Source organism: Paenibacillus sp. LX16 (assembly GCF_036252815.1).
Lineage (GTDB): Bacteria > Bacillota > Bacilli > Paenibacillales > Paenibacillaceae > Paenibacillus > Paenibacillus polymyxa_B.
On the sequence record NZ_CP141152.1, the window covers coordinates 3,557,574 to 3,615,244 of the forward strand.

Consider the following 57,671-nt stretch of genomic DNA (forward strand, 5'->3'; position numbering starts at 1 on the left):
CCTTCACTTCGCTTAGCGAGCGCAGTCGGTAATCTTCATACCGAAACGGATAATATTCCAGCATGTCCTGTATGTTAGAAATGCCAAAAGCGTGAAGCTCTCCCTCTTTGAGAGCACTCACGCCATGTATTTGTTTTAAAGGTATTTGATCCAATTGCAGCATATTACCTCTCATCTCCGGCCGGCCATACAAAAATGCCAATCGTTCCTGGCCCTACATGGGTCCCAATCACAGCACCAAGTTCAGTATATATTCGATCTCCCAGCTCAAAATGCTCTGCCAGCTGAGCCACGAACGCTTCTGCCGCTGAGCGATCTGCCGTATGACCCACAGCAATATTAATTTTTTGGCCTTTTAAATCCTGCTCCAGTAGTTCAATAATTCGTGCTGTCGCTTTTTTATGCCCTCTCGCCTTATCAACCGAATAAATAATGCCTTCTTTGTCAATCGAAAGAATCGGCTTAATGTTAAGCAACGTACCAACCATTGCCGCTGCCTTGCCAATACGTCCGCCTTTTTGTAAGTATTCCAGGGTATCTACCAGGAAATACAAACAACGGCGCTCCCCACGGCGTTCCACAGCACGAATAATATCAGCCGGGGAGTGCCCGGCAGCCGCCAGCTCTGCCGCATAAACCACTAGCATGCCGTATCCGTATGAAGCTGATTTGGAATCCACCACAGTCACTCTATGTTCATGCTTCTCCAGCATGGATTTGCCCAGCAGAGCAGACTGATACGTTCCGCTCACACCCGAGGATAAATGGATAGAGATAACCTGGCTCTCGGGGTATTGCTCCAACAGCGTCGTGTATGTCTCCAAAAAACGGGCTGGTGAAGGCTGTGACGTCGTAGGCAGCTCATCAGCCCGTACTAGTTCGCTGTAAAACTGCGACGCTGACATCTCAATGCCGTCCAGGTAAGCTGTGCTGCCGAACATCACTGTCAATGGTACAACAACTATACCGAGACGGTCTGCTAATTCTTGCGGAATATCAGCCGTGCTATCCGTCAAAATGATGGTACTGCTCATCAGTCAGACCTCCTTTTGTTGTGGACTTCCATGGGCGTGCTAAAGCACATCAGGTTTCCACTGAGAACAAATAAGGATAAATCGGCTGACCACCTTCATGAACTTCCACTTCAGCATCCGCATAATTTTCTTCAAGCCATGCAACAAGCTGATCTGTGTCTTCTTGATTTGCGTCTGAACCTGTGAGAATCGTCACAATTTCATCGCCATTCACCAGCATTTTCGCTAACAAAAGACGGGACGTTGCCATTAAGTGTTCCTCGGTCGCTACAATCTTGGAATCCTGAATACCGATGTAGTGCCCGGCTGTAATATGCAGGTCATCTAGCGTCGTGTCCCGTACCGCGTAGGTCACTTGCCCAGACTTCACCCGGGTGACTGCGTCACGCATATTGTCCTGATTTACCTCAAAAGCCTCTTCCTCCTGGAAGGCAAATGCTGCCGCAATGCCCTGAGGAATTGTTTTGCTCGGAATAACCGACACCATGCGTTCCATCTCTAGCAGTTCACGTGCTTGTTCTGCCGCCAAAATAATATTGGAATTATTCGGAAGAATAAAAATATGTTGAGCCGCAATCGAGCGCGCCGCATTAACGAAGTCCTCTGTGCTCGGATTCATTGTCTGGCCGCCAGAAAGGACAACATCGACGCCTAAACTTCTGAAAATATCAGCAATTCCTTCACCGGAAGCCACAGCTATAAAACCAAAGGATCCCAGTTCATGAGCGGGTGGCTCAGACGGCTCTTCCTCACGTGCAGGCTCTGTTGGTATTTCAGCAAACCACTCAGGCTCAGGAGCAGCATCCATACCCGCAGACAACAAATCACGATGCTGCTCGCGCATATTTAAAATACGAATCTGTGTGATTTCTCCGTAATGCAGTGCCAAATTCAGCACTTCACCAGGAGCCTTAGAATGTACATGAACCTTGATGACATCATCGTCTGAAATTACGATAATAGAATCACCATCTACGGATAACGCTTTCCGGAAGGCTTTCTCATCAAAATCGGTACCTTGCGCTTCGCCCAATTGTCGATTAATAAAAAACTCCATATCATACAAAAATTCAATATTATCCGTTTCGAGCTTCGCTTGCGCAGAAAGCGGCGCATCTGGGGAAGGAACAACTATAGTAGCAGTAGGTCTCTCCGATACGTGAGGAGCAAAAACCGGGCGTACATTATCACTTTTTGCAATTGGAGACGTCACTAAGCCGCTTCCAAGATGCTGCATAAAGCCTTCATAAATGTACACAAGACCTTGCCCACCCGAATCTACAACTCCTACTTGCTTCAGTACAGGGAGCATGTCCTGCGTCATGGCAAGCGTTTCCTTCGCTTTGGCAAGCACTTCTTCCATCAGTTCCGTGATGTCGTTCGTCCGGCGCGAGAAAAACACAGCATGCCTGGCCGCTTCCTTCGCTACGGTAAGAATTGTACCCTCCACCGGCTTAACCACCGCCTTGTAGGCCGCATCCACCCCGCTCTGCAATGCCGATGCGAACTGAAGGGTATTCAATTCCTCGTATGGGGCAGCGTAACGGCTGAAGCCACGAAACAACTGAGACAGGATAACCCCTGAATTGCCGCGGGCTCCCATCAGCAAACCTTTGGATAATATGCCGGACATGACACCGATGGAGGAAGAATCCCCCCTCTTTAATTCCGTTACGCCCGCGCTCATCGTCAAATTCATGTTGGTTCCCGTATCACCGTCTGGCACCGGGAATACATTTAGTGAATTGACATGTTCCGCATGCTGCTGTAATTGTTCCGCCCCGGCTAAAACCATTGCGGTAAAATCTGTTCCATTCAAAGAACGATTACTCAAGAGAATTCCCCTTCCTAGCTTAATACACTTGTTTTACTATCAACCTTCACCACACCTTATCCAGCTGTGCCTACAGGTTCAATTAAATTATACTAAAGCCAGACGACGAATACGAATGTCACACTTTCATAAGCTCTTGTACTCACGTCTGGTCGCTCTTCTACAGGTCATATAAAATGAAAAACCAGTCAACTACCCAACAATAAATCATCGGCTGGAATGATAACTATAGTCCCGCCTCTGAATCGCCGGCATGACTGGAATAAGAATTCACATTCCATTTAAATACAAAATAATCGCAGCAATAACTATCCCATATTGTACTATAATGCGAAAGAGAAATAAATAAAGTTTTTGAATCAGTTGACGGAGCTTTTTTGACTATGATATTATATTTAAGTATTGTTTTGTTCAGGTTAGTGACTTACAAAGTCCGGCTGACCCAGTCGGCCTGAAGAGAGACCCGTTCCATATGGAATTTGGTTATTTTCAGAATAGGAGGTGGAATCATGTCTCGTAAATGTTCTGTAACAGGCAAAAAGCCTGGCAGCGGTAACCACGTATCTCACGCTAACAACCGTAATCGCCGTACTTGGGGCGTCAACGTACAAAAAGTTCGCATTCTCGTTAACGGTAAACCGAAACGCGTTTATGTCAGCACTCGTGCATTGAAAGCCGGTAAAGTGACTCGCGTGTAGTCGTAAAAAAATATCGTTATAAACAAAAGGCACCTCGTTTTAAACGGGTGCTTTTTTGGTTATTCGAAAGTAATATCCATCTGGTTCAGGAAAATAAAATGTCAGGCACCTTCCCGTGCGTTCCAACCTTTTACTGCCGAGCTACCTATCTGTTATGCCCGGGAAGCGTGCCCTGTGTACCTCTTAGCTTTCATCCTACATCCTGTGTTTACATTACGTTGAATTCAGTTTTTCTGGAATGTATTCAAAATGGCTTTAACGAATCCACCCAGAAATTTTGGCAGCTTGATTGTGTAAAACTTCATGCCTCACCCTCCCCATCATCCTCCTGCATCCGTTCTCTGTAGTTTATGCAACCTGTCAAGGGTTGTTGCCCCACAAAAAAAGGCTACATGAGAATCCCGCTCATGTAACCATATTTATGCACAACCATCCCAGGCTATACCATCAGACAAGTCCGCGAACATAGAGATATGCTGAGAGTATGAAAATAAACAGGATATAATAAAGTACGCTGCACACCACAAAACCTATTCGTAAACCACGCCGTTCATTTTTTCGAAAATAGAACAGTACAATTAGAACAGCCAAAAGTGAAAGAACGGCATTCCAAGGAGCCTTCACTAGCGAGAAACAGCTAAGGGTCAACCCCGTCGCCATGCTCGCTACAGTCATCCACAATGCTTCAGTCAGCTTCACTTGGACAAACGAACAACACTGTCCCGAATCGCAGCAATAGCCGCTGCGCGGTCTGCTCTGCCGAATACCGCACTACCAGCCACCAGCACGTCAGCCCCCGCTTCAAATACGGCTGGTGCCGTCTCCTCCGCAATACCTCCGTCTACCTCGATATGTACGTCTGGACGACCCAATTCGTTCAACCAAGCACGGATTTGTCTGATTTTATTTAACGTCTCTGGAATGAAGGACTGACCTCCAAAGCCAGGATTGACCGTCATCACCAGAATCATATCCACATCTGGCAGCACTTCCTTGATCGCATATGGTGAAGTACCCGGATTGAGAGCCACTCCAGCCAGAGCACCTTGCTGCTTGATCAAGTGAAGGACACCATGCAAATGAACACAGGCCTCAGCATGAACAGTGATGATATTGGCTCCTGCTTTTACGAAATCGCCAATATAGCGTTCAGGATGCTCAATCATCAGATGAACATCCAAGGGAAGAGTCGTATGCGGACGAATAGCCTGAACGATAGGTGGGCCCAGTGTAATATTGGATACAAAATGTCCATCCATTACATCCACATGAATCCAGTCTGCCCCTCCTGCCTCAGCTTCCGCAACTTCACTGCCCAAGCGAGCAAAATCAGCGGATAAAATCGACGGTGCTATTTTTAACATATACTCAGTACCTCCGCTTTTTTTCTTTTAATTCCTGATAGAACTGCAAATAGCTATCATACCGTCCCTGTGAAATATGTCCTTCTTCCAGAGCCTCTCTTACTTTACAGCCAGGCTCGTGAATATGGGTACAACCCCGAAATTTACATCCTTCCGCATACTGCTGGAATTCACGAAAACAGGGAGATAGTTCATCCACACCTAGCTCCAGAAAATCCAGCTGGCTAAACCCCGGAGTATCTGCTACAAACCCTCCGTTGTCTAGAGGAATCAGCTCCACATGACGAGTCGTATGTCTTCCTCGGCCCAGCTTATTGCTTATGGCACTCGTCTCCAGCGTTAACCCAGGCTCCAGAGCATTAAGCATGGAAGACTTTCCTACACCTGACTGCCCGGAAAACACGCTGATTTGACCAGCCAATAGCTTCTTAAGCTCAGCCGTCCCTTCTCCGGTACGGGCACTGGTTACCAGCACCTCATAACCGATCTTCTGGTACATTTCCTGAACGGCCAGCACGGTGTCATCCTCTGAAGGGTTGCCTTCATACAAATCGCGCTTAGTCAGACAGATAATCGTATCCAGCCCGGCGTGCTCAATATGGACTAAAAATTTGTCCAGTAAAGGCAGGTTTAAATCTGGCTCACGCAAGGAAAACAGTAGCACGGCAAGCGTGGTATTAGCTACCGGAGGACGAATTAGCTCTGTCGTACGCTTTCTAATCTCCTCGACCATACCTTCCCCGTTCTCAGTCAGTTCGTAAACGACCCGATCACCGACAAGAGGCGTAATCTCTTTTTTCTTAAAAATGCCGCGTGCTCTGCATTGTACTGTAGCTTCGCCAGATACCGGACGCCCATCCTGATCCAGGCTGGAGACATAATAATATCCGCTAAGCGCCTTGACGATCAGACCTTCAGGCATGTGTAAGATGTCCTCCTTCATAATGTTCAAGTTTCATTGCGTATAACAGGTTGAGCATCTTCTTATTGCAAATTTACTGATGCTGAACAGCCTCAATCACTTTTTCCTTCTTTTTGTGGGAAGCGTGGCCTGGGTTGTTTTTATGACTAACCGCCAACTCACTGCGTGTACCCCCCGTGGAATTCGTTCCAGGCACAAAGGCGGAAGGGTCACCATTACCTCCAGTGCCCTCCTGATTGTTCGAGTCGTCTCCACGATTACCACTATCATTAGAAGATCCCCCGCTATCACCTTCCTCGCCGTTTCCACTTCCATTCTGCGAGGAAGTACCATCAGGTGTATCCGTTGGTGAAGCTCCGGCAGGCGGAGCAATTTGAGGCATCGTCACTGTTCCATTTTTTGCCTCAATATAAGAGACTGGATACGTATCAATAAAGTCACCATCTCTAAATACTGAGACAACACTGTCTTTGTTCGGAGCCATTAGCAGGTTGATAGTGAACACCTGTGTCGTATTAATTGTACGGCTTCCCCATTCCTGATTTTCTCCACGTGCATCCGTATAAGTGATACGAATTTTGCTATTTTTACCCTCTTCCTTCGGCGCAACAGGCACATTAAATGGCAGCGTAATTGCTTCTGGTGGATAACCAGTGCTTACATAAAACGTAATTTCCGTACTTGGTGGCAACTCACTGCCTGCCTCTGACGGCCACTGTTTGGTTACTCTTCCTTTTTCCTGCTCATAGCTAAATTCTTCTTTAATCGAGCCAACCTTCAGCCCTGCCTTTTTGACCTCATTTTCCGCTTGATTCTGCGTCTTCCCTACGAGACTTGGCATTTTCACAGTGTCAGCGCCCTTGCTGACTGTGAGCACAACCTGGACTGAATCCTTATCAAATGGCTCATTGGCAGGGGGTATCTGACTAAGTACAGTCCCTGCGGCCTGATCACTGAACTGCTCATTTTGCTGAATCTGCGTCTCCTTAATTTGCTGGGCGGTCAGCAGCTTAACAGCATTCTCGTAGCTTTGGCCTTTGACATCAGGCATCGGGCTGAGCGGCTTGGCAATCCCGACTTTCAGACTAATCTTGGTTCCTTCCTTGACTAAAGAATCTGCAGGATAGCTTTGATAAAATACAACTCCAGGCGCGATTCCTTCTTTGTATTCATGCTGGATTGGCTCCTCAATGAGTAGCCCCGCTTTACTGAGATTAACCTTCGCTTGGTCTTCTGTTTGTGTCAATACACCTGGTACTTTTACCTCAGGCACGACGAGTACACTTTGCACATAGTACACCACTCCGCCCATGCACAGAAGTAACACCAACACTAGTGTTACCCACAAGATCGCTTTTTTTCTATTTTTTTTGGGCGATTGCTTGCTCGAAAGCTGTTCAGACTCACGCGGCTGGGCAGGTACATCATCCCCGCTAGAAGACATCCCTAATTGTTGAGGCTTAATAGCCGGAATAACCCGTGTTTGATCCTCATCATCCAAATGTGTAAACTCCAGCTTGGATTCATTACGCCGTCCCGGCAGCAAACAGGTTTCCAAATCTTTTAGCATTTCGTCTGCCGATTGATAACGCTCTTCTGGATTTTTGCGCATGGATTTTAGAATGACATTTTCCACACTTTGCGGAATCAACGGATTAATTTTACGCGGTTCCTCAAATTCCTCTTGCAAATGCTTGAGCGCTACACTAATTGGACTTTCTCCGAGGAAAGGGAGCTGCGCCGTCAGCATTTGATATAAGACAATACCTAAAGAATATAAGTCCGATTTTTCGCCGGTGACGACACCCTTTGCATGCTCAGGTGAAAAATAATGAACAGAACCTACAACAGAACCCGTCTGGGTAATGGTCGTTGACGTAACGGCTCTAGCAATCCCAAAATCGGTTACCTTAACCCGTCCATTACGTCCAATTAATATATTATGAGGCTTAATGTCTCGGTGAATAATCTGATTTTGATGGGCATGCTCCAGCGCATCACAAATCTGGGATGCAATCCGTACTGCTTCATCCACTTGCAATGGCGCACGTTCTTTAATAATCTCATTCAAATTTTTACCTTCGATGCACTCCATTACAATATAATGGATTTCATCCTCTTGGCCGACATCATAAATACTGACCACATTCGAATGCGAAAGCGAGGCCGCAGACTGCGCCTCACGCCGAAACCGGCGAATAAATTCCTCATCATGAACAAATTGCTGGCGCAACACTTTAACTGCAACATTACGATTCAGCAAAATGTCTTGAGCCTTATACACCAGCGCCATACCGCCGCCACCGATGCGCTCAATAATTTCGTATCTTCCCCCTAGCAGGTGCCCGATCATGCGTCACACCCCTTTTCACTCAATGAAACCGTGTCATCGGGCAATTCAAACAAAGCTACAGTAATATTATCGTCTCCTCCGGCAAGTAACGCCAGATGTAGCAGACGATCCGCGCGCTCCTCCAAAGGATTCTCTGCAGCACCTACTACTTTGCTGATTTGTTCTTCCGTTACCAGATTGCTTAATCCGTCGCTACACAGTAACAGTACATCGCCTTTTTCCAGCGCAATGGAGTCAATATCCACTTTCACCTCGGAATCAGTGCCCAGCGCCCGTGTCAGTACATTGCGACGAGGATGGTTCTCCCGTTCTTCCTTACTGATCTGACCGTTTTTGAACAGCTCATTAACCAAAGTATGGTCTTCTGTAAGCTGACGTACCGCTCCTTTGGAAATGACATAGGCCCGACTGTCACCGATATGTCCGATAATTCCGGATGCGTCGTTTAATAAAACCGCAACAACTGTCGTTCCCATATTATGATACTTTTCATCGCGTGCTGCCGTCTGGAAGATGACTTCATTGGCATGCAAAATAGCGTCGCTGAGCGCCGCCGTCAAAGAATGTGCGGATAATCCGCTCTCCAGCGTCGCCAAATCAGCGGCAAGTGTCTCTACCGCAAGGCGGCTGGCCGTATCACCGGCCAAATGCCCCCCCATACCATCGGCAACAATCCCAAGAATATAGCCTTGCTCTAAGTGCCTGATCCAGGCAGAATCCTCATTCACCGAACGTACACGTCCGACATGGCTGACATGAACTGTTTTGATCAAATGGTTTCACCCCAACTCCATATGCTTTGCACGCAACTGACCGCAGGCAGCGGCAATATCGTGACCCTGTTCACGCCGGATCGTCACATTGACGCCTTTTTCGGCAAGAATACGTTGAAAATTAAAAATATCGCTACGCGATGTGCGCACATACTTGCGCTCAGGCACATGGTTGACTGGAATCAAATTGACGTGACACAGCATGTCCTTTAACACATCCGCTAGCTCTTCAGCATGTTCTGCCTGATCGTTTACCCCACCAATCAGGGCATATTCAAACGAAATTCTCCGCCCGGTCTTAGCAAGATAGTAACGTAGAGAATCCATAACATCCTTAAAGGGATAACGCCGATTTACAGGCATCAGCTTCGACCGAAGCGCATCATTAGGCGCATGAATGGATATTGCCAGATTAATCTGGGTATCCTCGTCAGCAAATTTATAAATATTCGGTACAATCCCGCTGGTCGACACTGTGATATGACGTTGACCAATATTCAGACCTTTTTCATGAACCATTGTACGCAAAAACGTCATGGTCGCTTCATAGTTTTCAAAAGGCTCGCCTGAGCCCATAATCACGATGCTGCTCACTCGTTCATTCGTTTTATCCAAAATTTTCTGAGCCTGTACTACCTGTGCAGTAATTTCACCAGCTGTCAGGTTCCGTTTGAGGCCTCCGAGCGTCGATGCGCAGAAAGTGCAACCAATCCGGCATCCCACTTGCGTCGTTACACAAATACTGTTTCCATAATTGTGTCTCATAATGACCGTTTCAATGGCATGATCATCGTGCAAACCGAACAGGAATTTTACTGTACCATCCTTCGATTCCAACTTTGTAATTTCACTAAGCGTCACAAAACTAAATTGCTCCTCAAGCTTCTCTCTCAGCGCCTTGGACAAATTCGTCATCTCGCTGAAATCATTGACCCGCTTCACATACAGCCAGTCAAAAATTTGTCCGCCACGAAAAGCAGGCTCGCCATTGTTCTTGGCCCAGTCCTGAAGCTCCTCCAGAGTTAAATCATATATAAAAGGTTTCATCAATGTTTGCACCCGTTCCTTCTTCATTAAGTTCTGTTTGATCGTAGATAGTATTTTTCATTCTTCCTATTTTAGCACAAATCGCTGGAGGGGTAAAAATTTTTCATCTTCATGCAAAAAACCGCCGGAAATGTTCCGGCGGAATGTGGAAATACTGGTGGGCAGCTGCCTGGAATTCTCTTCCGCGCTATTTCACCCGACGCAGGCGCGCGATATAAAACCCGTCGCTGTGGAAATGCTGCGGTAACAGCTGTACCGAGCCTCCCTGAATACTATCCTTTTCGCGGCTCACGTCCGGGAAGGAATGACCCTCTGCCAATTCATACTCTGGATGTTCGCTTAAAAACCGAGTCAATTGTCCTTCATTTTCGTCCGGTTCAATCGTGCATGTGCTGTATACCAGAATACCACCTGGCTTCAACAGTCCCGCCACACTATCCAGCAGCTCATGCTGAAGCTGTGTAATGTCGCGAACATCCTGCGCAGTTTTGCTCCAACGCAGGTCCGGCTTACGACGAATTACCCCAAAGCCAGAGCATGGTGCATCCAGCAAAATACGGTCAAAAGAAGCTGGAGCATATCGTTCCTGCAGTTCTAGCGCATCACCAGTGACTGTTTCCACGGCATCCAGGCCAAGTCGATTAGCCTGTTCACGAATTAATTGATGCTTATGGGCATGCAGGTCATTCGCAACGATCCGTCCGTGATCCTTCATCAGCTCAGCCATATGAGCTGTTTTGCCACCTGGAGCGGCACAGCAATCCAGTACCAGCATGCCAGGCTCAGGAGCGACTGCTTCGGCAACGAGCATGGAGCTTTCATCCTGTACGGACAGCAAGCCGTCCGTATACCACGAGGTAAGCGCCATATTTCCACCGCTGCGAACAACAATCCCATAGGGACTAACTGCCGAAGGAACGGCATCAAGCCCTTTTGAGTTCATCTCGTCCAGCAACTGGTCACGGCTGGTCATTGTCGTATTCACCCGTACGCTGACCGCAGGGGGCTCATTATTAGCCTGACAGATAGCCTCAGCAGTATCTGCACCGTATTGCTTAATCCAGCGCTTAACCAGCCACTGTGGATGGGAATGTTCTAATGAAATCCGTTCCTCCGGTGACAAATCGTCAGGAATACGCAGCTTGTCCGGCTCACGCAGCATGCTGCGGAGCACGCCGTTGACCATACCGGAAATCCCCTGATGCCCACGCCGCTTGGCAATAGTCACCGCTTCACTAACGACTGCATGATCCGGAACTCGATCCAGATACACCACCTGATATACACTCATCCGCAGCAACGAACGTACCCAAGCCTGAAGCTTGGCCGTTCCTTTTTGAACAAATTTATTCAAAAAATAATCTAGTGTATTTCGGCGTGCGACTGTACCGTATACAAGTTCCGTCGCCAAACCAGCGTCACTTGCAGATAAACCTGCCTGCTGAAGCCGACGATTTAGCTCAAGATTGCTATACGCACCCTCTTGCTCCACACCGGTCAACACATCAAGTGCAACTTCCCGCGCCGTCTGATTGCGAGTCTTGCCAGTTCTGGCACCCACTCCCTTGCCTTGGCCTCCCTGGCGGGAGTGACTCCCGCTCATCCGAGCACCATGCCTGGCTTCATCTGTCCGCCGCGTGCAAAGGTTCCGGCATCCATAACCTTTTTGCCAGCCGGTTGAACCTGAGTCAGCCAGAGAGTTCCTTCGCCTGTCTGCACCTCAATGCCACGAGCGGTCAATTGAAGAACTGTTCCGGGTGCTGGAGCATTTGAGCCACTCACTTCATTATTTATGAAAGGCTGCTCAGCAGCCCATATTTTAAAAACATTTCCCTCCCAAAGCGTAAACGCGCCCGAAAAAGGAACAAGGCCGCGAATCCGGTTGTATATCTGCTGTGCATTGTCATTCCACGAAATACGCTCATCGTCGCGGTTCAGGTTAGGAGCATAGGTAGCCTCGTCCTCATTTTGCGGCGTACGGTCTGATTGGCCTGCCAGCAACTTGGGCAGCTCGTCCTGCAAAAGCTTTGCTCCAGCTACGCTTAACTTCTCAAAAATCGTACCAGAGGTATCCTCCGGCTCTATAGCAACCTCAACTCGCGATATCATATCGCCAGTATCCAGTCCTTCCGCCATATACATCAGCGTCACACCCGTCACGGTCTCACCGTTAATAATCGCACGCTGGATCGGTGCACCTCCCCGATAACGGGGAAGTAACGACCCATGCACATTCAGACAGCCGAACCGAGGCAGGTCTAGTACGGACTTAGGCAAAATTTGCCCATAGGCTGCGGTTACGATCAGATCAGGACGCAGCTCTGCCACCTGAGCCACCGCTTCTGGCTGGCGCAGGCGGGTTGGTTGCAGTACAGGTAATCCGCGTTTTTCTGCCGCTTCCTTGACTGGTGTAGGCGTCAATATTTTTTTTCGTCCCTGCGGCTTATCGGGCTGTGTAATCACACCGACCACGTTATAACCGTTGTCCAGTAACATGTTCAGCGATGGCACTGCAAACTCAGGCGTACCCATAAAGATAATACGAATGTCTTGACTCATCGAACCTCACTCTCCTATCTGACGGTTCGGTCCTGGCTGTTCCAGCGCAACCTCATATACTTTTTCTGCAATATCCGTGAATAAAATTCCATTTAAATGGTCAATTTCATGCTGAAAAGCACGAGAAAGCAACCCTGTCGCTGTAACGGTAATGGTTTTACCCTCGCGGTCCAGTCCCTTGACTGTAACCTTCTCGGCACGACGCACATCCCCGTTCAACCCTGGTATACTCAGGCAGCCTTCAGGACCCAATTCCTCCCCTTCTTCGGCCACGATCTCTGGATTAATCATTTTAATCAAACCATGCTCATCTCCAGCATCTACAACGATGAGACGCTTCAAAATACCTACTTGCGGAGCAGCAAGACCTACTCCCTCCGCTTCATACATCGTATCTGCCATATCGTCGAGCAGCTTTTGCACATTAGGCGTAATTTTAGTGACTTCCTTTGCTACTTTGTGCAATACGTCATCCGGCTCCAACACTATAATTCTAATTGACATGACAACAGAACACCTTCCTCTTTATGCTTCATTTAGGCCTAACTGTATTCATCACAAACGCGACTGCTACATTATCCTATGTACGGACGGCTTGTCCGCATTATTTGTGCTAATAACTTTTGTGGCCACACTCTACATAAGCATTTGCGGATCAACATCCAGACTAATCAGCAACTTTTGTGCCTGTGCGGATTCGGCCATTTCATCAGCTACTTGCTGAGCCAAACTAATCGCATCGATATTTCCACGCCATTTTATCATACATTGAAATCGGTATCTATTCTTGATTCTCGAAATGGGTGAAGCTACTGGTCCCAAAATGTCGAGTACATCCGATGTAAGACGATCCATATTCCCGAACCAGCCCCGTTGTCTGGCCCGTCCCTGTAGTGTTGCTGAATAATTCTCAGCCAGCCGAACCAGCACCGGGAGTTGTTCATGAGAAAAGGTCACCAAAATAAGACGACAATATGGTGGATAGTGCAAATTGCGGCGGTGTTTCAATTCTTCCCTCACAAAAGAAGCATAATCATGGCGACTTGCGTGAATCACCGAATAATGCTCTGGAGTATAGGATTGTACGAATACTTCCCCTGGCAATTGATGTCTCCCAGCACGTCCAGCTACTTGTGTTAACAGCTGAAAAGTCTTTTCCGCAGCCCGAAAATCTGGTAAATTGAGAGCCGAATCCGCAGTAATGACACCAACCAGTGTCACATCGGGAAAGTCCAGGCCTTTGGCAACCATTTGAGTACCGAGCAGCACGTCCGCTTTTTTATCACGAAATTGCTTGAGAAGCTTTTCGTGGGCGTTTTTTTCTGTCGTTGTATCAACATCCATTCGAACAACACGTATACCGGGGAATAGCTTCGCCAGCTCTTCTTCCACTCGCTGGGTACCTGTACCGAAATAGCGAATATGCTCACTACCGCACTCAGGGCATGTCTGAGGTACGGGCTCGGAATAACCACAGTAATGGCAACGTAAATTGTTCGACCGCTGATGATACGTAAGCGAAATATCACAATGCGGACAACCCGCGACATAGCCACAGCTACGGCACATGACGAACGTGGAGTGCCCACGCCGATTCAACAGGAGTACCGTCTGCTCCTTACGCTCTAACCGCTCTGCAATTCCATTATGCAACGCACGGCTGAACATAGAGCGGTTGCCAGCACGCAGTTCCTCACGCATATCCATGATATGTACTTCGGGTAACATGTTCCCCAATGCGCGAGTTGGCATTTCAAGCAGCAACGGAGCAAACTCGTCGTTGCTTTGTGAGCGAGCCGCATAGTAGCTTTCCAGCGATGGTGTAGCCGAGCCGAGAATAACGACAGCCCCATGCTGATGGGCTCTGCGAATGGCGACATCACGCGCATGGTATTTAGGTGTCTCTTCCTGCTTATAGGACGTTTCGTGCTCCTCATCCATAATAATAAGACCTAACTCACGAAAAGGCGCAAATACTGCCGAGCGAGCACCAATCGCCACTTTCACACGGCCTTCGCGTATTTTGCGCCACTCATCGTACCGTTCCCCCCCGGACAACCTACTGTGCATCACTGCTACCTGATCGCCAAACCGGCCTTTAAAACGCTCAACCATTTGTGGGGTTAACGATATTTCAGGTACCAGCACAATGGCCTGCCGATTCTGCTCGATACAACGCTGAATCGTCTGTAGATAGATTTCCGTCTTACCGCTCCCTGTGACTCCATGCAACAAATAAGCTCCTTGCTCACGCGTGTCCAGCTGGCGAATAATCCGTTCATATACCGACTGCTGCTCTGCTGTGAGAGGGAGTGGCTCTGTAGGCTTGAAGTGTCTGCCCCGGTAGGGGTCGCGGAACACTTCGACATCCTCCAGCAACACATAGCCCTTATCTTCCAGCGCCTTAACCGTTGCAGCCGAGACACTCAGTGAGGTCATGACTTCCTTCAGCGACAGAGGCAGAAACTCGCTACGTTCCAGCAAAAAAGCAAGTACCTCCCGCTGACGCTGCGCTTTGGCAGAAAATTGCTCCAGCGCCGTTGATGCCTCGTCTATGCCGATAGCCAGATCAACGGATTTCATGGTCTTTTTGCCAAGTTTGTCTTTGATAACTTGACTTTCCTGAAGCACACCCCGGCGTAACAGTGATTTAATAACTTCAGCTTCCTCAGGGAAACGTCGACTGAGTTGCTGCAATGGGACTTGCTCCTTCTCCTGAATGAAGCTAACGATCCGACGCTCCGTCGGATCACTCATACCATCGTCGGTCAGAAGTGCCCATTCGAGTTCATCGCCCTGATTCGGTTGTATAGTACGTTGTGGATGCGTTAACTCATGCTGTTCCGCAATTGAGATATAACGTTCTGCTTTGCCCTTGAGCGCGGTAGGAATCATCACTTGCAGTGCCATAATTTGATTACAAGCATAACGTTCGCTCATCCATTTGCCCAGTTCGACTAGGTCGGCAGATAAAGGTGGTACCAAATCCAGCAGCTCCTGGATCGCTCTCATTCTGTATTTCGGTGGATCATCAGCTGGGACTACCGAGATGACAAAAGCCTGCACCGTCCGTTTGCCAAATGGCACAGCTACCCGACTACCCGGCTCAATCCAAGGTCTCATTGAGTCTGGTATCAGATAATCGAAGGTGCGGTCCGTATCCTTGGCAGGTACATCGACAATGACCTTGGCAACTAAATTGCCTGTCTCCATTAATGCAGCACCCCACCCATACGTCCCGCGGCTATAGTAAGCAACTTACGCGCAACTTCTTCCTTTGACTGTACAGGAATACGCTCTACGATCCCGCTTCGGTCATAAATTTGAACAGCATTCGTATCGACGCCAAAACCAGCACCATTCACAGTTACATCGTTTGCCGCGATCAAATCACAATTTTTACGTTCTAATTTATCTATCGCATACGTCTCCAAATGTTCAGTTTCAGCTGCAAAGCCAATTAAAAATTGATGTTTCTTACTCCGTCCGAGTGATTCTAAAATATCGACGTTCTTCACTAACTCTAGCGTAAATACACTATCTTTTTTCTTGATCTTGGTCTGTGCAATCTCACGTGGTCGATAATCTGCAACTGCAGCAGCCATAACGACCATATCGCTCGTTTCCCATTGCTTTAATACAGCGTCGTACATATCTTCAGCTGACTGGACTCTTTCAAGCATAATACCAGTAGGCGGTTCCGCGCTGGTATTGGCAGCAATCAAGTGCACCTCTGCACCCATCTCCTGAGCCACTTTTGCAATGGCAAAGCCCATTTTGCCAGATGAATCATTTGTGATATAACGTACTGGATCAATTCGCTCGATCGTGCCTCCAGCCGTTACAATGACTTTTTTGCCTGAAAGCACCGATTCTTTCTCATTCACAAGTGACTCAGGCACTTGAGCCTCCATAGATTCGTCACCAAACCATCGTGGTTCAGACTTGATGTTGGTTTTTTGTTCCTGAGCTTGCTGATCAAAAAAACGCTCTATGGTTTGCACAATTGTGTCCGGCTCTTCCAAACGTCCTTTGCCAACGTAACCGCAAGCCAGTAATCCTTCACCGGGCTCAATCATCTTCACGCCACGTGATACAAGCGTCTCCATATTTTGCATGACTGCCGGATGAGTGTACATATGTACATTCATCGCAGGTGCCACCATAATAGGTGCTGTTGTAGCCAGCAACGTTGTAGACAACATATCATCAGCAAGACCATGCGCCATTTTCCCGATAATATTCGCAGTTGCAGGAGCAACAAGCACCAAATCAGCCGCATCCGCCAGATGAATATGGGATACGACTGATGGCTCTCTTTCATCAAATGTGTCACTGTACACCGGATTACGAGAGAGCGACTGCAGCGTAAGTTCGGTAATAAACTCCTTGGCAGAGGCCGTCATAATTACATGAACATCGGCGCCCTTTTGCGTCAACCTACTACACAGCGCTGCCCCTTTGTAAGCAGCAATTCCGCCAGTTATACCAAGAATAATAACTTTTCCCTTCAACATCGTTAACTCCCCCTGACCTAAAAAAATAACAACCTTGCGGTTGTCAAAGGAATTGGCATTGCGCCCGGTTATAATAGTTGTGTATAATTCTTACTCGTCTTCGCCGCTTTCAAGACGCAGATGATCCGCGTAAATCTCTTCCAACGCCACTCCAACCTGTTTGTGGGATTTAGGATTCTTGAGAGTCGTCTTTTCACCCTCGCGCAACTGTCTGGCACGACGTGAAGCCGCTACAACCAACGAATACTTACTATCTGCCTTTTTCATCATTTCATCAATGGAAGGATACAGCACGAATAGACACCTCTTCATGTAGTTTTGGGACTGTATAAGCTGAACTCCAGTGTACACCTTCAAGCTCAGCTTATACAGTATTATTTCTCTTTAGCTACGCTTGGCATATGTAAAGCCCTCGCTTAAGGATGAACCTTACAATGTTCGGCGATAATAATGGATTCTATTCGTTTACAAGCGAAATCAATCTCATCATTGACGACCGCATAATCATAGTGACGCAACAAATTCATTTCATCCACAGCTACCGACATACGGTGGTCTATGGTCGCTTGAGTTTCTGTGCCCCGTCCCCGGATTCTATCCTTTAATTCATCTAGCGAAGGCGGAAGCAGAAAAATGAATATGCCTTCTGGAAATTTTTCTTTAACTTTTAGCGCTCCCTGAACTTCAATCTCCAGAAAAATATCTTTTCCCTGCGCAAGCGTCTGATCTACAAAATCACGTGGAGTACCATAATAGTTCCCTACATACTCAGCATACTCCAGCATTTCATCTCGTTCAATCATACCCAAAAATTCTTCACGCGTTTTAAAAAAATAGGTCACTCCATCCTGTTCGCCTGAACGAGGTGTTCGAGTTGTAGCAGAAACGGAGTATGTTATCTCTGGTAGCTTGTCACGCAATGCGTTGCCTACCGTCCCTTTACCGACACCCGAAGGTCCGGATATTACAAATAATAATCCCTTAGCCATAGTACACTCCATTTTTATTCGTCATTGTCATCATCTTTAGTGGATAGGCGATGAGCGACCGTCTCCGGCTGCACCGCAGACAGGATTACATGATCACTGTCTGTAATAATAACAGCCCGCGTCCGGCGGCCATAGGTAGCATCAATTAGCATATGACGGTCCCTGGCTTCCTGTATAATCCGCTTGATCGGAGCAGACTCCGGACTGACGATGGAGATAATTCGGTTGGCCGACACGATATTGCCGAAACCAATATTGATCAATTTGATTGCCATATTCAGGTCTTTCCCCCTATACATGTGACTCTTGCAGCCGTGCCGCTACCAGGTAGCTACTCAATATTTGCAGCCTGCTCACGAATTTTCTCGAGCTCCGCTTTCATCTCAACGACCAAATTAACCAATGTGAGATGATTAGCCTTAGAGCCGATCGTGTTGACTTCCCTGTTCATTTCCTGGATTAAAAAATCTAATTTGCGACCGGCCGGCTCGTCTGACAGCAGCAATCCCTTGCACTGTCCAAAGTGACTTTGAAGCCGGGTAAGTTCCTCGTCAATATTGCTGCGATCCGCGAATAACGCAATCTCCATTCCGAACTTGTGTTCATCAAGCGTAAATGAACCGTCCTGAAGCTCTTTAAGCCTGTGTTTCAGCCTGTTACGGTAGTCGCTCACAACATGAGGAGCCAGCACCGCCATTTCATGATGCAGGGATTCCAGACGTAAAATACGGGATTTCACATCTTGCGCCAAATGCCCGCCTTCTCGCCTTCTCATCTCCAGTAAACCTTGCAAAGCTTCATTCAAAGCTCGCTGTAGTTGCTCTTCCCAGTCCTCTTCATCTCCATGGAAAGCCTCTCCAGGCTCACCCAGAACGTCAGGCAAAGCAAGAATATCGCTTATCTCTAACGTTCCTTTCACTCCATAACGATCCGCCAGCTGCTCCGCTGCATGCAGGTAAGCCTGCACCACAGTGTCATTCAACCGCGCGGCGGGCATCTGTTCTTCATCACGTTCCCTGTGGATGAAGACATCGACACGACCGCGTTTAATCTGCTGTTGAACCGTTCTTCTCAAGCCATCTTCGTATCGAGTCCATTCGCGCGGAATTCTCATCATCACTTCGCAATAGCGGTGATTCACCGATTTCAATTCCAAGCGCACTTTATAACCCTCATAATGAAGGATGGCTTGACCGTATCCGGTCATACTCAATGACATCGGCATCACATCCATTATACTATTGTAATTGATTATTATAGTCGAAACAAGGGGGCCTGTGCACGACCTGATTTTTGCCATACGTATGAAGTCAGTTCAGCTGTCATTTCATAGAACATAAATGGAGTCATAAAATAGATACCATTAAAATGTTCCATTGCCGTATCGAGTAACTCCTTGGCAATAGACACGCCCATTGCTCGTCCTTCCGGACCCTCAAGACCAGACATACGTGCACGTACCTCATCGGATAACTGAATGCCTGGTACTTCATTGTGCAAGTATTCTGCATTGCGCCCACTAGCCAGCGGCATAATACCGATAAAAATCGGTACTTCCAAATGTCGTGTCGCTTCCGCGATGGCTGCAATGAGCTCGTGGTCGTAAACGGGCTGAGTCATAACATAATCGGCTCCGGAGGCAATCTTCTTCTCCAACCGCTGTACGGCTTTACCCAAATGCTTGACATTAGGATTAAATGCGGCACCTACCACAAAATTAGCCTTCTGCTTCAGTGGCTTACCGGAAAATGCAACACCATCATTTAATTGCTTGATCATGCGTATGATTTCAAAAGAGGTCATATCATACACCGAACTGGCGCCTGGCAAATCACCAAACCGCGCCGGATCTCCAGTAACCGCCAGTACATGGTCAATACCGAGCGCGTCAAAACCCATCATGTGGGATTGAGTACCAATCAGATTGCGATCACGACATGCTATATGAATTAATGGACGCAAGCCTGTTTCAATCCTGACCAAATGTCCAAGCGCCATGTTGCTCATGCGAGTGACTGCAAGCGAGTTGTCAGCCAGTGTAAGCGCGTCGGCCCCGGCTTTCTTCAACGCATGAGCACCTTGCATAAACCTCGTAATGTCCAAATCGCGCGGAGGATCCAGTTCTACAATGACCGTATGTCGTTCCTTAACCAGATCCACAATGTTGGGCTCGCTGATATGTCTGCCATTTCCTCGTTCCTCTTCATCTGCAATCTGCTCTGCCACTTGAAAGAACTCTTTCGACAAAGCTTCTTTTGAAGCCAGCGGAGGCGGTTGCAAACGATTCAAGGCTTTGGATATAGCAGCAATATGATCCGGTGTAGTTCCGCAGCAACCACCGAGCAGCCTCGTTCCCAGGTCTACAAAGGACTTGGCACATTCTCCAAAATATTCAGGTGATGCACCGTATACATAGTGACCGTCCACATAATCTGCTAGCCCCGCATTCGGATATACGGACAGCGGTACAGACAAAGGGCCGTCCAGCTGCTCCATTACACTCATAATTCCCTGCGGACCCGAGTGACAGTTAAATCCAAGGATGTCTGCCCCCTCATTACGCAGCACCGAAAAAGCTTCCGCCACTAAAAAACCATCCTGGGTACGCCCAACCTGATCAACTGCAAACTGACAAATTACCGGAATGTCACTGTATTTACGTACACTGTGAAGCGCAATGCGTATTTCATCCAGTGAATAAAACGTTTCGCACAAAATGCCGTCGACTCCTTCGGAGAGAAGGGCATCAATTTGCTGCTCATAGTTTCTTGCCAGCTCCAGCTTTGATATGTTAAGCCGTTTGCCCCCACATATGGAACCCACCGCACCTACCACATAATGTTCAGGTCCGGCCGCATCTCTGGCAATTCTCACACCGGCACGATTGATCTCTTCTACCTTGGATTCCAGTCCAAACCGGGCTAACTTATAATCATTTGCAGAAAATGTATTAGTCTCCAGCAATCGAGCTCCTGCACTTAAATATTGACCATGCACGTCTGATATAACGTCAGGCGAAGTGATGTTCAGTTCTTCGAAAGACGTATTTACTGGAAATCCTAGCTGGTATAAAAAAGTCCCCATTGCGCCGTCTCCGACAATAATTTCACGATTCAGCACAGTACGCAAATCCGGTTTCATGTCCTCTGCTCCACCCCGCTCTTTATTTTCATACTAATGTAACATAAAGAGACTATAAACATAAGCCAAAAACAAAAAAAGCCGCCCCACTTCCCGACAATATGATATCAGGAGTAAAGCGGCTTGATTTATCTTTTCTATTTCCTACTACATTTTCCCATCGGAAGAATGGAGAGAGTAAGCGTAAAAAGTCCCTTTTTTATTCACTTTAGCCACAATAGAATCCGTTCCCTTTTGCTGCTTGTAGAACGTATATTGATTCCCTTGAACTTTCACTTTATAGCCGGTCAAATTAATATTAAACAACATCTGAGCCTTGGGCTTGACTAGCTTCAAAGCTTCTGAGGCAGTATATTTCGGGCTTGCAAATGTTTTTTTGAAATCTGCGTCATCATTCCAGTCTACCCCATAGGTGGATACGGCCAGCACTTTACCGGTTACCGCGCTAATTTTGACCTCACTCGCCTCGTTTGCATCCTCAAACGACCAATATGAAAGCCCCTTCGTTTCATCCTTGTACCGTGAAGCGTGCTGCACCTTAATTGGCTGTCCACTCACACGCTTAAATGTGTTCATTGCACGGTTCAGTATCAGAGGGTCCACCTGCTTCAGCGCATAGTCCGCGTTGATGGTAATAGCGTTACCTCGATCCACATCCACATACAACGAGGAAGCCTGTTCTCCTGAGCCCCAAAATACCCAGTAATTTGATGGCTTGTTGGACTGATAAGGGGATTTGACCCGCCAAAATGCTTCAAATTGCAAAGGACGCTTGCTGTCAAACGCTTTGGCGCTGTTTAGCACTTTCGTCTTAAGTGGCGCGTTCATCGCTTTTCCCAAGCTGCTTATTTTATATCGTATGGTTGTAGAATCTACTCTGTTTTTTTCTTTATTATATTCTGTCTGCAACGTAGCAGTTCCATCTTCCATTCCGCCCTCTACAATCCAAGTTTTCCCCATATCCGTCACATCGTCAAATTGAAATGCTGTCTTTGAACCGATGAGTTCTTGCACCGCTTTTTCTAAACGGCTTACCACTGTCGGAGTTAGCGACCCAACCTGCTTGTCCGTCGTTTCCGCAGCGGCAGGAATAGTCGCCGCCTGAACCGGAAGCGCGGTGGCTACAAATATGAGAACTACAACTGCTGAAATCCAACGAAATTCCCGCACTATGAACGGCCTCCTTATTGTTTTCTCATTTTCTATATTATACATTGTTCAGGCGCCAAAAAAAGACAGAATGTTGCTTTGTTCATCATATTCCTTGTATACAGGGGCATCCAAGTCCAAAAAAAGAAGACCTACTAAGGTCTTCTTTTCATTCACTTCTATACGATTCATAAGCCAGTTGCACGTTATCTTTATAGTTCACATGATTCAAAACAGACGACCTTCGTACACGATCTCAGCCGGGCCCGTCATATATATGTGATTATCTTCCTCGCTCCATTCGATATCCAGATCGCCGCCCTTCAGGCTTACAATGGCGTGGCGGTCGCTATATCCGTTTAGTACAGAAGCAACAAGCGTAGCACAGGCTCCGGTTCCACAAGCTAGCGTTGGCCCAGCTCCTCTCTCCCATACTCTCATATCTATATGCTTACGGCTACGTACCGTGGCGAACTCAACATTTGTTTTCTTAGGGAAAAGCGGGTGGCATTCCAGCTTCGGTCCCCAGGCTTCCAGATCAAAGCTTGGCGCATCCTCCACATAAATGACACAGTGCGGATTCCCCATAGATACAGCCGTAAAACGAAAACCACTTCCTCCAGCTTCAATGGGCTCATTAATTACGCTAGTCAGATCCAGTGTAGTTGGAATCTTCAAACCCTCAAAAATCGGTTCTCCCATATCTACCTTCACCATACGAACAAGTCCATTCTCTACAGTCAGTTCGACCTGCTGTACACCTGCACCCAGGGTCTCAATCGTGATCTGTTCACGGTTGATATGCTTACGGTCATATACGTATTTGGCAGCACAACGAATAGCATTACCGCATTGCTCGGCCTCTGAGCCGTCCGAGTTAATGATGCGCATGCAGAAATCCGCTTTTTCTGACGGCAATATATATACCAACCCATCGGCGCCAACACCAAAATGTCGATCACATAACCGAACAGCTAATTCCGAGGCGTCAGACGGCAAATCCTGATGCCCAAACCAAACGATAAAATCATTACCTAGACCGTTCATTTTTGTGAATTCCATAGCTTACCTCCGCCGTTGCTGCTGATATCATGTTCCTCATGAAGCTTTGATCCCATGATATCATACAGGGCAATAGTGGGAAAGCGATGCGATATGCATGACCCGATTTCTAGGCTGAAAACTTCGTACGTCCCGCTGAAAAGTGTGTATTTCCGCCGCGACGACGGTTGCGTCGACCGCCCCATACACTTCCGGCTCCCATCAGAAACGTCGGAATCCCAGCTGCCACAATGGATAGCGCCCACTCACGCAAACCGAGCGGTACCGTTTTGAAAATAGGTTGCAGCATAGGCACGTACATAACCACTAGCATTAGCACTACGGAGGACAGCACGGCAAGCACGAGATAACTGTTTTGAAACGGATTACGATGGAAAATAGAGCGGGAACTGCGGCAATCAAATACATGAATTAACTGCGCCAGCACTAGCGTAGCAAAGGCAACGGACTGTGCTTTGATCAATTGTCCTGCGTCATCCGGTGCAATACGTAATGTCAGCCAGAAGGCCGCTAGCGTACATAAACCAATCAATAAGCCGCGACTAATGATTTTCCAGCCCAGTCGACGAGCAAAAATATTTTCCTTTGCGCCACGAGGCTTGTGCTCCATAAGATCCTTTTCTGGTTGGTCCACCCCCAGAGCCATCGCTGGTAGGCCATCTGTCACTAGATTCACCCATAAAATCTGGATCGGTAACAAAGGTAACGGCAGCCCGGCCATCATGGCAAAGAACATCGTCAAGATTTCACCAACATTGGAGGCGAGTAGATAACGGATAAATTTACGAATATTCTCGTAAATATTCCGTCCTTCCTCAATTGCGGCTACAATCGTTGAGAAATTATCATCACTCAGAACAAGCGCAGCCGATTCTTTGGTCACGTCCGTTCCCGTAATGCCCATCGCGATACCGATGTCCGACGCCTTTATCGCTGGAGCATCATTGACGCCATCTCCAGTCATGGCTACGACATGTCCGCGTCTTTGCAGTGACTTGACGATCCGTAGCTTGTGCTCCGGCGAAACCCGTGCATACACAGATACAGTATCAACGGCTTTGTCCAGCGCCGCATCATCCATCGCAGACAATTCCTGTCCTGTTAACACATGAGATCCGCGCTGAAGAATGCCCAACTGCTGTGCAATGGCCTCTGCAGTTGTACCGTGATCTCCGGTAATCATCACAGTGCGAATGCCAGCACGACGGCACTTGCCAATGGCTTCGCGAACCTCGCGACGTGGCGGATCGATCATGCCTGTTAGTCCGATAAAGATTAGTTGCGCTTCAGCCTCCTCAACCGTAGAGACACGCTCATGCGAGCGGATATCACGGTAAGCGACACCAAGTACACGTAGCGCCTCCGAGGCCATTCCTTCATTAGCTGCCAGTACCTTTTGGCGCAGCGTACCCGTTAACGGAACGACATTTCCTTCCCATAAAATGTAGGAACACTGACCCAGCAGCACATCCGGCGCACCTTTGGCAAAGACAATGTGTCCTCCCTGGTGGCGTACGAGTACTGACATTCGCTTCCGATCCGAGTCAAAAGGGAATTCTCGCTCCCTTGTGTACAACTCATATAACCCTTGTCGCGTGACTCCGCCCTTGGCAGCTAACGTGACCAGTGCTCCTTCCGTCGGATCACCCTTTAGCTCCCAAACGGCAGACGGCGTCGGGTCTTTGGTTTTCTTTTTCGAACGTAGCTCCTCTGTATCGGCTTGAACAATTTCCGCATTGTTGCAAAGCACACTGGCTTGCAGCAGTCTACGCAGAGATTGTCCGTTTTTAAGATCGGCAGGACGGTCTCTATCCATAATATGCCCGTGTGGGTCATAGCCCTCTCCCGTAACTCCCCAGAAACGACCGTCCAGCCATAGCTTGGTGACTGTCATTTTATTTTGGGTCAGGGTACCCGTTTTGTCGGAACAAATGACAGATGCACAGCCGAGCGTTTCAACAGAAGGCAGCTTACGTACAATCGCCTTTCGTTTAATCATACGCTGCACACCCAATGCGAGCGCAATCGTCACAATAGCTGGCAACCCTTCCGGTATAGCCGCCACAGCCAAGCTCACTCCGGCCAAGAACATGCTCATGGCTGGCTGTCCATGTAAAATGCCTGCTACGACAACGAGCACCGTTAGCGCCAACGCTACGATAATCAAAATTTTGCCCAATTGCTCCAATCTGTGCTGCAACGGTGTCTCCTGCGACTCCGTATTTTCAATCAAGTCTGCGATCTTACCCATTTCGGTACTCATACCTGTACGTATAACCATTCCTTGTGCAGTTCCTCTGGTCATCATCGTGCCCATAAAACCGATGTTTTTTTGATCCCCGAGTGGTACTTCGGCGGCATGAATAGGGCGGGAATGCTTACTCACCGGAACCGATTCACCTGTCAGGGCGGACTCCTCTACATCACAGCCGTTCGTACTCAGCCACCTTACATCTGCGGGAATGCGATCACCACTTTCCAGCAGCACGATATCACCCGGTACCAGTTCTCTGGCCTGAACTTGAATTCGTTTACCGCCCCGCAACACTTTGGCGGTCGGAGCCGACAGTTGTCTCAATGCTCGCAATGAACGCTCAGCTCTGAATTCCTGTACAAAGCCGAGAATTCCATTCAGTACAACAATAGCAATAATGGTAATCGCGTCCAAATATTCGCCAAGCAGGCCGGATATCAGGGTCGCTCCCATCAATACAAGCATCATAAAATCCTTGAACTGGTTGAGCAGCAGCAAGATTGCCGAAACTCGCTTCCCCTCGCTCAGTTCATTCCATCCTGACCTTTCTCTTCGTTCCGCAAGCTGTTCCTCCGAAAGACCCTGCTTCGGGTCGACTTCCAGACTTGTTGAAAGCTGTTCATTGCTTAATTGGTGCCAGTGTGCTTGTTCCATTCTCCCCAATTCCCTCCCGGTCAGATAGTCCGTTTCCGTCGGTTGTGCGTAGGATGGCTGCCCGTTATTATATTTTTGTGCCGCGATTGCTGATAAGCTGGACAGACTTTCTAGATTCAATCTATTCGGACAGAACCTGAAATATCACAAAGCCGCTTAAGTTTTGTCCCAAAGTTATGTATCATAGAAGGAAGGCGAAAATACATTTGCTTCAAAGGAGAACATAATTATGGCATTGGACGGAATCGTAACCCGCGCTATCGTACACGAACTGCAAGGCATCCGGGGCGGGCGCATTAATAAAATACATCAGCCAAATGATCGCGATATCGTGCTGAATCTGCGGGCACAAGGCGGAAGCGTAAAGCTGCTGCTGTCGGCTAATCCGACCTTCCCGCGTGTACATTTTACAGAACAAAGCTTTCTTAATCCGACAGAAGCCCCTATGTTTTGTATGCTCCTTCGCAAGCATTGCGAAGGAGGCGTTATTGAGAAAATCACGCAGGTGGGCATGGAGCGTATTATTCACATGGATATACGTCAACGTGATGAACTGGGAGATATTTCACTCAAACGAATTATCATTGAACTGATGGGTAGACACAGCAACATTATTTTGCTTGACCCGGAAACAGGCGTGATGCTGGATGGCATTCATCATGTTACACCGTCTATCAGCAGCTATCGGGTCATTATGCCTGGCTTTCAATACACAGAGCCTCCTGAACAAAACAAGCTGAATCCACTAGAAACGGAAGAGGCAGCCTTCATATCCTCGTATCAAACAGCGATCGAGGCCGAAGAAGCTCCCAAACGCTGGATCGTCAACACTTTTACTGGACTCAGTCCCCTCATTGCTGAGGAGATACTAACTCGAGTCACTAATGAAGTATCTGGTGATAGTGATCGTTCACTATGGAGTACATTCAGTCACATCATGGATGACGTGCGGAATCATCGTTTTCAGCCGGTATCTGGACTAAACGCACAAGATAAAGTAATATTCTCAGCCATTCCACTGACGTTGATCCAAGAAGAACGTAAGGAGTACGCTACTATCAGTGAGTGTATGGAGGACTTCTTCGGTGAAAAAGCAGAAAGGGATACGGTTAAGCAAAAGGTCAGTGACCTACTGCGGTTTCTGCAAAACGAGCGGAGTAAAAACGTAAAAAAACTCGACTATCTCCATCAGGATTTGGCCGAGGCGGAAGATGCCGATCAATTTCGTATTTATGGAGAGTTGCTATTCGCTTCGCTGCATGAGGTGAAAAAAGGTGACAAAGAAGTGACGCTCATCAACTTTTATGATGAGGAGCAGCGTCCAATGACCATCCCACTGGACCCACTACTCAACCCGTCGGATAATGCACAACGGTATTTTAAAAAATACAACAAATATAAAAACAGCTTGGCTGTCATTGATGAACAACTGGAGAAAACGCACGAAGAAATCCGTTATATGGACAATCTTCTTCAGCAGCTAGCCCATGCCTCTATGAATGACATTGATGAAATACGTGAAGAACTGGTTCAGCAGGGCTATCTCAGAGATCGGGTCAAAAAAGGAAAGAAAAAGAAGAAAAACGACCGTCCAACCCTGCACGTCTATACATCATCCGAAGGTATTGAGTTACTGGTCGGCAAAAACAACTTGCAAAATGAATATGTGACAAATCGACTGGCCGGACCAAATGACACCTGGTTGCACACAAAGGATATTCCGGGGTCACACGTCGTTATACGTGCTGAGCAATTCGGGGATACGACGCTGGAGGAGGCAGCTCAACTCGCTGCCTATTTTAGCCAAGCCAAGCAGTCCAGCAGTGTACCTGTGGACGCCACTCTGATTCGGCATGTACGTAAGCCCAGCGGAGCCAAACCCGGCTTTGTCATCTACGACCATCAGCGTACGCTCTTCATTACACCCGATGAGGAACTGGTCAAAAAGCTACCAAATCGCATCAAAAACGGCTAAGTCTCACTAGCCTGTTAAACCACAAAAAAGCCCTTTGTTCTTTGCAAGATACACTTCTGGTGTTCCATGCATAAGGCAAGGGGCTTTTTATTTACTTTTGTCCAACAGCAGCCTTCCTCAATTCCTCGACAACCTGACCCTCCACACTACGGCTACCCAGATCGCCGTGGAAAATAACACCTTGGCGTGCGCCGTGAAAATCCGAGCCGCCAGTTGCAATGAGCCCATATTGCGCCGCCATCGTAGTATATCGGCTCTCAGCCTCAGCGTCATGGTCCGAATGTCGCACCTCCAAGCCCGCAGGCTTCGCCTCCTCTATAATAGAGCGAACCAGCTCATCATTTCCGTACAAGCCAGGGTGGGCCACCACAGGTACTCCTCCTGCTTCGCGAATCCAGTTTATGGCCTCCGCAGGCTCTACACGGGGTACAGACACATATCCGGGCGCTCCTTCCGCCAAGTAACGGTCAAACGCGTCCCGCATATCCTTCGCATAACCTTTTTGAACCAGCGTATCCGCCATATGCGGACGTCCAATGCTTTCATCTGGTGCCAGCGGTCTGCCCATCGTAGCCACCACTTCATCCAGTGTGATTTCCACGCCCAGACTACGCAATTGGCTCAAAATCAAATCATTACGGGTATCCCGCGCCTGGCGAAGCTTTTCCAACCGTTCCAAAAACACTTTATTGCGGTAATCCATAAAATAACCGAGTATATGAATATCCTTACCGCCAGCTCGAGTACTAATTTCCACTCCTGGCACCACAGTAATTCCTATGCGTTTTCCCTCCTCCAGAGCTTCCCCCAGGCCAGCTACCGTATCATGATCTGTAATGGCCACACCTGCCAGTCCTTTTTCCTTGGCCCAGCGCACATTATCTGCAGGTGGTTGCATACCATCAGATGCTTGGGTGTGTGTATGTAAATCATATCGTTTTACGTTAATCTGCTCCTTCATTATACATCCTCCTTCTCCTTCACCTTTGCAAGCTCGTCCTGCGAGTCCCTCAGCACGTCCGTTCCCTGATCATGACGACGCAAGTAAGACAGGAAGGTGACTACCGGTATCGGCAACAACGCCGACTTCAAATGAATTGCATAAAATTCTCGTTTGAACGTGATATCTGAAATATTTACAATTTTCAATAATCCGAGCGCAACTTCATGCTTCACCGAAGAAGGTGATAGCATGGTAATACCCAGTCCAGCCTCCACCGCCGATTTGACCGCTCCAGTGCTCCCCATCTCCATTACAATACCAAGTCGAGAGGCATCCACACCACGACTTTTCAGCTCATCTTCTATCACTTGACGTGTACCAGATCCCTTTTCTCTGGCTACAAAAGGATGCTTAAACACATCTTCCAAAACCACTTTTTTAGCCTTGGCCAGCGCATGTCCTGAAGGCACAATCAGTTTCAATTCGTCCTGCATTACAGGTTCTACCACGATATCCGGATGCTGGACTGGGGCCTCAATCAGTCCTAAATTCAACTGATGTTTTAGTATATCATCCATAATTTGAGTCGTATTCATCACATTCATTGCCATGCGTATATGAGGGTATTCCTGCCCAAACGGCCCCAACATTCTGGGTACAATATACTCACCAATCGTTAGGCTGGCACCAATATGCAATCTTCCCTCCAGCATGTGAGTAAAAGCAGACATCGCCTCGTCAGCTTCCCTGATCAGTTGCATGCTTTTTTTCGCAAAAGGTAGTAGTGTCGCTCCCGCCTCTGAAAGTTCGATTTTTTTAGTCGAACGTTGCAGCAGCTTCGTGCCGAAATAATCTTCCAAAGACTGAATTTGCATCGTCACCGCAGGTTGTGTCATATGCAGCGCTTGTGCCGCCGCCGAAAAGCTCCCACGCTCCGCTACGGTATAAAAAATGTGCAACTGATGAAAGTTCATACTGACAGCCCTCTCCCCTCTGATCTCTCTATTTTACCATAAGAAAAACATCTGTCGAAGCATTTCCAAGTAAACTTACTGAATTGGGGGAGTTTAATTGTTGGAAATAAAAAAAGCATGCAGCTGATAACTGCATACTTTCTACTCAAAATTGACGGTAATCATAAGTTCGGAGATTTTTTCATCTAGGGCCGACCGCCCAGTCACCGTCTATTTTTGCTTACGAGTGCTTTTCATCAGTGTCATGCGCCGCGAATGGCGTAGCCATGAATAGTATGACTTCAAATCCCTTAATTCAATGGTCTCCGACATTCGGCCCAAAAAGGTAATGACAATCATCTTGTGAAGCGGATTCCCCGCAATATCCATCTCGCCGGGCAACTCTCCAAATTCGGCCACGACGACCAGATCACCATCAATTAAATATACATCCTCTTCGTTATGATAGTAGGACTCCATCCTGTTTTGCTTTAGGCATTCCCAAAGCCAGGCGGCGATATGATTCGTCTCGGACTGTTTCTGCTCTATCCGATCTAAGTAGCGAGTTTTCGCATGATTTGTAATCACGATATCGGCGACTTTTTTATCGCCCATCTCCACGTAGAACGGTTCGTATGTACTCCATCGCTGCATTGCTTTGTCACGCACGGGATCACTCTCCCCACCAGATAGGTCTTTATATCTACCAATATATTCATATGTTACCTCAACAGACCCGGGACTACAAGTTACAAAATTGAAGTTTATGGGTGGTTTTTGAAGATTTTTTAGGTCTAACAGCATTAAGACCATTATGCAAAAGTCCTGACTTTACAAAAAAAAGCCAGCCCGTAGGCTGACCTTTTAAGAATGTTTTACATTTTCTAGATATTAGAATCTTATATTTCATATTCTTTCATCTTTTCCTTATCGTCGTTGTACTCCGTCCTAATCTCATTTCGAAAAGAGCGCTCGACCTTACGCACATAGGAAAGTCTGCGAATATTTTTAACGGTGTCTTCTGCCCGATCCGCATTCATATATATAACTACATAATGCATACGCTTTGAAATAAAGTGGACATTTCCGTATTTCTCCAGATTGCGGGCAGCCTTGATATCGCTTACCCAAATGATGTACCCTGTCCGCTCGGCAAACATTCGCTTCATCTCCCCTCCACTCGGTATCATTCCTATGACCTATCCACAGGAGCATTTCCCTCCGCTGCCACATCCGCCCTTTTTCACATTCGGATCATTGCTCGGCACCTTAATGGTCTCGGACACGGAATATGCAATCGTTTCAGACATGGCATGAAGCATATCATCCAGCGCCTTTTCGGCTCGTTTGAACTCCTTAACATCCACGAATTGTTCCAGTTCCAGCTCAACGACCTGCACTGCATCCTTCGCTTCATGATAGTTCGGATGAAAATGCCCAAAACGCTCCGTTTCCGCGAATAGCTCCTTTTTGGCATCCAGCTTGCGTACACACGCCTGAATAGACGGATTCAATTCCACACGCTGTTTCCAATATAAATAATCCGATACCTCAAAGGATCGGTTGACCATATCGCCCAATTCATAGGCGTTAATAAGCACTTCTGCCATATTGACCGTATTCAATTCGGCTACGCTCATGAATGTTCATCTCACTTTATATAAAGTTCTACCCTGTAAAAGTAGACTCATTTATCATACCACATCCTTCTTTTGAGAAGAAGGAGTTTCATGCACTTCCTGGCTCTACTATGTAAAAGGAACCAGCAGCCGCATGTCTGACCATTCACTTGGCTGTAAGGTCACTTGACAAGGTGTTTCGTCATCCATTCCTGAGGCATACCAGCCTGTGACACTCCATGGTGCACCGGGAACCACCGCCTCTGGTATCCATTTAACCTCTTTCCCACCGATTCGTAGTCCCACAGCAGCCTGCCAACGAATCGCTTGCTCGATCAACTGCCGGGCAGTGGAAGTATGGTAACTCCTCCATTCTTTTGTCCATGAAGAGGGGACTGTAGATCTTTCCGGAAAATAGTCAGACGGATAAGGCAGCGTGTGCTCTTGTTCGTAAAAATGCAGCGTGCGTCCTGTATAAACCAAACCTGCTCTTCCCTCTTGGGAAAATATAGGACGAGCCTGAATCGGGTCGGACTCCATTTCACTGTTGGGACTGCCTGAACTTATGTTCTCTGGTTCCGAAATCAATGGATAATGATGAGTTGGCTCGTCCACACCTTCCGGTTCACGACGTGGACCTAATCCAATTGCAGCAAGCGTTTTTCGTATTTTGGCAGCAGAGCTCGCCGGAATAATAAAGTCTTTATCGCCGAGCCGTTCCAGCAATCCTTCCAGCGCGGGATGACGTGCAACTATGTCTGCATCCTCCTGTGTGCCACATCGCAAAAGCGTTACCGTTGCAAAAGCAGTCCGCCCGACATCTCCTGCCCACTGTTCTACCGCCATACGTACATGATCAGGCACACCTGTTCGGCTGTATTTATCCAGAAGAGCAGGAATTGCTTGGGCTTCCATCCCTAACTCGATTGCCTCTGTAACACTTTCTCTGGTGATCCGGTATACTACCATCCGATCTCCTGTCACACGTTCACAGCAGCATTCCAGTCGCCAGCGCACATCATATGCCACATCTGGTGGAACCAATATTTCAAAATCAGGTTGTACATAAAAAGTACCTTGCTCTTGATGTGTATCCTCATAATTATTGGGACGAAGCATATCTATTACAGATACATTCCAGCGAAAACACAGTTCGCCCGATACAGTCTGCCCCCAATCACCCATTCCAAAAGCAGTCAGGGCCTTCAGCCAACCCTTCAATCCCTCCATGAAAGGTTCATTGAAATTAAAATTAGAACCCGTTTCTCCCGCAAACCCTTCCGGATTTGAGATTGTAGGAACAAGGTCTAAAAGGGCACCATTCTTGGAATCAGATCTGCTCGTACTCTCATGCTGGATTAGGCCTACCTGAAGCATCCATTGCAGCAGACACTTGATAGATATCCACCCTTCTGTTCCTACATACTGGGAGACGGCACACAGCATATAGCGAAAATGCTGCATAGACGCTTCGGCCTTGCCGTATCTTTCCATGAGTGTAGCAAAAATATGCTTGCGCATTTGCCAAGCAGACAAACGAATCCAAGTCGCCAGTTCCGTTTCCTGAATGCGAAAAGACACAGTTTCTTTCACTAACAGCCCCAAACTGAGTAGCAAATCCATCATGACCACCGTTTGCACTGGATACAGCTCTGCATGCGCATAATGCAACCCAAGACCCATCAGGTCATCTGGGCGAAAGGGGGTCAGTTCATTCAATTTTTGCAATGATCGCTTATGTATGGTTCCTTTGGCCGTCAAAGGGACACCTTGTACCGCAATACGTGACAACGCATGCAGCAATTCCGACTCCAGGCCTGTCATTGATTCATGTACCGTTATCGGATGATCCGAATGCATCGTGTTCATTGGATTTTGCTCTAACAACATATCGTACAGATCCGGTAGCCGATGAACCGGAATATATAAAATTCGTTCGCCCCACGATTTGGTAACAGCCTCCAACCAGCCCCGGGCACGTAATCCACGCAGTGCCAGTTTCGTTTCGACTCCGCTTAACGCTCCCCGGGTAAGCTGAATAGGTTCTTCTTCCTTCATGGGCTGTCCCGCGTACCGGATAAAGCATCGTCTAAGCACCAGTAGCTCATCCGATGAAAGCTCATTCCAGCTGTCTTGCGTGTTCATTACGCCCATTCTTGATTAGGCCTCCTTTTTCTTCCCACGATCTCCAGGCTTAGCATCCCGGCCTCCGATAGCCTCTGTCACACTAAATCTGCGAACCGCATATTCATAGCCTTGCTCAATCAGAAACAGCTGACGACGAGCTGCAAAATCCGTCTCCTTGCTATTTTCCGTCACTAGCGCATAAAAATAAGCTTTATTCTCGCCCGACTTTGGTCGCAAAATACGGCCCAGTCGCTGCGCTTCTTCCTGGCGAGAGCCAAAGCTACCCGATACCTCTATGGCTACTGCCGCATCTGGCAAATCCACCGCAAAGTTTGCAACCTTGGACACCAATAGGGTCCGAATTGTACCCTTGCGGAACGCATCGAACCAACGCACCCGCTCGCTCTGGCTCATTGAACCCGTAATCAGTGGGACGCCCAGCTCCTGAGCTAATACACGCAACTGATCCAAATATTGACCAATAATAAGCGTGGGCAAGCCGCTGTGCTGCTGCATCAGGCTACGCACCGCCTCCAGTTTGATGGGATTTTCGGCTGCAATTCGGTACTGCTGTCTGCCCTCGGCACGCATACTGCGCTCCAAAAGTTCAGCTGTCATTGGAAGCCGTACCTCCACACAATCGACCTGAGCGATCCAGCCCTGTCGCTCCAGTTCCTTCCACGGCATATCATACCGTTTGGGTCCAATTAAAGAGAACACATCTCGTTCACAACCATCCTCACGAACCAGCGTGGCTGTTAACCCCAAACGACGAGTAGCCTGAATGTCAGCCGTCGCCCGAAATACTGGCGCGGGCAGCAAATGAACCTCATCATATATAATGAGTCCCCACTTCCGCTCACTCAGCAGTTTCATATGCTCAAAATCCCCATCTTTGGTACGACGGTGTGTTAAAATTTGGTAGGTTGCCACCGTAATTGGACGCACCTCTTTTTTCTGACCACTATATTCCCCGATGGAATCGGCAGAAATATCCGTCTTTTGCTTTAACTCTTCTACCCATTGCCGTACAGAAGTGGTATTAGATGTTAGAATAAGCACCTCGCACTGAAACCGATTCATTACGGCCATACCTATCACTGTTTTTCCGGCTCCGCATGGAAGCACCAGTACACCACTCCCCCCTAAGCCGTTCGCTCCTTCAAACGCATCAGCGGCCTTTACTTGATAATCACGAAGCTGCAACTTCGTTTGTCCCTTTCCCAAGGTAAAACTAAGCTGATTCCCTTCAAGATAGCCTGCCGTATCCACAACGGGATATCCCAAGCGCGTTAATTCCTGCTTGAGCAAGCCCCGATTTTCGGGCGGGACCGATGCGCTTACCTCATCAACGCGAAGTAAACCAAGCTGTTTGAGCTCTTGCTTGGTCAGTAGCTCACCCAGTAAAGCGGGGGTCTCTGCTGCCAAGATCAAGCGATCACCTATTGTATAGCTGTTGGCTTTCCCTGTCTTTATACCTCCGTCTGGCTCATGCTCAGCACGGTATGCGCCAATCGTATCTGTGCTATAAGTTCGTTCTTCTTCCGTACCCTCCCGTGAAAGCGTCAACGTCCCATAACGAGAAACGAGCTGTTCAATATCCTTCAACAAATCACGTGGAATATCCCAACGGGACATGGAGCGCAAACTATTTTGAATGTCCTCAGCACTCCATCCGAGGGCAGCGGCGTTCCACAAAGACAGTGGAGTGATGTGGTATGTATGAAAAGCGGACGGACTTTTAACCAGCTCCGCATAAATCTGCAACTGTGAACGAGCCATTTCTGAACCGGGCAAGCCCATTTCTAACAGAACGGTAAAATCACGTTGTACAATACAAGGATGTTCTGGATTCATAACTACCTCCTGATAATCTAACCATACATCATTTTAAAGTTATATAATAAATAGCTTATCCGTTTATTCGCATATCAACCAGAACAGCAAGGAGCCCAACCCATATTCGGGTTGAACTCCTGATTAGAAGCTTGGGGTAAAGACCTCCCCAAACTAATGCCTACCTTAATTATTTTTCTAGTGGACCTGCTCGGAAATATGACTAAGCGCCTCTCCAGCGTTGTCTGCAAAAATATTACGAACTGCCAAATCCCCAATCGAGACAATCCCGATCAGACGGTCTCCTTCTGTCACGGGCAAACGACGGATTTGCTGCTCTGCCATCAGCTCAGCTGCTTGGTCCACCGACATGTCCGCACTAGCTGTACGAATACCTGTCGTCATAACCGTATCGACCGAACCCGAACCCGAATTTTTAGCCGCATAGCCGCGAACGACAAGATCACGGTCCGTTACTACACCGATCAACTTATCACTGCCTTCGCTTTCCACAACCGGAATAAAACCAGTATCATTGTCCTTCATTTTGACCGCAATTTCATAAATATTGTCCTGCGGGGTAACCGTTACGCATTTTTTAGTCATAACTTCCTGAACTTTTTTCATGGGTACTCCCTCCTTTTCAAGAGTAGGGTACCCCATTTCATTCAGCTCATACTCCAGATTGAACCGTTCCCAATTCAACTCATTTTAGCCCTTAATTGCCCCTGCTTTTCGTTCCGTAGCGTATCCCGTAGACATCGCAATAAACAAACGAACCGCGTTAATCATAGCATCCTCATCAAAATCAAATTTCGGATGATGGTGTGGATAAACTGCTCCTTTAACTGGGTTACCCGCTCCTACGAACATGAAGCAACCTGGCACACGTTCCAAATAATACGCAAAATCTTCAGCAGGCATCAGTTTCGACGCTTCCTGTACATTCTCGCCAAAAACAGATTTTGCTTCATTAAAGAAACGAGATGCTTCATGTGCGTCATTGACAACTGGTGGGTATCCCATAATATAGCGAACCTGTGCTGTTGTACCGTATGTTGCGGCTGTAAGCTCTGTCACCTCATGCAGTCGCTCCTTCATTACCGTTCGTGTCTCCTCATCAAACGTACGAATCGTCCCACTCAAGCGACACGTTTCTGCGATCACATTTTGCGCAGAGCCCCCTTGGATGGTTCCCACCGTCAGCACGGCAGGTCGCAAAGGGTCGACTGAACGGCTTACGACACTTTGCAGTTGCATAACAAGAGCTGAACCCGCCACCACACTATCATTAGTGGACTGGGGCATGCCACCATGCCCACCCTTACCTGTGATTTCAATATAAAAATCGTCTGCCGCCGCCATCAGCGGCCCTGCACAACTCGCAGCCGTCCCGACCGGAAAAGGTGTCCATAAATGGATGCCATAAATGACGTCCACACCTTCCAATATACCATCCTTTATTACACTGACCGCTCCGCCAGGCAGCAATTCCTCGGCAGGTTGGAACAACAACCGAATTTCTCCTTGCAGCTCGTCCCAGTTCAGACTGAAATAGTAAGCCGTTCCAAGCAACGCGGATGTATGTCCGTCATGGCCGCAAGCATGCATGGCTCCGTCCACACTGGAGCGATATTCACATTCCTTTTCATCCTGAATCGGAAGAGCATCCATATCGGCGCGCAGCATGACGACAGGCCCGGGCTTAGCACCACGAATGATACCTACAACACCGTGTCCCCCTACCTGACGGCGAACCTCTATCCCCCACCTCTCCAGCTTATCCGCTACAAAAGCGGCAGTTTTGCTTTCTTGAAAGGAAATTTCGGGATTCTTATGTAAATGTCTGCGCCACTCCACCATGTTTTCTTGCAAACGATCAAACCAAATCTTGTCTAACGCATGCTGTGTCATTCTGCTCCACCTCTCCTTTTAAAGCACCGGGCAAGTTCCCGATTAATCATGCAGCGTCACCACGTATGCACCGCTGCTCTCAAGTCTTCATTTTTATCCTATTGTAGCAGATATGGAATTGTTGCGATATCTGTTGCTCCAGGGAGGTTGCAGAAGCTCAACAAACATAATATGATAAAATGGATAAACGATAAAATGATAACCGTCTGCGAGGAATATACCTTGTGGCGAATACCGGGGGAAGCTGATATGAGAAATACGAAGCCGGAGACTCGAAGAAGAGGCACACCGGATTTCCAATTGCTGATCCTCACTTTGTTACTGGTTGGATTCGGTGTACTTATGGTATTTAGCTCCAGCTCAAGCGTAGCTCTGCTGAATAAAGAATACAATTTTGACTCTTTATATTTTGTGAAGCGCCAATCTGCATTTGCTGTACTTGGACTTTTTATTATGTTGGTAGCTATGAATATTAAGATGGAAAAATATAAAAAGCTTTTTGTACCTTTATTTTTCATAACTATATTACTGCTAATCATCGTTCTTTTTACAGGCTCACTTAACGGCGCAAAAAGCTGGCTCAGGTTTGGTAGTGTTGGTTTCCAGCCAACGGAGCTTGCGAAAATTTCCATCATTCTTTATTTATCTGCACTGATCGTCAAAAAAGGAGATCGCTTTAGAGATCTGCGGACTGGCTACATACCTGTAACAGTCATTGTAGGCTGTGTTGCAGGACTCATTATGCTTCAACCAGATTTAGGTTCGTGCTTCATTTTGGTTGCTACGAGTGGTCTGATTATTTATGCCGGGGGAGCCAGTGTCAAGCATATTACAGCATCAATTGTTCTGCTCGTGCTAGGCGCTTCCATCGTATTTGGTATTGGGTCGTTGTTTGGAGGAGATTCTGGAACCACTGATGGACAAGCTGCTGCTGCCAAACAAGATTATAAAATCGGGCGCTTTCAAGCCTTTCTTAATCCCGAGAAATATAGACAAGGAACGGGATACAATCTGGTACAGTCCTTGCAAGCTATAGGTGAAGGCGGCTTAAACGGGTCAGGCTTTGGTAAAGGTATTATCAAGCTTCACTATCTTCCTAATTCATTTAATGATTTTATCTTTTCCGTAATCGGTGAAGAATTCGGATTTATCGGAACAGCCATATTCCTGATGCTATATTTGTATTTCATCTGGCGAGGCATGATCATTGCTCTGCGTTGCCATGATCCGTTCGGAACGTTGGTAGGCACCGGCATCATGGGTTTGATCGCCATTCAGGCCTTCATTAATATCGGCGGTGTAACCCAAACGATTCCAATCACTGGCGTAACGCTTCCTTTTATCAGCTTTGGTGGCTCCTCCCTACTTGTCATGATGTTTTCCATGGGCATTATGCTCAGTATTTCTCGTGAGAACACCAAACAAGCGGTGCAGGAACGCACCACAGGGGTAGCTGTCCGTAATGAAGTACCCAATCGCTTTCAAACCCGTAGAACCAACCGTTTTCGCTAAAAAAAAGAACTTCCATGGACCACTTACAATGGTGGCTTTGGAAGTTCTTTTGGTTATGTATAAAATACGAGAGCCCTTTGCAAAAATGGCTGTACTGTTGAGTCACAAAACGAAAACTGGCGATTCTATAACCACCAGTTTTCGTGTTTTCACTCGGGTTATCCCACGGAATTCCCGACATGTAGGAAATTGGTTAAAAATGTAAATTTATCGGTTCCTGATTCTTTTACACTGCGTCGTCCTTGAACGCGACACCTTCCACTTTTACGTTCACTTCCACGACCCGCAAACCCGTCATACTTTCGACGGCTTCTCGCACATTTTGCTGAAGAATTCGGGACACCTCATGAATAGGTGTTTCGTAGAGCACGATAATACGTAGATCAATGGCAGCTTCCAGCTGTCCAACCTCCACTGATACGCCTTTTTGCACATTTTTACCGCTCAGCCTTTTGGCCCAGCCTTCCGATAAACCGCCTGACATTGCAGCAATGCCCGGTGTCTCTAATGCGGCCATCCCGGCAATTTTACCTACGACATCGTTGGAAATCTTGATGTTTCCTGCTTCCAGTTGTTGAATTTGCTCTGCCATGACCTATGTCCCCCTTCATCCATCCTTTATTTGTATTGTAAAGCCTCAGCCACTCCAAATGCAAACCCTACGTATGAAAAACAACTTTCGTTTACAACCTATATCATTTTGGGTATATTAATTTAGAAAATCCATACAAGTGACAGCTTTCGCCAAACTTGTACACATCTATTGATATCGAGGTGCTCTTCATTGAAAAAATGGTTATCTCCCGCTTTGCTTATAGCGACATTTGCTCTTAGCGCAGTCGCTCATTACACGCATTGGAACGCTATAGCCCAATTTGTCATTTGTGCAATTTCTGTTGTATTCGTAGCCGGTTTTCTCGGCAGGGCGACCGAAAGTGTCGCGCATTATGCTGGCCAACGTTTAGGTGGGTTCTTAAATGCCACCTTTGGTAACGCAGCCGAACTGATCATCGCTATCTTTCTTGTTAAAGAAGGTCTTTACGATATGGTAAAGGCCAGTCTTACCGGTTCCATCATCGGTAATCTGCTGCTGGTGCTCGGAGCAAGTCTGTTCGCTGGCGGTTTGAAGTACAAAGTGCAAAATTTCAATGTATCGCTGGCTGGATTAAGTGGTTCTTTGATGATTGTGGCTGTTATTGCCTTGTTCGTTCCAGCTGTCTTTCTGAACACACACGTTATCACGGATAATGAATCGGACACGCTCAGCCTCATTGTCGCAGGCACGCTCATTGTCGCGTATATTGCGTGGCTTATTTTTTCTATGATTACGCATAAGGACTATTTAGCTGACGTGACCGAACAAAAAGATGAAGAATTGCCACATGAGCATGCCCCTGTGTGGTCCAGAAACAAATCCATTGCCTATTTGGTACTTGCTACCGTCATGGTCGCTTTTGTCAGCGAATGGCTGGTAGGTACACTGGAGGTGTTTACGACCCAATTTGGGCTCAGCGAATTGTTCGTAGGTGCCTTCCTCGTCGCTATTATTGGGAATGCAGCCGAACACAGCGCTGCTATTTTACTGGCGATGAAAAACAAAATCGGTGCATCGGTCGAAATAGCTGTCGGCAGCAGTTTGCAAATTGCGCTATTTGTTGCCCCTGTGCTGATTTTTGTCAGTTACTTTATGGGAAACACGATGAATATTGTTTTCACCACTATTGAGCTGGTCGCCATTGCTGTCGCTGTATTTATCGCCAAATCCATCACCCAGGACGGCTCAACCAACTGGTATGAGGGACTCATGCTACTGGTAGTGTATGTATTGTTAGGTGTATCTTTCTTCCTTGTGTAGCTTTTAAGGTTTTAAAATGTGCATTAGGATGGTGGAAGGGCGATGCGCTTTTACCATCCTAAAAGAACATTTTTTTAAAAAAGGCATCAAAAAAAGCATGCTCTCAAACTCCGCATGCTCTCATCAATTCAACCATCTTCCTAATTGGCCTTATTATTCATGGCCTCATATAGAATAGCCAGATTGCGTTCCAGCTCACTGACCAGCTGTTTACCTACCATTTCCGGAAGAAGTCCAGCGCGAACCGCAAAATCCACTTCCTTGGAAAATCCGTACATCTGAGTATCCAGCACTTCCTCATAGAGAGGGCAATAACGGGTTGCCAGATTCTCCATCTGTACTTCAATAAGCTTCTTTATTTTATCTGCATCTTCCTGAAGCAGATTAATAGCCTTGATATTCAATTGTTCCTGCAAATCAGATGAAGTCATGGATTCTTCCCCCCTATGTCTCAATGTCGCACAAGACGTCCTATCCTTAATATTAGACCAAATTGCAGGCTAATACAAGAACCTGACAAAAAAAGCATCCCTACAGTTACAGGTAGGGATGCTTTTACTTCAAGAATAAAGTTAGCTGGCTACTGAAATGTGAAGTCCGTGCTTCTCGAACACCTCGATGATCGCTTTCTTAGCTTCCTCCGCATCTGGTCCATGAACGTGTAGTTCATAGCTATGGCTGCTGACCAGGGTCGTAAACAAGCCCAGTATACTTTTCACATCAATATACTTATTTTCGGAATGAAGGACGATGGAAGAGGTGAACTTGCTCGCCGTCTGTGCAATTTCAACAACCGCCGCGTTATTATTGGACATAGAGATCCCTCGCTTTACTGAATTGTCATGTATCGTTACTCATCCATAATAATACATTGAAATCGCTTTCTCAGCAAGAACGGATATCATTATTTTAAATTCTCAGGGTTTAATGGCTCCAGCTCAGGCAGTACAAAGATGCCGTCTTTACGAATCAAAACATCGTCAAAATAAATTTCACCACCGCCATATTCTGGACGCTGAATCAACACCAAATCCCAGTGGATCGATGAACGATTACCGTTATCCGCTGTTTCATAAGCTTGACCCGGTGTAAAATGCAAGCTGCCGGCGATTTTCTCGTCAAACAAAATATCCTTCATTGGATGTAAAATGTGCGGATTAAATCCGATGGCAAACTCGCCAATATAACGTGCTCCCTCGTCAGAATCGAGAATATCATTCAGCCGCTTCGTATCGTTACTCGTCGCTTCCACGATCTTACCATTTTCAAAACGGAATTTAACATTTTCAAAAGTAATACCATTATACAGGGTTTGTGCATTGTAGCTGATAGTTCCGTTAACGGAATCACGTACAGGCGCGCTGTATACTTCGCCATCCGGGATATTGCATTGACCTGAACACTTGATAGCTCCAATTTGCTTAATAGAGAAATTCAAATCCGTACCCGGTCCGCTGATTCGTACCTTGTCCGTCCGATTCATCAGGTCTGCCAATGCATCTTGAGCTTTGTCCATTTTTGCATAATCCAGATTACACACATCGAAATAAAAATCTTCGAACGCTTCTGTGCTGATATTCGCCAATTGAGCCATGCTGTCATTCGGATAGCGCAGCACTACCCATTTGGTGTGTTTCACCCGTTGTTCGCTATGTACCGCATGCTGATAAATGGAATTATACATTTTCATTTTATCTTCCGGCACATCTGACAGATCATTTACATTTTCACCTGCACGAATTCCGATGTAGCAGTGCATTTGCTTCATCCGGTTAAGGTCAATCTCAGCCCAGGTCTCCAGCATCTCCTTTGTCGCGTGACGAAGCATGGCGCTCTGTACCTTACGGTCTGTAAGTTGTACAAAAACATTTCCACCTTTTTTACCAACTTCATGAATGATGGCGTTAAGCAAGTCGCGTTCTGTACCAATCATTTCGATCAATACATTTTCTCCAGGCTGCACTTCAACAGAGTAACCTACCAGATTTTCCGCCAGCTTAAGTATTCTAGGATCTTTCATGTAGTGTCTCTCCTTCTCTAATTCATTCTTTTTGAACAATGGTTAATTCAAAATTCATTGTATCACGCCCGCTCCGTTACTTGTAGTCCTCAAAAGTAACTCTGGTTATCAAAGCCTCTTGATGCAGCTCTTCATTCACTCCCTGTCGGGAAATCCTGCATTCGGATGAAAGCTTTAAGGGTAAACCTGTTTGGCGATCTATGGTCAGATGATAGACAGTACGCACAATGGATTGCTCCAGCTGGTTGCTCATATCCTCACAACTTTGTGCCCATATTTGAGTCAGCTTCTTTTGCAGTTCTCGATTCGTTCCTGTATGCTGCGTTTTTAATATCCCGATTTGAGGGTTTAAAGTATTCATTTCTTTTATTAAACGATCTTTCAACCAGCGCTTTGCCAAAGCAGATTCCGGTTCAATCCTCAACACCCAAGTTCCCCGGGCAGCTCCCGTTTCCATACGAATGCTCTTATTCAGTGTATTTAATTCCTCAAGCTCCTGAATCGGATTGAAGCGATTTAACATACCATTTCCAACCAGAGGGGGATAACCGGATGTCAGCGCAACCCATTTTCCACTCTGACGAAGAAAACGTTCTTGTGTAACGTCATGCTCGGACTTACCTTGTTTCAGAGCTGCGTAGCCACCTTGCTTACGAAAAGCCTCTGCAGAGCCCCAGTGCATGGTCAATTCATCATGATTTCTTAGCTTACCGCGATATTCAAACTGCTTATTCATTGGGAGACCACTGTCAGCTCTAATTGCAGTTCTTCCAGTAAACGTTACCATCTCTTTGCCGGCCATTCCAGCAATAGCTCTCTTAAAAATTTGCTCAGGAGTATATTGTCGATCCAGTGCACAACCACTTAACACACCTATTACAAGGAACACACCACAAACCTGCATAACCCATTGCTTTCTCCAATGCATCCCATCATCCGTCCTATCCTGAACATAACTGTACTCATGAGCAATAAACCTGCTTCAGGGCAGTTATGCTACCTGGTTCACTTTATCGTGTTTTCCCTATAATTCAATCATACACACGATATAGCTACATTTAGGATTACCTGTCTGCAATGGGTTATGCAAGACAAAAAGAGAACATTCCCTAAGGAATATTCTCTACACATTGGCTACATGATCAACAACTATTCGATTGCGTCCTTCATTTTTCGCTTCGTACAAGGCCATATCAGCCCTATAAAATAAAGATTCAATACTGATCTGCTCATCCAACCAATTCCATTCAGCAATCCCGCAAGAAACAGTCACCTGAGGCTCGGTTTCATGCTGGACACGGTAACGTATTTTTTCGGCATATCCGAGCGCCTGCTGCACCCCCAGCTGCGGTAAATAAATGGCAAGCTCCTCGCCGCCCCATCTGGCACATACATCCTCATCGCGAGTCGCCGAACGAACGATATTGCTGACGCTTTTCAAAATTTCGTCACCCGTCTGATGCCCATGCGTATCATTCACCTGTTTGAATTGATCAATATCAACCAAAATAAGAGATCCACAAAAATCCTTTTCCTGATGTTGCTGAATGATTTGGTCCACATAATGACGTACATACAGACCTGTTAACATATCCATATTAGCCAACCGCCGCACCTCAGCGTGCAGCATAGCATTGGTTACCGCCAACCCGATATGAGGGGCTAGCATTTGTAGCATTTTGTAATTATCGTAAGAGAAAAAGTGTGGAAGCTTGCTGGACAATAGTATAACCCCTTTAGGAGTATCGCTGGTCTTCATCGGTACAGCCATCAAAGACTGGGAGTCCGTCGCATCCATAAAATGAGAGGATATCTTTCCATCCTTTCTATAGTCCGACACAATCACTGGTTCTCCTGTTAAGCGTATCAGTCCAGCAAATCCATCTTCAAGAGGGTAACTTTCCAGTCCTAAGCTTTCCACATTACTCGACATGACCTTAAAACAGTTTCCATCCTGATCAAGCTGTACAATACAACAAAAGTCCGCCATGAACATTTTCAATAATTCCTGCACGGCAAATTCAAATATTTCATTTAACTTCAGGCTCTGATTCAAGCGCTGAACCAGTTCATTAATGAGACGCAATTCATGGATAAGTACGTTCGATTGCTCAAGCAGCTTCGCATTTTCAAATGCAGTACCAGCCGTATCCGCCATCATGGCAATCAGCTCTACATCCACTTTTTTCATACTATCCGCACCCGATGGAAGAATCATATGGAAAACACCGTATACACCCTGCTTGCCGCGTAATGGGATGCCGATTTCAGTTATTTCATCTTGTGTACCGACAGGCTCGTTCACAGCCATTTGCCCTTTCATAAATGCACGGACGCATACATCTTCGTCCCGTTCATGCAGCAGCAAAGGTTTGACCTGCGGATTGCGACTATGTCGATCCTGACTCATGTACAAGGTGATATCTACATGGGGAAACAAATAGGCGATGCTCCCAAATACCTCATCCAGCACGCCTTCCACGTCAATTTTGTCATGCATCCGTTTTACAATCTGAAATAAAATAGAACGACGTCTACCTTCACGATCGCTTCGATTCTGCATCCCAAGGATATCTTCCATAAATATGTACTCAAACTTCGAGTAAAAGCAGGATTTAAAATGTAAAGCAGCTACTAACAATGCGTCCTGATTTGAGACAGAATGTTGAGCAGGCCGTGTAAAACGAAGAGCGGCAAAGGGCTCCCTCTTATAATTACGGCATAGTATGGGAACCATATACACAAACGCAAGGCTTCCATCACGAAGTTTGCGCTGGCTCACTTCCATCTCTCTAGATATGCAACAACGTTCGACCAAATCCAAATCCTCGTCATCATCTTCTTCCCTACCAGCAACACGAACACCTATAAAGTTAAAAACAGCAGTATACTCTTCGTTAATCCAGGATATACCATTGCTCTGCTGTAACCAACTCCGATATCCTTGAACAAGCAGCTGGTTAATATAGGGAAAATCATAGGGTGTCATATCCATGTTCTGGAGCCAGGCAAAAGACGTATATCCTTTATCATCAAACAGCGGAGCACCGCTAGCCTGGACTGTTTTACTGTCAAGCATTTGCTGATCCGTTGTTGAAAATTCCGACATATTAAGGCGCTCCTTCACAGCAAAGTTAGCTGTACCAAGACAGCGGCTATACACCACTATAGCTCATAATACGATCTATTTTACTCTCAACTTTAGAAATTTGCATCCATTTTTCAGAAATTCGTCCCACTTTTTTAGTTCTAAAGCCCTATCGACAAATTTTGACGTTTTCATTCTTTTTCTCTTCTTGACATTGACCTACTCTTACATATAGTATATATTATTGAAAAAGACTGTACGGCAGAACTATCTACTGTGCGGATCTTAAATTTTGGGCGTAACAGTTTGTGTCACCCTCATCTTTTTTGTTGCTGACAGGACAGCGGCTGAACTTTTCTGTCAGTAGTGCGTCTCACCTTAATAGGTAGCGCCGAACAAATTGGAGCGCAAAGAGAGCCCCAACTCAAATTTTAATTATGAAGGAGTTAACTCTATAATGGCACGTTACACTGGTCCTAAATTTAAATTGAGCCGTCGTCTCGGTATTTCCCTGAGCGGCACAGGTAAAGAATTGAAACGCCCTTTCCCTCCGGGACAACATGGTGCAAACCAACGGAGAAAAATCAGCAACTACGGTATGCAGCTTCAAGAGAAACAAAAGCTGCGTCACATGTACGGCTTGGGTGAAAAACAATTCCGTACCCTGTTCAACAAAGCTCAACACATGCACGGTATCGCTGGTGAAAACTTTATGTTCTTGCTGGAAAGCCGCCTGGACAACCTTGTATTCCGTCTTGGCTTTGCTAATTCCCGTGCAGGCGCACGTCAATTGGTAGCTCACGGTCACGTTACTGTGAACGGTAAAAAAGTTGACATCGCTTCTTACCAAGTAAGCCCTGGCGACGTGATCGGTCTTCGTGAAAGAAGTCGTTCCCTGTCTTCCATCAAAGAAGCTTTGGAAAATCGCAACCACTTGGTAGCTTACCTGGAGTACAATGACGCAGCTCTGGAAGGTAAATTCATTCGTTTGCCTGAGCGTGGCGAATTGTCCCAAGATATCGATGAAAAACAAATCGTCGAATTCTACAACCGCTAATCCTTGCATTAGCACCAAAAAGCACCCGAATTTATTCGGGTGCTTTTTTTATATTCCCTATGCATCGAGCCTGAGGGTTTTATTCAATGGGAATGTATACCTTCATACTCAAATGATCTGGATAGGAGGAATTCATCACGTCCGTAATTTCAAAATCAGGCCCCTCCCTCCGTTCAAAATTAGAATTAGGAAGCCATGTGCCATAGATAAAGTCTCGTATATTCTGAACGCGTCCATCTGAACCTGAAGCGTCAAACTCAGCATACTTCCCTGCTGGAATCTCCACATATATGAAACCTTCTGCCAGTTCTTTTGACTCTTTTTCAACTGCCTCGCCCACCACAAATGAAAATGCACCATTGTCTTCAAATCGACAGGCAACCCCATATGACATTCCCGGTGCAATTTTTTTCGGGATACACATAAAATATTCATTTGCTCCAAAGTGCCCATAAAATCCTGGGATTTCTTTATAGTGCTGCTCATTATTCAGATTTGTTTTATATTCATATCCTACAATTTTGACCGTTTCGAGCTGCAATATCACCGGCTTATTCACATCCAAATCCCCCATCTTATTTTTTTGGTAATCCAGAAAATTGATTTTACTTTGCCCAGGAAGGTCAATATCACCGTTACGATACTTCCCAGGGGTGATCCCAAAATTCTTTTCAAAAGCGCGGGTAAAAGCTTCTTGTGAGTTGTACTGATACTCAATAGCAACGTCTAACACTTTTTGATTGGATTGTTTTAGCTGTTCAGCCGCCTCGGACAATCTTCTCCTTCTTATATATTGTTGAACCGTAAAACCCGAAATGGCCTGAAAAACCCGCTGGAAATGAAAAGCTGAAAAGCATGCCTGTGAAGCAATCTCGGCAATTTTTAGATCCTCCCGGAGATTCAATTCAATAAACTCAATCGCACACTGAATTCGTTTAAAGTAGTCCATATAATCCTTCCCCGCACTTGTAATTGTTTTGGTTATCGATCCTACACCCAAATTGTGCAACCCACGTTTTCATTATGTATAACTCTTTACCTACATATTTGATTATTTGTGCTAAGTTTACCATGACTTTTCACTTTGCAGAAATAAAAAAGCAACGCTGAGATCGATACAATCTTAGCGCTGCTTTTGAATATATTTTCATTATCCAAGCTTGATTTTAGCAAATTTCCGTTTACCTACCTGTACAATGTCGCCTTCTTGCGGCTTGTATGCTTCGTTCACATCGGTCCACTTCTCTTCATTAATTTTAACCGAACCCTGCTGAATACTACGCTTGGCCTCACCGTTAGATGCTGCAAAGCCTAGATGAGTCAGCAACTGGATCACACGAATGCCGCCTTCTTCTAGCTGATCTGCTGTCAAGGTGAATTCTTCAATATCATCAGGAAGCGCGCGTTGTTGGAATACGGTCACAAAATGCTGCTTGGCCGCTTCCGCCGCCTCTTCACCGTGGTACATGCGGACTAATGTTCCGGCCAGTTTCATCTTGGCATCACGTGGATGCACTGAACCCTCCTTAACACCTTTCGCCAGCTCTGCCAGCTCTTCATTGGTAATATCCGTTGCAAGCTCAAAATATTTCAGCATCAGCTCGTCAGGAACGGACATCGATTTACCGTAAATTTCGTTTGGCTCCTCATCCACACCAATATAGTTCCCCAAACTTTTGCTCATCTTCTGAACGCCGTCAAGCCCCTCAAGCAGTGGCAATGTAATAGTTGCCTGCGGCTCTACTCCGTATTCCTTTTGCAGGGTTCTGCCCATCAGTAGATTAAACTTTTGATCTGTCCCTCCCAATTCTATATCGCTTTGGAGAGCCACAGAGTCCATGCCCTGCATCAGCGGGTAAAAGAACTCATGGATGCTGATCGGCAAGCCGTTTTGGTACCTTTTTGTAAAATCATCCCGCTCCAACATACGGGCAACCGTTACTTTGGCAGACAGGGTTACCACATCCGCAAAAGACATCGGTCCTAACCATTCGGAATTGTAGTATACCTTTGTTTTTTCAGGATCGAGAATCTTAAAAATTTGTTCCTTGTACGTTTGTGCATTACGCTGCACATCTTCCTCAGTCAGTTGCTTGCGAGTCTCCGATTTACCTGTCGGATCACCAATTCTGCCTGTAAAATCTCCGATAATCAGTTGCACTTGGTGCCCTAATTCCTGGAACTGGCGCAGTTTGTGCATAACAACCGTATGTCCGATGTGAATGTCGGGCGCAGACGGATCTAGACCCAGCTTAATTTTGAGTGGCTCGCCGCTAACAACCGATTTAATAACCTTACGCTTCAGCTCATCCTCAGGTACAATTTCCGCTACTCCACGACGTATCACCTCTAGCTGTCGTTCGACCTCTACCTGTTGCTCCGGCTTCAATTCTTCCCACTTCATCCTGTATACCTCCTATTTTTCATCCAAAATATTACATATTAGACAAACCAAAAAGCCCCTTTCATCCCAAGGGACGAGAAGGAGCTGCTCGCGTTACCACCCTAATTAAAGAAACGCATGTCAAAGACATACATTTCTTTCACTTCATTTCCTATAACGGGCCTACACCCGGTACTGGATTACTATGATAGCTTCGCAAACCTGCAAATGCTTTCCATTCATCCAGACAGCTCCAGACGGTAATTCAAAGGAGGGACGCTACCGATTCACACCACCCATCGGCTCTCTGTACAACGTGAATCCGCCTTCTACTGAAGTCTTTCTCTGCTTTTCACGATATTTACTTTGACCTATTTATAACACACTGCTTTTATGTAGTCAACGACACCAAAAGACAGGCTTTTTAGCATATGGGTTCATTTTGTAATTTTATGCTATAATAATGGCTGTTATAAAGGAGGAAGACTTAATGGTTGAAGAAAAAAACAATGTATCAGAGCCAAAGCCTTCCCGCTTGCGGACAACCATGCGAAGGCTCGGCCGTGTCATAAAGTGGGTCGTCATCATCGGTTTTATGGGGGCACTATTTGCAGGAGGAGCCGCCGCCGGCTATGTTGCTTCTATTGTAAAAAGCGAACCCGTGCGTTCCAGATCCATGATCTTACAGGAAGTAGATAAGAATGCAATCACAGGCTTCGCTTATTTCAATGATGGCTCTCCCATCGGACAACTTCGGACAGAAGAAGATCGAAGACCTGTCACGTTTAAGGAGATTCCACAACTCGTCATTGACGCAGTCATTGCCATTGAAGATAATCATTTTTACGAGCATAAAGGTGTCGATCTGTCGGGAACGCTGCGTGCTGTGAAGCAAAAGGCGCTGCATGAATCCGTACAAACCGGGGGTAGTACCCTCACCCAGCAACTTGCGCGTCGTGTCTTTCTAAATCTCGATCGCACGGATGACCGCAAGGTCAAAGAGATTTTGCTGTCTCTGCGCCTTGAGCGCTTCCTAAGCAAGCAACAAATTATTACGGCCTATCTCAATAAAGTACCTTTTGGTAACGGTTCAAGCGGTTATAACGTCTTTGGCATTAAAGCAGCGGCCAAAGGTATCTTTAATGAGAATGATCTGAACGAGCTTAATATAGCCCAGGCTGCCTATCTAGCAGGTTTGCCACAGCTTCCTTCTTCTTATTCTGCTTTCAACGGTAAGGGTGAGTTTAATGAAGCTGGCTTTAAAAGAGCTATCAACCGCCAGCACCTGGTACTCAGTCGAATGCTGGAGGAGAACAAAATCAATAAAGCACAGTATGATGAAGCGATGGCTTTTGATATCAAAAAATCTCTCGCCCCACGCACTGTTAAAGCTTATAACACCTATCCATACCTTATGATGGAAACAGAACGACAAGCTGCGCAGGCACTCATGTCTGTCACCAATCCGGGTCAAGCAGCTAATGCCAGTGCAGATACCAAGACCAAGGATGATAACGATTTACTCAAAGAAGCCGAACAGCAGCTTCGCACAGGCGGTTATATGGTGTACACCACCATTGATAAGAGCGTATACAAATCTATGCGTCAAATTGCAGAAAATAAAGACAACTTCTCTGCCACTAGTAAAACCAAGGGGGACGAACAAGCAGCGGCTATTCTGATTCAGCATAAAACAGGCGCCATTCTTGGAATGATGGAAGGTCGAGACTTCCAAAAGGAGCAAATGAATTATGCCACCCAGATGGTACGTCAGCCGGGCTCAGCAATGAAGCCGATTGCTGCCTATCTCCCTGCATTGGACAGCGGTCTTGTACAGCCTGGCAGTATCGTGGATGATGCCCCTATTATTTTGAAAGATGGCAGTAATGGATATCACATTCCGAAAAATGCTAACAACCGCTATCAAGGATTGGTCACGGCGCGTTATGCACTGAATCAATCGCTAAATACGATAGCACTCAAGCTGTTTAACGAAAAAGTAGGGATCAGCAAAGCCTGGGCTTTTGCCAAGAAGCTGGGCATCACTACCTTGGAATCCAGTGATAATAACGCCCAAACGGGTGTACTTGGCGGCTTGGCCCACGGGGTGACCGTCGAGGAACTCACGAATGCATATGGAGCCATTCCAAATGGCGGTGTGTTTAATGACGCCTATATGATCGAAAAAATTGTGGATTCGCAAGGCAATATTGTATATAAGCATCAGCCTAATCCTGTGCAGGCCTTCTCACCGCAAACCGCCTACCTGATGACAGATATGTTGCGTACAGCCGTGTCGGAAGGCACAGGCAGACTGGTGAAGCGGAACTTTGATCAATCCGGTAAGATTCCGATTGCCGGCAAGACAGGCACTACGCAATCCTACACTGATGTTTGGTTCGAGGGCTTTACGCCTGACGTCACGCTGGGTGTATGGGTTGGTTACAAGCAACCTGTCAATAAGCTTGAAACGAAAGTCCAAAAAGAGCGGGCTCGTCGCTTATGGGCTCTAATCATGAATGAAGTAACAGCTAAAGATGCTCAGCTGTTCCAAACGGACAGCTTCAAGAGACCTGACGGCATTGTAAGCCGTACAGCATCCGCGTATGGTTCGGACATTTATAACAGTAAGTATCCACCTAAAAACAGTGAAAATGGTGTGAGCCGTGCGAAATATATTACCTACCAAGGTGTGAATTATATTCCACGCGATGGTACACCGGATGATATGTTATATGAACGGACCGTTAGGAAACGGGAAAAGTCAATCTCAGAATTGATTAAAGAGCTTCAGCAAGCCTTTAAGGTGATGAGACGACATAATTCGTTGTCCTACTATCTGCCTCAGGATGCTGATAAGGAAGCTCCTACTCAGATTGATCCACGTAAGGACGATGGAGCAGCCCCTAACGCTCCATCTAGCGTCAACGTAAGCTATAGTGACGGCAAAGCCATAATCAGCTTTAGCCCAAGCGGAAACAGCGACGTCGTAGGATACCGTCTATATCGTTCTACAGATGGGGGCAGCTTCCAACGGCTTGGCAAGGTTGTTATGCCTGACGGCTCCAAGGTGTTCTATGACAGCCCTGGGGGCAGCAGCTCCAGCTACTACGTGACCGCTGTTGATGTAGGCGGCCATGAGTCCGGGCCAAGCATGAAAGCAAGCGCAGCACCTGTGGTGCCGCCTGCAGATTCTGAGTCTCCAGACGTTCCAAGCGAGGGAGATGGAACTGGTGTGCAGCCTACAGAGGTTCCTACTGCCCCTGGACAGCCTCAAGCTAAAGCCGCAGGCTCATCCGTAGCGCTCCAATGGAGCGCAGGTAAGCCTGCGGACGCTATTACAAGCTATAACGTGTATTACAGCGAAAGCGGTGCGGAGCCTTTTACAAACATAGGCTCTACCGCATCTACCAACTTTGAATATAAATCGGGGAAAAAGCCAAAAGGCTGGTTCCGTGTCACTTCCATGAATGCCATGGGGGAATCGGCTCCTTCCGGAGCCGCCCGTCCATAACTGAAGACAAAAGCAGAAAGTGATAGGTTAGGTGAAGATGAGATTCACCCTAACAAAAAGGGAGTCCCCTTAGCCATTAAGGCTTTGGAGTCTCCCTTTTTTAATTCTAATATGCACAGCACTTCAATCCTCTATGGTAGATAAGTCACCTGTAGGAAGGTTAAGCTCCCAGGCTTTCAACACGCGTCTCATAATTTTACCAGAGCGGGTTTTGGGTAACTTTTCCTTAAACTCAATTTCGCGTGGAGCAGCATGAGCAGACAGCCCTTCCTTTACGAAGCGATAGATGTCCTGCTGCAAAGCTTCAGACGGTGCATAGCCTTCACGCAATGCAACAAAAGCTTTGATAATCTCTCCCCGCACGGTATCTGGTTTTCCAATGACTCCAGCTTCCGCTACAGCAGGATGCTCCAGAAGCTTGCTCTCCACCTCAAAAGGGCCGATTCGCTCCCCGGAGGAGTTAATGACATCATCAATCCTACCCTGAAACCAGAAATATCCGTCCTCATCCATGTAAGCTGAATCACCCGATACATACCAACCGGGAAAGCGGAAATATTCCTGAAACTTGTTCGGATTGTTCCATATACGATTCATCATGGATGGCCATGATGTGCGGATCGCCAAGTGGCCCATCCGGTTAGGAGGCAATACCTGCCCTCTGTCGTCCAAAATAGCTGCCTGAATACCTGGGAGTGGCTTTCCCATCGAACCCGGCTTAATTGGCAGCTCAGGGTAATTACAAATCAACTGTGCTCCTGTTTCCGTCATCCACCAAGTATCATGAATGCGCTGTGTATACACTTGCCATCCCCATCGCACCACTTCTGGATTCAGCGGTTCCCCAACGGATAAAACATGCCGCAGACTGCTAAGATCATATTTGGAAACAACCTGCTCCCCTGCGCTCATCAGCATCCGAAACGCTGTAGGAGCACTATACCATATGGTCACTTCGTGACGCTCAATCGTGCGGTACCAGTCTTCCGGGCTGAAACGCCCCCCACGAATGACATTCGTCGCTCCATTTAGCCATGGAGCAAAAATACCGTATGATGTTCCCGTGACCCAGCCAGGATCAGCAGTACACCAATACACATCATCTTCCCGCAAATCCAGCACCATTTTCCCAGTATAGTAATGCTGAATCATTGCATTTTGCACATGATACACGCCTTTGGGCTTGCCTGTTGAGCCTGATGTATAGTGAATAATTAATCCATCTTCACGATTCAACCATTCTGGCTCAAGTTCCTCTGAGGATATAAGCATTTCTGTCTCAAAATCGATAATTCCCTGCTCGCGTGCATCCATATCACCAACCACAAAAATATGCCGCAGTTCAGGAAGCTCCTCACGTTTTACCCGTGACAGAAGCGCAGGTGTGGTCACTAATGCCACTGCCCCACTATCCTCCAATCGATCCTTAACCGCAGTTTCCATAAACGCCTCAAACAATGGACCGACAACAGCCCCTACCTTTAGAACACCAAGTAAACTAATAACCAGCTCGGGTGAACGCGGCATGAAAATAAACACCCGCTCCCCTTTACCAATACCGTATTTCCGCAGCACATTTCCGAACCTGTTAGAGCTAGCACGAAGCTGAGAGAAGGTGTAGGTTTCATGACGGTTTGCGTCACAATATAATAGTGCCGCTTTCTCACCTCGTCCTTCCTGTACATGTCGATCAATGGCTTCATGTGCCATATTTACCTTGCCTGTTTCATACCACGTAAAATGACGCTCTGCATCTTCCCACTGAAAGTTGTTGTAAGCTTGTTCATACAGGCCCATGTTGGATGTGGGAACTACAGTCTGGAGTTCTTCAATCTTCATGCGTTCAGCCTCCTCACAATGGATTAATGAGAATCACACGGAACAAAGATAACGCTTACAAAATAAATAAAATAGATGAAGTCCTTTGGTTTACTGATTGATTTAAATTGTGAACATTTTATGTCTAAAACAGTATATCATAGGTCAGGATGTGACGACCATCCTTTTCATTTAATTGTTTTTTTGCTATAAGTAGGGGATATGAGGAACGAGATTATGGCGAACAAGGAGGGCGTACGCATGCAGCATTTAAAACTGTACCACTTGGATACGCTGGATCATAACGGACACACAATATATGTAGAAGGCCCCGTATCCGCGGATCAACTGCGTTCATTTCAAATGCACAAGCAATTAGATGCCTTTCGCAAACCAAAGGAACAGTTCGACGCGTTAGTGGATATTTCGGAACTGCCAGAAGGGAGAATTATCGTTGCCCACAACGGGGAAACCATTCTGGGTTACGTTACTTTTCATTACCCAGATGAGATGGAACGCTGGTCGGAAGCTGGCATGAAGGATTTACTGGAACTTGGAGCTGTTGAGGTAGCCGATGACTATCGTGGTCTGGGCCTAGGTAGCCGAATGATTCGGATTGCCTTTGAGGACGGCCAGCTTGAATCCTATATTATTTTTACGACCGAATACTATTGGCATTGGGATTTAAAAGGCAGCGGTCTCTCCGTATGGGAATACCGCCGCATGATGGAACGTCTGATGAAAACTGTAGATATGGTCTGGTACGCCACGGATGATCCTGAAATATGCTCACATCCTGCTAACTGTCTGATGGTACGAATGGGAAAGGATGTGCCCCTCGCATCACAGGAGCAGTTTGACCATATCCGGTTTGTCCGAAGATTCATGTATTAAAAAATTATACCATTAGCCCAAATGCTTGAGCATGAATTCCACAATACGATGCGAACGATGTGAAGCTTCTACCGTAAATTCAGCATAATTAACGTGAGCCGATCCATCAGCCTTATCTGACATAGACCGTAGGACAACATAAGGCACAGCGTTCATATGAGCTGTCTGAGCCACAGCTGCACCCTCCATTTCGGTACAAGCACCATCCATTTCCTGATGCAATGCAGTCACTAACTCACGATTTGCAACAAATTGATCGCCAGAAAGTACCTTCCCGACAATATACCGATCGCCAAACGATTTGCAGGCTTGCTCAGCTAGACTTACAAGCTCGGGATCAGCCACAAACTCTGAGGTGTCCTGATAAGGAATGACCCCTCTGGCATAACCCAAAGGTGTTACATCCATATCATGCTGCATACATGTTGATGAGATGACAATATCCCCAATGTTTAAATCGGGATGAACTGCCCCTGCCACTCCCGTAAATATAATCTGTTCTACACCAAAATGATCAATCAGGATTTGTGTTGTTACCGCAGCATTAACCTTGCCTACACCGGATTTGCAGACAACGACTCTTTGCCCGTGAATGATTCCTGTAGTGTACGTGATTCCAGCCTTGACCGTCTTGCTCGCTTCCGTCATCGCTGCCAGCAGCAATTCGATTTCTTCATCCATAGCACCCATTAATCCGTAAAGTCGGCTCATTACGCATCCCTCTATTCTTGGTTTGATGATGATGTCCATAAGAAGCTTTATATCCGCGAAAAAAGCTCCATCAAAGGAGCTTTCATCGAAGGTATATCCTATTCAGCACTGCGTCTAGTCTAAATAATTAACTGACAACCGCAAAATAGTTTCATGCGGCAAAATAACGCGAGGGTTCTCCACGTTTTCCTTTTTCATCAGCTTGGTCAGCAAACGCATCGCTACCGCACCCAAATCGTACATCGGTTGCGCGACGGTTGTCAGCTGAGGACGAACCATAGAGGCCATACGAATATTGTCAACACTGATTACCGAAAAATCATCAGGAACTTTCAATCCCTCATCCTGAATACTGTGGATCGCACCAATTGCCATTTCATCCGTAGCAGCAAAAATCGCACTTGGCTTCTTCTTCAAGCCGAGAAAATATTTCATTGCTTCGACACCGGATTCATAACGGTAGTTCCCGATTCGCACGAGATCCTCCTGATAATCAATTCCGGCTGTTTCCAGTGCTCTCTTGTAACCTTGGAAACGTGCATAGCCGTTTGCAGGGTCTTGAAGCGTACCACTGATCATTGCGATTTGACGGTGTCCATGGCGGATCAACGTGTTCACTGCATCATAAGCAGCGGCTTCATGGTCGATATCGACCGAAGGATAGCTTCCTTTTTCATCACTCGTTGCACATAGAACAATAGGGACCGCAGCTGTATGGAACGCCTGAATATGCTCGTCCGTTACTGTACCACCCATGAACAGAAGACCATCCACTTGCTTTTCAAGCAATGTGTTGATGACACGAATCTCTTTTTCTTTTCGTTTGTCGGCATTACACAAAATAATATTATAGTGATACATATTCGCTATATCCTCAATACCGCGCGCAATTTCTGCAAAAATTGAGTTCGATATATCCGGTATAACCACGCCGACGGTCGTTGTCTTCTTGCTGGCCAGACCTCTAGCGACCGCATTTGGACGATATCCCAATTGTTCAATCGCTTCGTACACTTTCTTGCGGGTCTGAGGTTTCACATTAGGATTATTGTTAACTACGCGGGACACTGTGGCCATTGAGACACCAGCTTCGCGAGCTACA

Annotated in this window: 49 protein-coding genes and 1 other annotated feature (2 of these 50 cut by a window edge); of the genes, 7 read left to right on the forward strand and 42 right to left on the reverse strand. The window is 46.7% G+C overall.

From position 1 onward, the window contains the following. The 3 genes in view from recG to T3H97_RS15720 are tightly spaced (at most 49 nt apart) and all read right to left on the reverse strand, a layout consistent with a single transcriptional unit that may run on beyond the window. A protein-coding gene (recG, locus tag T3H97_RS15710) for an ATP-dependent DNA helicase RecG (protein ID WP_328800215.1) crosses the window boundary here: on the reverse strand, positions 1-163 show its 5' end (the start). Its footprint begins 1,886 nt before the window's first position; only the first 163 of its 2,049 coding nucleotides appear in the window; the start codon lies at positions 161-163; the stop codon falls past the left edge of the window. 1 nt (position 164) lies between these two features. Then, positions 165-1,034 (reverse strand): DegV family protein, encoded by an 870-nt coding sequence (locus T3H97_RS15715; RefSeq protein ID WP_328800216.1) that lies wholly within the window; start codon positions 1,032-1,034, stop codon positions 165-167. 49 nt (positions 1,035-1,083) lie between these two features. Then, positions 1,084-2,868, reverse strand: coding sequence for a DAK2 domain-containing protein (locus T3H97_RS15720; RefSeq protein ID WP_328800217.1), 1,785 nt, complete (start codon positions 2,866-2,868; stop codon positions 1,084-1,086). A 509-nt stretch (positions 2,869-3,377) separates the two neighbouring features. On the opposite strand from T3H97_RS15720, the gene rpmB reads away from it, so the two are divergent. Next, on the forward strand, positions 3,378-3,566 hold the full coding sequence (gene rpmB, locus T3H97_RS15725) for a 50S ribosomal protein L28 (protein ID WP_013310881.1): 189 nt from the start codon (positions 3,378-3,380) through the stop codon (positions 3,564-3,566). 224 nt (positions 3,567-3,790) lie between these two features. On the opposite strand, the gene spoVM is transcribed toward rpmB, so the two are convergent. The 19 genes from spoVM to T3H97_RS15820 form a co-directional block, all read right to left on the reverse strand. Next, positions 3,791-3,871 (reverse strand): stage V sporulation protein SpoVM, encoded by an 81-nt coding sequence (gene spoVM / locus T3H97_RS15730; RefSeq protein WP_010345573.1) that lies wholly within the window; start codon positions 3,869-3,871, stop codon positions 3,791-3,793. 390 nt (positions 3,872-4,261) lie between these two features. Continuing rightward, entirely contained in the window at positions 4,262-4,930 is a 669-nt protein-coding gene (gene rpe / locus T3H97_RS15735) for a ribulose-phosphate 3-epimerase (RefSeq protein ID WP_328800218.1), read from the reverse strand. Positions 4,931-4,934: 4 nt separating this feature from the next. Then, a complete protein-coding gene (gene rsgA / locus T3H97_RS15740; protein WP_250239376.1) occupies positions 4,935-5,852 on the reverse strand; it encodes a ribosome small subunit-dependent GTPase A in 918 nt (305 codons plus the stop codon). Positions 5,853-5,925: 73 nt separating this feature from the next. Further along, entirely contained in the window at positions 5,926-8,205 is a 2,280-nt protein-coding gene (gene pknB, locus T3H97_RS15745) for a Stk1 family PASTA domain-containing Ser/Thr kinase (RefSeq protein WP_328800219.1), read from the reverse strand. Beyond that, positions 8,202-8,978: a Stp1/IreP family PP2C-type Ser/Thr phosphatase gene (locus T3H97_RS15750; protein WP_025723490.1), complete on the reverse strand. Its 777-nt coding sequence runs from the start codon at positions 8,976-8,978 to the stop codon at positions 8,202-8,204. Before T3H97_RS15750 ends, pknB begins: the two co-directional genes overlap by 4 nt. Before the next feature lie 6 nt (positions 8,979-8,984). Beyond that, positions 8,985-10,025: a dual-specificity RNA methyltransferase RlmN gene (gene rlmN / locus T3H97_RS15755; protein WP_013310887.1), complete on the reverse strand. Its 1,041-nt coding sequence runs from the start codon at positions 10,023-10,025 to the stop codon at positions 8,985-8,987. 187 nt (positions 10,026-10,212) lie between these two features. Continuing rightward, positions 10,213-11,628: a 16S rRNA (cytosine(967)-C(5))-methyltransferase RsmB gene (gene rsmB, locus T3H97_RS15760; RefSeq protein WP_328800220.1), complete on the reverse strand. Its 1,416-nt coding sequence runs from the start codon at positions 11,626-11,628 to the stop codon at positions 10,213-10,215. Further along, a complete protein-coding gene (gene fmt / locus T3H97_RS15765; protein WP_025723487.1) occupies positions 11,625-12,584 on the reverse strand; it encodes a methionyl-tRNA formyltransferase in 960 nt (319 codons plus the stop codon). Before fmt ends, rsmB begins: the two co-directional genes overlap by 4 nt. A 6-nt stretch (positions 12,585-12,590) precedes the next feature. After that, positions 12,591-13,088, reverse strand: coding sequence for a peptide deformylase (gene def / locus T3H97_RS15770; protein WP_061829023.1), 498 nt, complete (start codon positions 13,086-13,088; stop codon positions 12,591-12,593). Positions 13,089-13,220: 132 nt separating this feature from the next. Continuing rightward, positions 13,221-15,797 carry a primosomal protein N' gene (gene priA / locus T3H97_RS15775; RefSeq protein ID WP_328800221.1) on the reverse strand — a complete coding sequence of 859 codons (2,577 nt, stop codon included), beginning with the start codon at positions 15,795-15,797 and terminating at the stop codon, positions 13,221-13,223. Further along, on the reverse strand, positions 15,797-17,101 hold the full coding sequence (gene coaBC / locus T3H97_RS15780) for a bifunctional phosphopantothenoylcysteine decarboxylase/phosphopantothenate--cysteine ligase CoaBC (RefSeq protein WP_328800222.1): 1,305 nt from the start codon (positions 17,099-17,101) through the stop codon (positions 15,797-15,799). Before coaBC ends, priA begins: the two co-directional genes overlap by 1 nt. A gap of 90 nt (positions 17,102-17,191) precedes the next feature. Beyond that, a complete protein-coding gene (rpoZ, locus tag T3H97_RS15785) occupies positions 17,192-17,395 on the reverse strand; it encodes a DNA-directed RNA polymerase subunit omega (RefSeq protein ID WP_013310893.1) in 204 nt (67 codons plus the stop codon). A gap of 122 nt (positions 17,396-17,517) precedes the next feature. Next, the gene (gene gmk, locus T3H97_RS15790) at positions 17,518-18,090 is read right to left on the reverse strand and encodes a guanylate kinase (protein WP_013310894.1); all 573 of its coding nucleotides are present in this window, start codon (positions 18,088-18,090) and stop codon (positions 17,518-17,520) included. A gap of 14 nt (positions 18,091-18,104) precedes the next feature. Further along, entirely contained in the window at positions 18,105-18,365 is a 261-nt protein-coding gene (remA, locus tag T3H97_RS15795) for an extracellular matrix/biofilm regulator RemA (RefSeq protein WP_005548256.1), read from the reverse strand. A 56-nt stretch (positions 18,366-18,421) separates the two neighbouring features. Then, positions 18,422-19,309 (reverse strand): YicC/YloC family endoribonuclease, encoded by an 888-nt coding sequence (locus tag T3H97_RS15800; protein ID WP_250239386.1) that lies wholly within the window; start codon positions 19,307-19,309, stop codon positions 18,422-18,424. A 35-nt stretch (positions 19,310-19,344) separates the two neighbouring features. Next, the gene (locus T3H97_RS15805) at positions 19,345-21,231 is read right to left on the reverse strand and encodes a bifunctional homocysteine S-methyltransferase/methylenetetrahydrofolate reductase (RefSeq protein ID WP_328800223.1); all 1,887 of its coding nucleotides are present in this window, start codon (positions 21,229-21,231) and stop codon (positions 19,345-19,347) included. Between the two features lie 147 nt (positions 21,232-21,378). Next, complete coding sequence (locus tag T3H97_RS15810) at positions 21,379-22,401, reverse strand: hypothetical protein (RefSeq protein WP_328800224.1); 1,023 nt, start codon at positions 22,399-22,401, stop codon at positions 21,379-21,381. 207 nt (positions 22,402-22,608) lie between these two features. Further along, a complete protein-coding gene (dapF, locus tag T3H97_RS15815; RefSeq protein ID WP_272638386.1) occupies positions 22,609-23,442 on the reverse strand; it encodes a diaminopimelate epimerase in 834 nt (277 codons plus the stop codon). A gap of 109 nt (positions 23,443-23,551) precedes the next feature. Then, on the reverse strand, positions 23,552-26,350 hold the full coding sequence (locus tag T3H97_RS15820) for a calcium-translocating P-type ATPase, SERCA-type (protein ID WP_328800225.1): 2,799 nt from the start codon (positions 26,348-26,350) through the stop codon (positions 23,552-23,554). 229 nt (positions 26,351-26,579) lie between these two features. On the opposite strand from T3H97_RS15820, the gene T3H97_RS15825 reads away from it, so the two are divergent. Continuing rightward, on the forward strand, positions 26,580-28,325 hold the full coding sequence (locus tag T3H97_RS15825; RefSeq protein ID WP_328800226.1) for an Rqc2 family fibronectin-binding protein: 1,746 nt from the start codon (positions 26,580-26,582) through the stop codon (positions 28,323-28,325). Positions 28,326-28,416: 91 nt separating this feature from the next. Here the strand turns inward: T3H97_RS15825 and T3H97_RS15830 are convergent, their stop codons facing one another. From T3H97_RS15830 to T3H97_RS15870, 9 genes are all read right to left on the reverse strand, one after another. After that, positions 28,417-29,286 (reverse strand): PHP domain-containing protein, encoded by an 870-nt coding sequence (locus T3H97_RS15830; protein WP_328800227.1) that lies wholly within the window; start codon positions 29,284-29,286, stop codon positions 28,417-28,419. Next, the gene (locus tag T3H97_RS15835) at positions 29,286-30,242 is read right to left on the reverse strand and encodes a selenium metabolism-associated LysR family transcriptional regulator (protein ID WP_322171418.1); all 957 of its coding nucleotides are present in this window, start codon (positions 30,240-30,242) and stop codon (positions 29,286-29,288) included. The genes T3H97_RS15830 and T3H97_RS15835 overlap by 1 nt, the downstream gene beginning before the upstream one ends. 210 nt (positions 30,243-30,452) lie before the next feature. After that, positions 30,453-30,890: a hypothetical protein gene (locus T3H97_RS15840; RefSeq protein ID WP_023989315.1), complete on the reverse strand. Its 438-nt coding sequence runs from the start codon at positions 30,888-30,890 to the stop codon at positions 30,453-30,455. A 230-nt stretch (positions 30,891-31,120) separates the two neighbouring features. Beyond that, a complete protein-coding gene (locus T3H97_RS15845) occupies positions 31,121-31,381 on the reverse strand; it encodes a YlbG family protein (protein WP_023989316.1) in 261 nt (86 codons plus the stop codon). 39 nt (positions 31,382-31,420) lie between these two features. Next, complete coding sequence (locus T3H97_RS15850; protein ID WP_013310906.1) at positions 31,421-31,861, reverse strand: YlbF/YmcA family competence regulator; 441 nt, start codon at positions 31,859-31,861, stop codon at positions 31,421-31,423. 108 nt (positions 31,862-31,969) lie between these two features. Next, entirely contained in the window at positions 31,970-33,994 is a 2,025-nt protein-coding gene (locus T3H97_RS15855) for a helicase-associated domain-containing protein (protein ID WP_328800228.1), read from the reverse strand. 6 nt (positions 33,995-34,000) lie between these two features. Beyond that, positions 34,001-35,824, reverse strand: coding sequence for a DNA repair helicase XPB (locus T3H97_RS15860; RefSeq protein ID WP_328800229.1), 1,824 nt, complete (start codon positions 35,822-35,824; stop codon positions 34,001-34,003). Positions 35,825-36,001: 177 nt separating this feature from the next. Further along, positions 36,002-36,430: a CBS domain-containing protein gene (locus tag T3H97_RS15865; protein ID WP_023989320.1), complete on the reverse strand. Its 429-nt coding sequence runs from the start codon at positions 36,428-36,430 to the stop codon at positions 36,002-36,004. Positions 36,431-36,514: 84 nt separating this feature from the next. Beyond that, positions 36,515-37,717: a M20 family metallopeptidase gene (locus T3H97_RS15870; protein ID WP_328800230.1), complete on the reverse strand. Its 1,203-nt coding sequence runs from the start codon at positions 37,715-37,717 to the stop codon at positions 36,515-36,517. 249 nt (positions 37,718-37,966) lie between these two features. On the opposite strand from T3H97_RS15870, the gene ftsW reads away from it, so the two are divergent. Beyond that, entirely contained in the window at positions 37,967-39,229 is a 1,263-nt protein-coding gene (gene ftsW, locus T3H97_RS15875; protein ID WP_328800231.1) for a putative lipid II flippase FtsW, read from the forward strand. Between the two features lie 226 nt (positions 39,230-39,455). On the opposite strand, the gene T3H97_RS15880 is transcribed toward ftsW, so the two are convergent. Then, positions 39,456-39,821: an Asp23/Gls24 family envelope stress response protein gene (locus tag T3H97_RS15880; protein ID WP_013310912.1), complete on the reverse strand. Its 366-nt coding sequence runs from the start codon at positions 39,819-39,821 to the stop codon at positions 39,456-39,458. Between the two features lie 192 nt (positions 39,822-40,013). Between T3H97_RS15880 and cax the strand changes: the two genes are divergently transcribed. Further along, entirely contained in the window at positions 40,014-41,084 is a 1,071-nt protein-coding gene (gene cax, locus T3H97_RS15885) for a calcium/proton exchanger (protein ID WP_103048631.1), read from the forward strand. A 140-nt stretch (positions 41,085-41,224) separates the two neighbouring features. Here the strand turns inward: cax and T3H97_RS15890 are convergent, their stop codons facing one another. From T3H97_RS15890 to T3H97_RS15910, 5 genes are all read right to left on the reverse strand, one after another. Next, on the reverse strand, positions 41,225-41,515 hold the full coding sequence (locus tag T3H97_RS15890) for an Fpa/YlaN family protein (protein ID WP_007431028.1): 291 nt from the start codon (positions 41,513-41,515) through the stop codon (positions 41,225-41,227). A 141-nt stretch (positions 41,516-41,656) separates the two neighbouring features. Further along, complete coding sequence (locus T3H97_RS15895; RefSeq protein ID WP_013310915.1) at positions 41,657-41,899, reverse strand: HPr family phosphocarrier protein; 243 nt, start codon at positions 41,897-41,899, stop codon at positions 41,657-41,659. An 89-nt stretch (positions 41,900-41,988) separates the two neighbouring features. Next, positions 41,989-43,104, reverse strand: coding sequence for an aminopeptidase (locus T3H97_RS15900; protein ID WP_013310916.1), 1,116 nt, complete (start codon positions 43,102-43,104; stop codon positions 41,989-41,991). A 76-nt stretch (positions 43,105-43,180) separates the two neighbouring features. Beyond that, entirely contained in the window at positions 43,181-44,032 is an 852-nt protein-coding gene (locus T3H97_RS15905; RefSeq protein ID WP_442955621.1) for a hypothetical protein, read from the reverse strand. Positions 44,033-44,227: 195 nt separating this feature from the next. Further along, positions 44,228-46,213 carry a sensor domain-containing diguanylate cyclase gene (locus tag T3H97_RS15910; RefSeq protein WP_328800232.1) on the reverse strand — a complete coding sequence of 662 codons (1,986 nt, stop codon included), beginning with the start codon at positions 46,211-46,213 and terminating at the stop codon, positions 44,228-44,230. Between the two features lie 436 nt (positions 46,214-46,649). On the opposite strand from T3H97_RS15910, the gene rpsD reads away from it, so the two are divergent. Continuing rightward, a complete protein-coding gene (gene rpsD / locus T3H97_RS15915; RefSeq protein WP_013310919.1) occupies positions 46,650-47,249 on the forward strand; it encodes a 30S ribosomal protein S4 in 600 nt (199 codons plus the stop codon). 79 nt (positions 47,250-47,328) lie between these two features. Here rpsD and T3H97_RS15920 read toward each other — a convergent pair whose 3' ends face one another. Further along, complete coding sequence (locus T3H97_RS15920; RefSeq protein ID WP_328800233.1) at positions 47,329-48,198, reverse strand: AraC family transcriptional regulator; 870 nt, start codon at positions 48,196-48,198, stop codon at positions 47,329-47,331. Between the two features lie 201 nt (positions 48,199-48,399). Further along, a complete protein-coding gene (gene tyrS / locus T3H97_RS15925; protein ID WP_328800234.1) occupies positions 48,400-49,653 on the reverse strand; it encodes a tyrosine--tRNA ligase in 1,254 nt (417 codons plus the stop codon). Positions 49,654-49,719: 66 nt separating this feature from the next. Beyond that, positions 49,720-49,987: a binding site (T-box leader), on the reverse strand. A 135-nt stretch (positions 49,988-50,122) separates the two neighbouring features. Here tyrS and T3H97_RS15930 point away from each other — a divergent pair. Then, a complete protein-coding gene (locus T3H97_RS15930; RefSeq protein ID WP_328800235.1) occupies positions 50,123-53,146 on the forward strand; it encodes a transglycosylase domain-containing protein in 3,024 nt (1,007 codons plus the stop codon). Between the two features lie 123 nt (positions 53,147-53,269). Here T3H97_RS15930 and acsA read toward each other — a convergent pair whose 3' ends face one another. After that, a complete protein-coding gene (gene acsA / locus T3H97_RS15935; RefSeq protein WP_328800236.1) occupies positions 53,270-54,985 on the reverse strand; it encodes an acetate--CoA ligase in 1,716 nt (571 codons plus the stop codon). 240 nt (positions 54,986-55,225) lie between these two features. Here acsA and T3H97_RS15940 point away from each other — a divergent pair, with 240 nt between their 5' ends. After that, on the forward strand, positions 55,226-55,858 hold the full coding sequence (locus T3H97_RS15940; RefSeq protein WP_103048624.1) for a GNAT family N-acetyltransferase: 633 nt from the start codon (positions 55,226-55,228) through the stop codon (positions 55,856-55,858). A gap of 12 nt (positions 55,859-55,870) precedes the next feature. Here the strand turns inward: T3H97_RS15940 and T3H97_RS15945 are convergent, their stop codons facing one another. Together T3H97_RS15945 and ccpA are read right to left on the reverse strand one after the other, a co-directional pair. Further along, positions 55,871-56,569, reverse strand: coding sequence for a 5'-methylthioadenosine/adenosylhomocysteine nucleosidase (locus tag T3H97_RS15945; RefSeq protein ID WP_025724019.1), 699 nt, complete (start codon positions 56,567-56,569; stop codon positions 55,871-55,873). A gap of 114 nt (positions 56,570-56,683) precedes the next feature. After that, on the reverse strand, positions 56,684-57,671 hold the 3' portion of the coding sequence (gene ccpA / locus T3H97_RS15950; RefSeq protein WP_061828996.1) for a catabolite control protein A. It continues 20 nt past the right edge of the window; 988 of the gene's 1,008 nt are visible here — the last part of the coding sequence; its start codon lies off the right edge, out of view — the gene reads right to left on this strand; it ends in the stop codon at positions 56,684-56,686.

What these genes read in the sequence shown, in the direction of transcription:
- T3H97_RS15715 (WP_328800216.1), bottom strand. Translation starts at nt 1,034, where the DNA reads ATGAGCAGTACCATCATTTTGACGGATAGCACGGCTGATATTCCGCAA.
- ftsW (WP_328800231.1), top strand. Translation starts at nt 37,967, where the DNA reads ATGAGAAATACGAAGCCGGAGACTCGAAGAAGAGGCACACCGGATTTC.
- T3H97_RS15830 (WP_328800227.1), bottom strand. Translation starts at nt 29,286, where the DNA reads ATGAAGGAGCAGATTAACGTAAAACGATATGATTTACATACACACACC.
- rsmB (WP_328800220.1), bottom strand. Translation starts at nt 11,628, where the DNA reads ATGAGCGGGAGTCACTCCCGCCAGGGAGGCCAAGGCAAGGGAGTGGGT.
- spoVM (WP_010345573.1), bottom strand. Translation starts at nt 3,871, where the DNA reads ATGAAGTTTTACACAATCAAGCTGCCAAAATTTCTGGGTGGATTCGTT.
- rsgA (WP_250239376.1), bottom strand. Translation starts at nt 5,852, where the DNA reads ATGCCTGAAGGTCTGATCGTCAAGGCGCTTAGCGGATATTATTATGTC.
- T3H97_RS15865 (WP_023989320.1), bottom strand. Translation starts at nt 36,430, where the DNA reads ATGAAAAAAGTTCAGGAAGTTATGACTAAAAAATGCGTAACGGTTACC.
- remA (WP_005548256.1), bottom strand. Translation starts at nt 18,365, where the DNA reads ATGGCAATCAAATTGATCAATATTGGTTTCGGCAATATCGTGTCGGCC.
- priA (WP_328800221.1), bottom strand. Translation starts at nt 15,797, where the DNA reads ATGGAGACAGGCAATTTAGTTGCCAAGGTCATTGTCGATGTACCTGCC.
- T3H97_RS15835 (WP_322171418.1), bottom strand. Translation starts at nt 30,242, where the DNA reads ATGAACTTTCATCAGTTGCACATTTTTTATACCGTAGCGGAGCGTGGG.
- coaBC (WP_328800222.1), bottom strand. Translation starts at nt 17,101, where the DNA reads ATGTTGAAGGGAAAAGTTATTATTCTTGGTATAACTGGCGGAATTGCT.
- T3H97_RS15880 (WP_013310912.1), bottom strand. Translation starts at nt 39,821, where the DNA reads ATGGCAGAGCAAATTCAACAACTGGAAGCAGGAAACATCAAGATTTCC.
- T3H97_RS15945 (WP_025724019.1), bottom strand. Translation starts at nt 56,569, where the DNA reads ATGAGCCGACTTTACGGATTAATGGGTGCTATGGATGAAGAAATCGAA.
- dapF (WP_272638386.1), bottom strand. Translation starts at nt 23,442, where the DNA reads ATGGAATTCACAAAAATGAACGGTCTAGGTAATGATTTTATCGTTTGG.
- fmt (WP_025723487.1), bottom strand. Translation starts at nt 12,584, where the DNA reads ATGAGTCAAGACATTCGTATTATCTTTATGGGTACGCCTGAGTTTGCA.
- rpsD (WP_013310919.1), top strand. Translation starts at nt 46,650, where the DNA reads ATGGCACGTTACACTGGTCCTAAATTTAAATTGAGCCGTCGTCTCGGT.
- T3H97_RS15805 (WP_328800223.1), bottom strand. Translation starts at nt 21,231, where the DNA reads ATGAAACCGGATTTGCGTACTGTGCTGAATCGTGAAATTATTGTCGGA.
- T3H97_RS15905 (WP_442955621.1), bottom strand. Translation starts at nt 44,032, where the DNA reads ATGCATTGGAGAAAGCAATGGGTTATGCAGGTTTGTGGTGTGTTCCTT.
- T3H97_RS15800 (WP_250239386.1), bottom strand. Translation starts at nt 19,309, where the DNA reads ATGTCATTGAGTATGACCGGATACGGTCAAGCCATCCTTCATTATGAG.
- T3H97_RS15940 (WP_103048624.1), top strand. Translation starts at nt 55,226, where the DNA reads ATGCAGCATTTAAAACTGTACCACTTGGATACGCTGGATCATAACGGA.
- rlmN (WP_013310887.1), bottom strand. Translation starts at nt 10,025, where the DNA reads ATGAAACCTTTTATATATGATTTAACTCTGGAGGAGCTTCAGGACTGG.
- T3H97_RS15820 (WP_328800225.1), bottom strand. Translation starts at nt 26,350, where the DNA reads ATGGAACAAGCACACTGGCACCAATTAAGCAATGAACAGCTTTCAACA.
- T3H97_RS15860 (WP_328800229.1), bottom strand. Translation starts at nt 35,824, where the DNA reads ATGAATCCAGAACATCCTTGTATTGTACAACGTGATTTTACCGTTCTG.
- T3H97_RS15890 (WP_007431028.1), bottom strand. Translation starts at nt 41,515, where the DNA reads ATGACTTCATCTGATTTGCAGGAACAATTGAATATCAAGGCTATTAAT.
- T3H97_RS15870 (WP_328800230.1), bottom strand. Translation starts at nt 37,717, where the DNA reads ATGACACAGCATGCGTTAGACAAGATTTGGTTTGATCGTTTGCAAGAA.
- acsA (WP_328800236.1), bottom strand. Translation starts at nt 54,985, where the DNA reads ATGAAGATTGAAGAACTCCAGACTGTAGTTCCCACATCCAACATGGGC.
- pknB (WP_328800219.1), bottom strand. Translation starts at nt 8,205, where the DNA reads ATGATCGGGCACCTGCTAGGGGGAAGATACGAAATTATTGAGCGCATC.
- T3H97_RS15910 (WP_328800232.1), bottom strand. Translation starts at nt 46,213, where the DNA reads ATGTCGGAATTTTCAACAACGGATCAGCAAATGCTTGACAGTAAAACA.
- T3H97_RS15930 (WP_328800235.1), top strand. Translation starts at nt 50,123, where the DNA reads ATGGTTGAAGAAAAAAACAATGTATCAGAGCCAAAGCCTTCCCGCTTG.
- gmk (WP_013310894.1), bottom strand. Translation starts at nt 18,090, where the DNA reads ATGGCTAAGGGATTATTATTTGTAATATCCGGACCTTCGGGTGTCGGT.
- T3H97_RS15900 (WP_013310916.1), bottom strand. Translation starts at nt 43,104, where the DNA reads ATGAAAGATCCTAGAATACTTAAGCTGGCGGAAAATCTGGTAGGTTAC.
- T3H97_RS15895 (WP_013310915.1), bottom strand. Translation starts at nt 41,899, where the DNA reads ATGTCCAATAATAACGCGGCGGTTGTTGAAATTGCACAGACGGCGAGC.
- T3H97_RS15850 (WP_013310906.1), bottom strand. Translation starts at nt 31,861, where the DNA reads ATGAGCGTAGCCGAATTGAATACGGTCAATATGGCAGAAGTGCTTATT.
- T3H97_RS15845 (WP_023989316.1), bottom strand. Translation starts at nt 31,381, where the DNA reads ATGTTTGCCGAGCGGACAGGGTACATCATTTGGGTAAGCGATATCAAG.
- rpmB (WP_013310881.1), top strand. Translation starts at nt 3,378, where the DNA reads ATGTCTCGTAAATGTTCTGTAACAGGCAAAAAGCCTGGCAGCGGTAAC.
- T3H97_RS15825 (WP_328800226.1), top strand. Translation starts at nt 26,580, where the DNA reads ATGGCATTGGACGGAATCGTAACCCGCGCTATCGTACACGAACTGCAA.
- T3H97_RS15920 (WP_328800233.1), bottom strand. Translation starts at nt 48,198, where the DNA reads ATGGACTACTTTAAACGAATTCAGTGTGCGATTGAGTTTATTGAATTG.
- T3H97_RS15855 (WP_328800228.1), bottom strand. Translation starts at nt 33,994, where the DNA reads ATGGGCGTAATGAACACGCAAGACAGCTGGAATGAGCTTTCATCGGAT.
- rpe (WP_328800218.1), bottom strand. Translation starts at nt 4,930, where the DNA reads ATGTTAAAAATAGCACCGTCGATTTTATCCGCTGATTTTGCTCGCTTG.
- tyrS (WP_328800234.1), bottom strand. Translation starts at nt 49,653, where the DNA reads ATGAAGTGGGAAGAATTGAAGCCGGAGCAACAGGTAGAGGTCGAACGA.
- def (WP_061829023.1), bottom strand. Translation starts at nt 13,088, where the DNA reads ATGTCAATTAGAATTATAGTGTTGGAGCCGGATGACGTATTGCACAAA.